The 57,671-nt window shown below is 44.4% G+C and carries 53 protein-coding genes and 1 riboswitch (1 of these 54 running past the window's edge); of the genes, 30 read left to right on the top strand and 23 right to left on the bottom strand.

Annotation, left to right across the window (positions count from 1 at the left end):
* The 4 genes from metF to KI659_RS14860 form a co-directional block, all read left to right on the top strand.
* On the top strand, positions 1–749 hold the 3' portion of the coding sequence (gene metF / locus KI659_RS14875) for a methylenetetrahydrofolate reductase [NAD(P)H] (RefSeq protein ID WP_213946159.1). It extends 205 nt beyond the left edge of the window; 749 of the gene's 954 nt are visible here — the last part of the coding sequence; its start codon lies off the left edge, out of view; the stop codon is at positions 747–749.
* Positions 750–790: 41 nt separating this feature from the next.
* Positions 791–1,636, top strand: coding sequence for a hydroxymethylglutaryl-CoA lyase (locus KI659_RS14870; protein ID WP_213946158.1), 846 nt, complete (start codon positions 791–793; stop codon positions 1,634–1,636).
* Between the two features lie 378 nt (positions 1,637–2,014).
* Entirely contained in the window at positions 2,015–3,634 is a 1,620-nt protein-coding gene (locus KI659_RS14865) for an LVIVD repeat-containing protein (protein WP_213946157.1), read from the top strand.
* Between the two features lie 105 nt (positions 3,635–3,739).
* The gene (locus KI659_RS14860) at positions 3,740–4,558 is read left to right on the top strand and encodes a ZIP family metal transporter (protein WP_213946156.1); all 819 of its coding nucleotides are present in this window, start codon (positions 3,740–3,742) and stop codon (positions 4,556–4,558) included.
* Here KI659_RS14860 and KI659_RS14855 read toward each other — a convergent pair whose 3' ends face one another.
* On the bottom strand, positions 4,559–4,951 hold the full coding sequence (locus KI659_RS14855) for a group III truncated hemoglobin (protein WP_213946155.1): 393 nt from the start codon (positions 4,949–4,951) through the stop codon (positions 4,559–4,561).
* 235 nt (positions 4,952–5,186) lie between these two features.
* Between KI659_RS14855 and KI659_RS14850 the strand changes: the two genes are divergently transcribed.
* Both KI659_RS14850 and KI659_RS14845 read left to right on the top strand, forming a co-directional pair.
* Entirely contained in the window at positions 5,187–5,615 is a 429-nt protein-coding gene (locus KI659_RS14850) for a hypothetical protein (RefSeq protein ID WP_213946154.1), read from the top strand.
* 855 nt (positions 5,616–6,470) lie between these two features.
* Complete coding sequence (locus KI659_RS14845) at positions 6,471–7,751, top strand: DUF445 domain-containing protein (protein ID WP_213946153.1); 1,281 nt, start codon at positions 6,471–6,473, stop codon at positions 7,749–7,751.
* Positions 7,752–7,755: 4 nt separating this feature from the next.
* Here KI659_RS14845 and thiH read toward each other — a convergent pair whose 3' ends face one another.
* The 9 genes from thiH to KI659_RS14800 form a co-directional block, all read right to left on the bottom strand.
* On the bottom strand, positions 7,756–8,889 hold the full coding sequence (gene thiH / locus KI659_RS14840) for a 2-iminoacetate synthase ThiH (protein WP_213946152.1): 1,134 nt from the start codon (positions 8,887–8,889) through the stop codon (positions 7,756–7,758).
* Positions 8,882–9,652: a thiazole synthase gene (locus tag KI659_RS14835; protein ID WP_213946151.1), complete on the bottom strand. Its 771-nt coding sequence runs from the start codon at positions 9,650–9,652 to the stop codon at positions 8,882–8,884. The genes thiH and KI659_RS14835 overlap by 8 nt, the downstream gene beginning before the upstream one ends.
* Positions 9,627–10,256: a thiamine phosphate synthase gene (gene thiE / locus KI659_RS14830; RefSeq protein ID WP_213946150.1), complete on the bottom strand. Its 630-nt coding sequence runs from the start codon at positions 10,254–10,256 to the stop codon at positions 9,627–9,629. Before thiE ends, KI659_RS14835 begins: the two co-directional genes overlap by 26 nt.
* On the bottom strand, positions 10,256–10,864 hold the full coding sequence (locus KI659_RS14825; RefSeq protein WP_213946149.1) for a thiamine phosphate synthase: 609 nt from the start codon (positions 10,862–10,864) through the stop codon (positions 10,256–10,258). The genes thiE and KI659_RS14825 overlap by 1 nt, the downstream gene beginning before the upstream one ends.
* Before the next feature lies 1 nt (position 10,865).
* On the bottom strand, positions 10,866–11,075 hold the full coding sequence (thiS, locus tag KI659_RS14820; protein ID WP_213946148.1) for a sulfur carrier protein ThiS: 210 nt from the start codon (positions 11,073–11,075) through the stop codon (positions 10,866–10,868).
* 49 nt (positions 11,076–11,124) lie between these two features.
* A riboswitch (TPP riboswitch) is annotated at positions 11,125–11,216 on the bottom strand.
* 36 nt (positions 11,217–11,252) lie between these two features.
* Positions 11,253–12,011, bottom strand: a complete 759-nt coding sequence (locus tag KI659_RS14815) for a TIGR03915 family putative DNA repair protein (protein WP_213946147.1) — start codon at positions 12,009–12,011, stop codon at positions 11,253–11,255.
* Complete coding sequence (locus KI659_RS14810) at positions 12,008–13,267, bottom strand: putative DNA modification/repair radical SAM protein (RefSeq protein ID WP_213946146.1); 1,260 nt, start codon at positions 13,265–13,267, stop codon at positions 12,008–12,010. The genes KI659_RS14815 and KI659_RS14810 overlap by 4 nt, the downstream gene beginning before the upstream one ends.
* A gap of 340 nt (positions 13,268–13,607) precedes the next feature.
* Positions 13,608–14,795, bottom strand: coding sequence for a DEAD/DEAH box helicase (locus tag KI659_RS14805; RefSeq protein WP_213946145.1), 1,188 nt, complete (start codon positions 14,793–14,795; stop codon positions 13,608–13,610).
* A 331-nt stretch (positions 14,796–15,126) separates the two neighbouring features.
* On the bottom strand, positions 15,127–16,233 hold the full coding sequence (locus KI659_RS14800; protein ID WP_213946144.1) for an FAD-binding domain-containing protein: 1,107 nt from the start codon (positions 16,231–16,233) through the stop codon (positions 15,127–15,129).
* Positions 16,234–16,272: 39 nt separating this feature from the next.
* Between KI659_RS14800 and KI659_RS14795 the strand changes: the two genes are divergently transcribed.
* The gene (locus tag KI659_RS14795; protein ID WP_213946143.1) at positions 16,273–17,097 is read left to right on the top strand and encodes a hypothetical protein; all 825 of its coding nucleotides are present in this window, start codon (positions 16,273–16,275) and stop codon (positions 17,095–17,097) included.
* A gap of 20 nt (positions 17,098–17,117) precedes the next feature.
* Entirely contained in the window at positions 17,118–17,882 is a 765-nt protein-coding gene (locus tag KI659_RS14790) for a hypothetical protein (RefSeq protein ID WP_213946142.1), read from the top strand.
* A 260-nt stretch (positions 17,883–18,142) separates the two neighbouring features.
* Here the strand turns inward: KI659_RS14790 and KI659_RS14785 are convergent, their stop codons facing one another.
* Positions 18,143–19,012, bottom strand: a complete 870-nt coding sequence (locus KI659_RS14785; RefSeq protein WP_246535431.1) for an SDR family oxidoreductase — start codon at positions 19,010–19,012, stop codon at positions 18,143–18,145.
* A gap of 181 nt (positions 19,013–19,193) precedes the next feature.
* Between KI659_RS14785 and KI659_RS14780 the strand changes: the two genes are divergently transcribed.
* From KI659_RS14780 to KI659_RS14770, 3 genes are all read left to right on the top strand, one after another.
* A complete protein-coding gene (locus tag KI659_RS14780; protein ID WP_213946140.1) occupies positions 19,194–19,697 on the top strand; it encodes an AAA family ATPase in 504 nt (167 codons plus the stop codon).
* Positions 19,678–20,697 carry a hypothetical protein gene (locus KI659_RS14775; protein ID WP_213946139.1) on the top strand — a complete coding sequence of 340 codons (1,020 nt, stop codon included), beginning with the start codon at positions 19,678–19,680 and terminating at the stop codon, positions 20,695–20,697. Before KI659_RS14780 ends, KI659_RS14775 begins: the two co-directional genes overlap by 20 nt.
* 71 nt (positions 20,698–20,768) lie before the next feature.
* The gene (locus KI659_RS14770; RefSeq protein WP_213946138.1) at positions 20,769–21,023 is read left to right on the top strand and encodes a hypothetical protein; all 255 of its coding nucleotides are present in this window, start codon (positions 20,769–20,771) and stop codon (positions 21,021–21,023) included.
* Between the two features lie 2 nt (positions 21,024–21,025).
* Here KI659_RS14770 and KI659_RS14765 read toward each other — a convergent pair whose 3' ends face one another.
* The 4 genes from KI659_RS14765 to KI659_RS14750 form a co-directional block, all read right to left on the bottom strand.
* Positions 21,026–21,679 carry a phosphoribosyltransferase gene (locus KI659_RS14765; RefSeq protein ID WP_213946137.1) on the bottom strand — a complete coding sequence of 218 codons (654 nt, stop codon included), beginning with the start codon at positions 21,677–21,679 and terminating at the stop codon, positions 21,026–21,028.
* A 21-nt stretch (positions 21,680–21,700) separates the two neighbouring features.
* Positions 21,701–22,378: an alpha/beta fold hydrolase gene (locus tag KI659_RS14760; RefSeq protein ID WP_213946136.1), complete on the bottom strand. Its 678-nt coding sequence runs from the start codon at positions 22,376–22,378 to the stop codon at positions 21,701–21,703.
* Positions 22,379–22,711: 333 nt separating this feature from the next.
* Positions 22,712–23,284 carry a hypothetical protein gene (locus KI659_RS14755; protein ID WP_213946135.1) on the bottom strand — a complete coding sequence of 191 codons (573 nt, stop codon included), beginning with the start codon at positions 23,282–23,284 and terminating at the stop codon, positions 22,712–22,714.
* Between the two features lie 288 nt (positions 23,285–23,572).
* Positions 23,573–24,331 carry a class I SAM-dependent methyltransferase gene (locus KI659_RS14750; protein ID WP_213946134.1) on the bottom strand — a complete coding sequence of 253 codons (759 nt, stop codon included), beginning with the start codon at positions 24,329–24,331 and terminating at the stop codon, positions 23,573–23,575.
* 215 nt (positions 24,332–24,546) lie between these two features.
* On the opposite strand from KI659_RS14750, the gene KI659_RS14745 reads away from it, so the two are divergent.
* The 9 genes from KI659_RS14745 to KI659_RS14705 are packed head-to-tail and all read left to right on the top strand — an operon-like array spanning position 24,547 to position 36,494.
* Positions 24,547–25,896 (top strand): fibrobacter succinogenes major paralogous domain-containing protein, encoded by a 1,350-nt coding sequence (locus KI659_RS14745; protein WP_213946133.1) that lies wholly within the window; start codon positions 24,547–24,549, stop codon positions 25,894–25,896.
* A 7-nt stretch (positions 25,897–25,903) separates the two neighbouring features.
* Positions 25,904–27,433 (top strand): fibrobacter succinogenes major paralogous domain-containing protein, encoded by a 1,530-nt coding sequence (locus tag KI659_RS14740; RefSeq protein ID WP_213946132.1) that lies wholly within the window; start codon positions 25,904–25,906, stop codon positions 27,431–27,433.
* An 11-nt stretch (positions 27,434–27,444) separates the two neighbouring features.
* Positions 27,445–28,806, top strand: coding sequence for a fibrobacter succinogenes major paralogous domain-containing protein (locus tag KI659_RS14735; protein ID WP_213946131.1), 1,362 nt, complete (start codon positions 27,445–27,447; stop codon positions 28,804–28,806).
* A gap of 3 nt (positions 28,807–28,809) precedes the next feature.
* Positions 28,810–30,222: a fibrobacter succinogenes major paralogous domain-containing protein gene (locus KI659_RS14730; RefSeq protein ID WP_213946130.1), complete on the top strand. Its 1,413-nt coding sequence runs from the start codon at positions 28,810–28,812 to the stop codon at positions 30,220–30,222.
* Positions 30,223–30,233: 11 nt separating this feature from the next.
* A complete protein-coding gene (locus tag KI659_RS14725; protein WP_213946129.1) occupies positions 30,234–30,911 on the top strand; it encodes a hypothetical protein in 678 nt (225 codons plus the stop codon).
* A 22-nt stretch (positions 30,912–30,933) separates the two neighbouring features.
* Positions 30,934–32,340 carry a fibrobacter succinogenes major paralogous domain-containing protein gene (locus tag KI659_RS14720; RefSeq protein WP_213946128.1) on the top strand — a complete coding sequence of 469 codons (1,407 nt, stop codon included), beginning with the start codon at positions 30,934–30,936 and terminating at the stop codon, positions 32,338–32,340.
* Between the two features lie 3 nt (positions 32,341–32,343).
* The gene (locus tag KI659_RS14715) at positions 32,344–33,702 is read left to right on the top strand and encodes a fibrobacter succinogenes major paralogous domain-containing protein (RefSeq protein WP_213946127.1); all 1,359 of its coding nucleotides are present in this window, start codon (positions 32,344–32,346) and stop codon (positions 33,700–33,702) included.
* 15 nt (positions 33,703–33,717) lie between these two features.
* Positions 33,718–35,124: a fibrobacter succinogenes major paralogous domain-containing protein gene (locus KI659_RS14710; protein WP_213946126.1), complete on the top strand. Its 1,407-nt coding sequence runs from the start codon at positions 33,718–33,720 to the stop codon at positions 35,122–35,124.
* Positions 35,121–36,494, top strand: a complete 1,374-nt coding sequence (locus tag KI659_RS14705) for a fibrobacter succinogenes major paralogous domain-containing protein (RefSeq protein ID WP_213946125.1) — start codon at positions 35,121–35,123, stop codon at positions 36,492–36,494. Before KI659_RS14710 ends, KI659_RS14705 begins: the two co-directional genes overlap by 4 nt.
* Here the strand turns inward: KI659_RS14705 and KI659_RS14700 are convergent.
* Positions 36,491–37,411: a VOC family protein gene (locus KI659_RS14700; RefSeq protein WP_213946124.1), complete on the bottom strand. Its 921-nt coding sequence runs from the start codon at positions 37,409–37,411 to the stop codon at positions 36,491–36,493. The genes KI659_RS14705 and KI659_RS14700 overlap by 4 nt on opposite strands.
* Before the next feature lie 40 nt (positions 37,412–37,451).
* Between KI659_RS14700 and KI659_RS14695 the strand changes: the two genes are divergently transcribed.
* The 3 genes from KI659_RS14695 (at position 37,452) to KI659_RS14685 (ending at position 41,650) form a co-directional block, all read left to right on the top strand.
* The gene (locus KI659_RS14695) at positions 37,452–38,102 is read left to right on the top strand and encodes a class I SAM-dependent methyltransferase (RefSeq protein WP_213946123.1); all 651 of its coding nucleotides are present in this window, start codon (positions 37,452–37,454) and stop codon (positions 38,100–38,102) included.
* Between the two features lie 197 nt (positions 38,103–38,299).
* Entirely contained in the window at positions 38,300–39,451 is a 1,152-nt protein-coding gene (locus KI659_RS14690; RefSeq protein ID WP_317195979.1) for a methionine aminotransferase, read from the top strand.
* A 99-nt stretch (positions 39,452–39,550) separates the two neighbouring features.
* Positions 39,551–41,650, top strand: coding sequence for a glycoside hydrolase family 97 protein (locus KI659_RS14685; RefSeq protein WP_213946122.1), 2,100 nt, complete (start codon positions 39,551–39,553; stop codon positions 41,648–41,650).
* Between the two features lie 140 nt (positions 41,651–41,790).
* On the opposite strand, the gene KI659_RS14680 is transcribed toward KI659_RS14685, so the two are convergent.
* The 3 genes from KI659_RS14680 to KI659_RS14670 all read right to left on the bottom strand — a co-directional run bounded on the left by KI659_RS14680 (position 41,791) and on the right by KI659_RS14670 (position 43,575).
* On the bottom strand, positions 41,791–42,201 hold the full coding sequence (locus KI659_RS14680; RefSeq protein ID WP_213946121.1) for a (deoxy)nucleoside triphosphate pyrophosphohydrolase: 411 nt from the start codon (positions 42,199–42,201) through the stop codon (positions 41,791–41,793).
* 23 nt (positions 42,202–42,224) lie between these two features.
* On the bottom strand, positions 42,225–42,695 hold the full coding sequence (locus tag KI659_RS14675; protein ID WP_213946120.1) for a hypothetical protein: 471 nt from the start codon (positions 42,693–42,695) through the stop codon (positions 42,225–42,227).
* A 364-nt stretch (positions 42,696–43,059) separates the two neighbouring features.
* Complete coding sequence (locus KI659_RS14670) at positions 43,060–43,575, bottom strand: GNAT family N-acetyltransferase (RefSeq protein ID WP_213946119.1); 516 nt, start codon at positions 43,573–43,575, stop codon at positions 43,060–43,062.
* Positions 43,576–43,807: 232 nt separating this feature from the next.
* Between KI659_RS14670 and KI659_RS14665 the strand changes: the two genes are divergently transcribed.
* From KI659_RS14665 to KI659_RS14655, 3 genes are all read left to right on the top strand, one after another.
* Positions 43,808–46,045: an FUSC family protein gene (locus tag KI659_RS14665; RefSeq protein ID WP_213946118.1), complete on the top strand. Its 2,238-nt coding sequence runs from the start codon at positions 43,808–43,810 to the stop codon at positions 46,043–46,045.
* Between the two features lie 90 nt (positions 46,046–46,135).
* Positions 46,136–47,806: a L,D-transpeptidase family protein gene (locus tag KI659_RS14660; protein WP_213946117.1), complete on the top strand. Its 1,671-nt coding sequence runs from the start codon at positions 46,136–46,138 to the stop codon at positions 47,804–47,806.
* A 282-nt stretch (positions 47,807–48,088) separates the two neighbouring features.
* Positions 48,089–50,266 carry a M3 family metallopeptidase gene (locus KI659_RS14655; RefSeq protein ID WP_246535430.1) on the top strand — a complete coding sequence of 726 codons (2,178 nt, stop codon included), beginning with the start codon at positions 48,089–48,091 and terminating at the stop codon, positions 50,264–50,266.
* Between the two features lie 175 nt (positions 50,267–50,441).
* On the opposite strand, the gene KI659_RS14650 is transcribed toward KI659_RS14655, so the two are convergent.
* Both KI659_RS14650 and KI659_RS14645 read right to left on the bottom strand, forming a co-directional pair.
* Entirely contained in the window at positions 50,442–51,533 is a 1,092-nt protein-coding gene (locus KI659_RS14650; RefSeq protein WP_213946116.1) for an AI-2E family transporter, read from the bottom strand.
* 186 nt (positions 51,534–51,719) lie between these two features.
* Positions 51,720–52,055, bottom strand: a complete 336-nt coding sequence (locus tag KI659_RS14645; protein ID WP_213946115.1) for a zinc ribbon domain-containing protein YjdM — start codon at positions 52,053–52,055, stop codon at positions 51,720–51,722.
* 161 nt (positions 52,056–52,216) lie between these two features.
* Between KI659_RS14645 and KI659_RS14640 the strand changes: the two genes are divergently transcribed.
* Both KI659_RS14640 and KI659_RS14635 read left to right on the top strand, forming a co-directional pair.
* Positions 52,217–52,852, top strand: coding sequence for a fasciclin domain-containing protein (locus KI659_RS14640; RefSeq protein ID WP_213946114.1), 636 nt, complete (start codon positions 52,217–52,219; stop codon positions 52,850–52,852).
* 187 nt (positions 52,853–53,039) lie between these two features.
* Positions 53,040–53,585, top strand: coding sequence for an SAM-dependent methyltransferase (locus KI659_RS14635; protein ID WP_213946113.1), 546 nt, complete (start codon positions 53,040–53,042; stop codon positions 53,583–53,585).
* 113 nt (positions 53,586–53,698) lie between these two features.
* Here KI659_RS14635 and KI659_RS14630 read toward each other — a convergent pair whose 3' ends face one another.
* Positions 53,699–54,427, bottom strand: a complete 729-nt coding sequence (locus tag KI659_RS14630; RefSeq protein ID WP_213946112.1) for a hypothetical protein — start codon at positions 54,425–54,427, stop codon at positions 53,699–53,701.
* Between the two features lie 218 nt (positions 54,428–54,645).
* Positions 54,646–55,287 (bottom strand): DUF6266 family protein, encoded by a 642-nt coding sequence (locus KI659_RS14625; protein WP_213946111.1) that lies wholly within the window; start codon positions 55,285–55,287, stop codon positions 54,646–54,648.
* 302 nt (positions 55,288–55,589) lie between these two features.
* Here KI659_RS14625 and KI659_RS18690 point away from each other — a divergent pair, with 302 nt between their 5' ends.
* Both KI659_RS18690 and KI659_RS14620 read left to right on the top strand, forming a co-directional pair.
* On the top strand, positions 55,590–55,712 hold the full coding sequence (locus KI659_RS18690) for a hypothetical protein (RefSeq protein ID WP_262898499.1): 123 nt from the start codon (positions 55,590–55,592) through the stop codon (positions 55,710–55,712).
* 617 nt (positions 55,713–56,329) lie between these two features.
* On the top strand, positions 56,330–57,658 hold the full coding sequence (locus KI659_RS14620) for an SIR2 family protein (protein WP_213946110.1): 1,329 nt from the start codon (positions 56,330–56,332) through the stop codon (positions 57,656–57,658).
* Positions 57,659–57,671: the final 13 nt, after the last annotated feature.

Genomic DNA, 57,671 nt, shown 5'->3' with positions numbered 1-57,671 from the left:
GCACCAAGAAAAGACCTGGCACAGTAGGGATATGCGCCGCCATCATGCATAGGTTTCATGTGGAGGCCGTTCCCCATCTGCTTTGTGGAGGATTCACGAGAGAGGAAACTGAAAATGCGCTTATTGACCTGAATTTTATAGGTGTCCAAAATGTGTTGGCCCTAAGGGGGGATGCCCCAAAAACCGAGTCCAAATTCACGCCTGAGGATAACGGCCATCATTATTCCAAGGATCTGGTCAAGCAGATTGTGGACATGAACCATGGAAAGTATCTGCATGAGGAGACGGAAGTAGGCTTCCATACTAACTTTTGTGTGGGTGTGGCCGGATATCCCGAAAAACATTTCGAGGCCCCAAACATGAAGTTTGACCTCAAGCATCTCAAAGCCAAAGTGGATGCTGGTGCGGAATATATTGTGACGCAGATGTTTTTTGACAATAAGAAATTCTTTGATTTTGTGGACAAGGTTAGGGAGTTGGGTATCACCGTTCCCATCATTCCGGGTCTGAAACCCATTACCACGCTTAGTCAGTTGACCAACCTGCCCCGTACTTTCTTTTTGGATCTGCCGGATGACTTGCTCGACGAACTTGAAAAATGCAAGTCCAACCAGGATGTAAAAGAGGTGGGAATAGAATGGTCAATCCACCAAAGCAAGGAACTTATCGAGAGGGGTACCCCTTGTCTCCATTACTACACCATGAGTAAGGCGGATGCAACTTACCGAATAGCAAAGGCCCTATTCTGAGGAAATTTGCCTAATTTTAGGCTGAACCTGAATATGACCCCATGAAAATAATCGAATGTCCGCGGGATGCCATGCAAGGCATGAGCGGATTTATTGATACGGCCATGAAGGCCGCTTACATCAACCAGCTGCTGGAAGTTGGCTTTGATACCATTGACTTTGGTAGCTTTGTAAGCCCTAAGGCCATCCCACAGATGCGGGATACGGCGGAAGTGCTTGAGCTTTTGGATTTGTTTAAAAGCAAGTCCAAGCTTTTGGCCATCATAGCCAATGTACGGGGTGCAGAGGATGCACTTCATTTTGAGGAAATTGACTATTTGGGATTTCCGCTTTCGATTTCCGAAAGCTTCCAGCAGCGCAATACCAATAAATCCATCCAGGATGCCTTGGAAACTGTGGAGAATATCCAGAATCTCTGTGAAACCAAGGGTAGAACATTGGTCACTTATATAAGTATGGGTTTTGGGAATCCATATGGGGAGGATTTTTCCCCGGAGCTTGTGGCGGAGTTTGTGGAAAAGCTAGATGAAATAGGCGTCCAGATCATTTCATTTGCTGACACAATCGGTGTTGCCCAGCCGGAATTGATCAAGAGTATATTTGAGACCAATATCCAGGCATTTCCCCATATCGAGTTTGGGGCACACTTCCATAGCACCCCGGATACTATCCAGGAAAAAGTGGAGGCAGGTCTCCAAGGAGGCTGCCGCAGATTTGATGGAGCCTTGAGAGGGTATGGTGGCTGCCCTATGGCCAAGGATGATTTGGTAGGTAACGTGGCTACCGAGAAGTTGATTGAGGTATTAGAGGCCAACGGCCATGAGCTTGGCCTAAACAAAATGGAGCTTGGAGAGGCGATGAAGCTTGCCCAGGTGATATTTCCCTAGGTTAGAACTTATTATATAGTACTTAGTACGTAGTACCTAGTACAGAAAAAGGTACCAAGTACAACGTACCAGGTACCAGGTATTCGCGGCGGCGGATTAAGGTTGCCCACTGCGTGGGTATTTGCGGGTTTGAAGGCGCAGCCTTCATTTTCCTTATCCCGAGGCGCAGGCTCGGGAAAACTTTCGGCTTTATACTTGGTACGTGGTACCTGGTACTTGGTACCATAATTCCCTCTACAGTTGCATTTGAAACCACCTAAAACCATTTTTCAATGATAATTTTTGCATTTCAAATAATATTTCTTGCTTTCTAAATATTTAGGATTTAATTTGCGCCTAATATTTTAATCCTATTATTGGTTATTTTAAAGAAGTATTATGAGAATTTTACAGGTTTCTGCTTTGGCAGTTTTCTTTTTAGGCTTAATGGCCTGTAACAATGAGGATTCAGTTCCAAATGCTAGACAGGACTCAACTATTAGTATCAACAACGATTCCGAGAGTTTGTCCAAAAGAATTAAGACCTCTTCTGCAGGTGTGGTGGGAATGAGGGGTTTTTCAGATGCGGCCTCCAGAGGCTTGGATTCTGAAAAAATGCCGGCAGGTACTATGGCTCTTGAGCTAGTGGGACAGGTGGCTCCGCCGGTGGTCAACGGTGTGACGCTTCAGGCAAACCACGTCGGTATCGATGGGGATTATGCATATGTGGCTTACACTACACAAGGTCCGATTTTCCACGGGGCTATTGAGGTTTTGGATATCAGCAATTTGCCTACTCCAAAAATGGTGAGCCAGGCTATATTTAAGCATTCCAACATCAATTCCATCACTTACGATGCAGGTAAGCTTTACATGGCCATTTCTTCTGATATTTATAAGGAGGAAGGGGTTGAAGCTCCATCAAACCTGCTAAGTGTATCTGTGGCAAACGGACAACTTGCAAATGATTTTAAGTTTCACGCTGTGTCAGGTTCTGCCGGTACGGATGTGATCCATACTGAAAACAAGGTGATTGTAACCAGCGGTACTTCCGGTGCGGCCAGTATTTTTGATATCAATACGATGGAAATGGTGAAGGAGGTAGAAATGGAAGACCTTCGCTCCGTAGTATATGGCAACGGCAAATTGGCCGTGCTTGATGGAACTAAAGGTGTCAATTTCTTGGATTTGGCAAATTTCTCTGTGACGGGCAATATTCCGGTCAACTTGACCATTCCCCATTCCAAAAGAACCATGGATATTCATGGCGACCAGCTTTTGGTTGCCGAAGGACCTAATGGTGTTGGCGTATATGACATGATCAGCGGTGCGTTGGTAGACAGATTGGCTATCCCAGAAGGAGAAAATGAGGTTGCCATTGAGGACTTTGTAACCAATGCCGTTTCTACCAACCAAGGTCATATCTTCATGGCCAATGGGGGAGCTGGGCTGAGCGTATCTGAGTTTGGTGCAAATAAAGTTGAGGAACTAGGCGTACTTGAGATCGGAGGATCGTCAAACTATGTAAGAGTAAATGATGATTACATTTTTGTAGCAAGTGGAAAAGAAGGCCTTCAGGTTATCAAAACCAACAGAATCGATGAGGTAACCGACCCTATATGTGATGGCCTTCCTAGATACACGGGAAATGCTACCATGAATGTGAATAACGGGGCACAGGGTTACTCCGGAACGGCCCTGGTGCACGTGGTAAACGTAAATGATGAGTTGACATATTGCGGTTCTTTGGCCGTAACCAACCGTGTAAATGTAAATCAACAAGGGCAGTTTAACATGAGAGGAAATCTTGTGGTTGGTAAGCAGGGAGAAAATTCAGGTTTGATTATCAATGGAAAAATGACTGTAAATGGACATTTGGTTGTCTACGGAGATCTTACCTTAAATAATAGAGCTGTGTTGGAGTTTGTTGGTGAAAACTCAACTTTAACGGTGTTTGGAAGAACAAGCATTCACAATCAGGCCTCCATGACAGGCAATTTTAAGAACTTAACCAAATAGAACTTCGAATATATTTTAACATAAAAGTTAGGTTACTAGCCTGGATCTTTGATTCAGGCTAGTTTTTTTTCCAAACATTTTTTGTCTTTTAAGGCTAGTATATTGATGGAAGACAATCTGATTTTTGCCTTTGTACTGACTTTGCTGGCCGGAATGTCAACCGCTTTAGGTGGTGCAGTGGCCTTTACCAAGTACGGAAAGAAAGAATCCCTATTATCATTTGGACTCGGTTTGGCGGCAGGTGCGATGATTTTTATTTCCTTTTTTGAGCTCATTGTGGAGGCCATGAAATTTTTTGCCGATGAGGAGGGGAGCTCGGCAGCCTTTATCAGAGTTTCCTTGGCCTTTGTGGGAGGAATGGCTGTTTTGGCTGTGATTGGGCATGTGAGCAAAGGCGTAACGGATAAACTTAAGGTCAGTAAATTTGAAATTGAAAAGCTTTCCCAAGATGAGGAAAGTGATGAGAAACAGACCAAACTTTATCGGGCGGGCATGGTCACAGCTGTGGCATTGGCAGTGCACAATATCCCTGAAGGCCTGGTTACTTTCTTGACTGCCATTCAAGATCCCAAATTGGGAATTGGGATTGCCATAGCTATAGGTTTGCACAATATTCCGGAAGGGATGGCGGTGGCAATGCCACTCTATCATAGTCTTAAGGTTAAAAAAAGGATCATCTGGTTAACTCTGATACCCGCCGCTGCGGAACCTTTGGGCGCGCTGGTTGCCTATCTGTTGTTCTTTAGAAGCTTCGACATGCATGCCATACAGATGGTCAATGTTTTCTTGGCCAGCATCATGGTGTATATATCCCTTTTCGAGCTGCTTCCCACGGCCTTTCAGTTGAAACATGAAAGTTATTCGAAATGGGGCTTACTGGTAGGCATGATCTTGATCGGGATTACTTTGGCAGTGACCGGGTAATTACCCTCTGCCTTCCATAATCCTAAAAAACAGGATATGCGCCATCCTGCGGGCGTGTTCTTTGGCGAAGTTGGTGTTGGGGCCTTGGAAATGCTGATCCAAGGTGGTGAACCAGAGCTCAAGCCAATTGCCAAAATGGGCCTGCTGGATTTGTTGGTCGGTTTCCTGATCCACATCCCTATGCACTTTTACGGGGTTGAATTTTCCAGCACCGGGACCGGTGTTTAGTATCACCATTTCCCAAAAGTCTGTCAGCCTTTCGAGATGGGTGGGCCAATCGTGCACAATGCCGTTGAAAATAGGCCCTAGGGTATCATGAGCCCTTACTTTTTCATAAAAACTATTCACCAGTAAAGAAACCTCTTTTCTACTCTCTATGTCTGTTTTGATCATTTTTATTGACCTTTTGGCGGCCAATTTAGCAAGTTTTGGATTAAGCCCCTGCAGAATTTTGGGAAACCTTGGTAAATTCTTGTCGCAGAACTACCTTTAGGGAAAAGTTTAAAAGTTATGCTCCATGATGCCTTTTGCCAGTTTTTTGGGATTGAGGGGACGGAAGACCGAAGACGGGAGACGGAAGAGGGGAGATGTGGGCAGCAATTTTATCGTTTTACTGATGCAATTATAAATGAGAAACTTCCTGGTTTTAGCCATTTTTATCCTTGCCTCCTGTCAGGCCAGCACTTCTGATGACAAAAAGCGCGATAGCAAACGCTACCCAAATGATGATGCACCATTGGCTTGGCTGATGAGAGAGATGTTTGAGGACATGGAGGACATTAAAGCTTCTGTGGAGAGGGGGGAGCAGATCAAGTCTTATGTGGAGAAGCATCAGGAGCTGTTGACCTTACGGGGTACCGAGCCTCATAAATCCCAGCAAGCCAGTTTTCAGGTGATGGGAAATGGGTATCTGGAAAGCCTAAATGTACTTGAGTCCTCCGATGAACCTGAGGAATTGCTCTCCAATTATCAAACCCTGGTCAATTCCTGCCTCGCCTGCCACACCAACTATTGCCCCGGCCCGATGCAGCGTATAAGAAAGCTGGAAATGAATTAAAAATGGGTGATAAAGGACGAAAAAATGGGTCACGAAGGGCACAAAGTTTAAAAGAAGTAGCACAAAGTTGTTTTAATTACGAGGTGTAAAGTGGTCTAAGGTCAGTCACGTTTGTTAAAATGATGAATGTTGAATGATGAATTATGAATGATGAATAAATGAAGGTTATTCACGTTGCACTGATGCCCCATCCGAAGGGCGCAGCTCGAAGGGAGGGCCCCGGGTAATAAAGACGTTAAATAATAGAAAAGCCTTCAAGTTACTCCTCAAGGCGGCTTGCCTTGCGGTGTACTTTGTACTTGGTACCTAGTACTTTGTACCCATTCGTAAGTACGAAATTGAAAGTACGGGGAACGAAGAATACTCATCCACGGTTTAGCTCCCTCCGCCCCCTAAAGGGGGAACTAGATTACGTCCATTATTTCATTCAAGCTCCCCTTTAGGGGCGGGGGGTGAAACGGAAGTTAAACAATGGTTAAGTGAACTCTCATTAAACTGATACCCCATCCGAAGAGCGCAGCTCGAAGGGAGGGCCCCGGGTAATAAAGACGTTAAATAATAGAAAAGCCTTCAAGTTACTCCTCAAGGCGGCTTGCCTTGCGGTATACTTTGTACTTGGTACCTAGTACTTTGTACCCATTCGTAAGTACGAAATTAGGAATACTAGGAGCGAAGTGGTCTAAGGACAGTCAAGCTTGCTAAAATGTCGAATAATGCTTGCCCGCTACGCCACGGCGCACAGGCGGGGCGGGAATAACGAAGTTTAATCCCGATGTACCTAATACTCCATTCTTCCCCGAGAGCAACAATTCCCCAGCAGATTGATTATACTATCTACACCAAATCATTTTTAATTTGAAAAGCAAAATTGGGCTCTATTCTTTGATTGCGGCGATTAGCGGGTTTGTCGTATTCGAGGTGCTGATCCATGTAGGCTTGTTGGAAGGTGTTGGTTGGAGGGTTTTGGCTACTGGTTTTGAGGCCGCCACAGTGGGAGCGTTGGCCGATTGGTTTGCCGTGAGCGCACTGTTTTATGAGATTCCCATTCCCTACGTGAGAAGGCATACCAATATCATTGTCAAAAACAGGGATAAGCTTACTGAAGGTATTGTCGAAATGGTTACCACCAAGTGGCTTTCCCCACAGATCATCCAGGAAAAGCTCCAGGGAGTGGAAATCACCAAGTATATTTTGAAGCTACTTGATGATCCGGAAAACCTTGACAAAACCCTCATGGCTTTCCGAAAGGTTATCCTTAAGTTTTCCGAAGGCCTGGATGATCCTAAAATGGCCAGGTTTATCCAAAACATGCTCCATGACCAACTGAAGGACTTTGAGGTGGCTGAACCGTTGGGCAAATGGCTGGAAGAAACCGTATCAACCCGAAAGCACCAACAGGTAGTCAGTATGGTAATCGGGGAGGTGGAAAAATACCTACGCACTCCAGAAACACGCCAAGTTGTCTTTGAAAAACTAAAGCTGGTGCTGGAGGAATATCGCAAACTCGATTGGATAAAAATGTCTGCCATCTGGGTGGGGAAACGGACCGGAGGGATTGACTTGGATATCCTCACCGAGCAATTGATTGAAGTGGCACTGGTCATGGCAAGGGAAATTGAGGGGGATTCCACCCACCCGGTGAGACGAAAGATGGATACGTACTTTTTGGAATTTGCCAATAACCTGAGAATAGGGGACAAAAAATCCGTGCGGTATATTCAGGACCTCAAGGACCAAATGGTATTGAATGTGGGCGCCAGCCACATCATTCAGAGCATACTCACCAAGCTGCAGTCCACCCTTGCTTCCCAGCTCGAGCATGATGAGACTGAGTTAATGATAATGATCAAAGATGGGGTGAAGAAATATATAAATCAGATCCGTAATGATGTTGATTTACAGTTGAATATAGATAATTGGTTAAAGAATAAAATTACCTATATGATCAATGAATTTCACCCCCATGTTGGGACCTTGGTCAGGGACAGTTTGGGAAGGTTGGATGATAAGGAGATCATGACCCAGATCAAAGATAAGGTAGGGGATGACCTCCAATACATCCGACTCAATGGAGCAGTGGTGGGTTTTTTGGTCGGGGTTACCATTGCTTTAGTCCGACTCTTTTCGGGTATCTGAAAATTTACTGACCTACAAACCAGTCTTTCCATACTGGCTCGTATCCCTTCTTCCTGATCATGTTGGCAATCGCAGATGCAGGGCGCTCATCACAGATTTCAAATTGCTCCAGGGTTTCAGGCTCCACGGCATAGCCTCCTGGGTTGGTTTTGGACTCGGCGCTCATGCTCGTTGCGCCCAAGGGTACCACGGATTCTCTGAATTTCTCCGATTCCCTCGTGGAAATGGAAAGTTCCACGTCAGGGTTAAACATCCGGTATGCACAGATCAACTGCACGAGGTTTTTGTCCGAAACGATCACATTTGGTTCAATTATACCCTCAGCAGGTCTCATGCGCGGAAAAGATATGGAATATTTGCTTTGCCAGTAGGTCTTTTGCAGATAATCCAGATGCAGGGCACAGAAGAAACTGTCGGTTCTCCAGGCCTCCAAACCCAGAAGCACACCTAGTCCAATTTTGTGGACTTTCGCCTTACCGACGCGGTCAGGTGTTTCTAACCGATAATTGAAGTTGCTCTTTTTTCCCTTTGGATGATAAACTTTGTAGGTATCTCGGTGGTAGGTTTCCTGATAAACCAGCACGGCATATACACCCAATTCCTGCAATCTTTCGTATTCTTCCTGCTCCAAAGGTTGTACTTCGATCGATATGTTGGCAAATTTATCCCGGATCAGCTTGACCGCATTGGAGAAGTAATTGATGTTGACGGTATAATTCGCCTCGCCGGACACCAATAGCACGTGTTGGAAGCCCAGGGCCTTGATGGCTTCGACTTCTTCCAGCAATTCGGAGTCAGAGAGCGTCTTTCGCGGGACACGGTTGTTGAAGCTGAAGCCGCAGTAGGTACAGATGTTTTGGCACTCGTTGCTCACATACATGGGCGCGTACATCTGTATGGTTTTGCCAAATCTCTCCTTGGTCAGTTGGTGGCTCACCTGGGCCATTTCTTCCAGAAACGGTTCGGCCGCAGGACTGATCAGGGCCATAAAATCCTCTAAATTTCGCTTTGGACTACGGATGGCACGGATTACGTCTGCTTCCTGCTTGCTGTTGATTCTTTCGCTGATTTCCTCCCAGCTGTGATTTTCAAATACTTCTACGAAACTCTTCTGCACAATTCGGTCTTGGTTATTCATTCAAAAATTGGGTGAGGGGAGAGGATGCCTCAGCGTGGCTGCTGATTTTACCCAATCTGGCTTCAAATGCCATTCTACCAGCCTCAACAGCTAATTTAAAGGCCTTGGCCATTTCCCTTGGATTTCCAGCCACGGCAATGGCTGTATTGACCAAGACCGCATCGGCACCCATTTCCATAGCTTTGGAGGCGTCCGATGGAGCTCCAATGCCGGCATCTATGATCACTGGCACACGGCTTTGCTCAATAATGATCTCCAGGAAGGTTTCGGCTTTGAGTCCTTTGTTTGTCCCAATGGGGGCACCCAGTGGCATCACAGCAGATGTCCCGGCATCCTCCAGCCTCTTGCATAGCACAGGGTCGGCGTGGATGTAGGGCAGTACAATAAAGCCCATTTTGGCAAGTTCCTCAGTGGCCTTAAGCGTTTCGATGGGGTCCGGCATCAGGTATTTTGGATCCGGGTGGATTTCCAGCTTCAGCCAATTGGTCTCCATGGCCTCCCTGGTAAGCTGGGCAGCAAAAATGGCTTCCTTGGCATTTCTGACTCCGGAAGTATTAGGCAAAAGGTTAATATGCGGATGTTGCAGATGGGTGATGATCTGGTCGGTATCGGTTTCCATATCCACCCTCTTAAGTGCCACGGTTACCATTTCACTTCCCGAAGCCAGCACAGCCTCCTCCATATCCTTATTGCTCCCGAATTTTCCTGTTCCCAGAAAAAGGCGGGAGGTAAATTCCTTATCTACTATTTTTAGCGGCTTCATAAAGTTTTCTGTTAAAATTTTTAATACTTGAATTGGGATCGTCCAGAAGGGCAGATGATACCGCCACTCCATAAACTCCGCATTCCAGTAATTGCGGTATATCCTCGGCATTTACGCCTCCTATGGCATAAATGGGTACCTGACCCGAGGTCAGTTTGCTGCAGATGTCCGTGTATCCCTCAAAACCGAGGATTGGGCTTAGTTTCTCTTTGGTGACTGTAAATCTCAATGGGCCCAAGCCTACATAATCCACTCCCTCATCAAGTCTTTGCTGTACATGCTTCAAGGTATTGGCTGTTCCACCGATGATTTTCTTTACGCCCAAAATCTTACGTGCTTCGGGAATGCTTCCATCATCAAGGCCCAAATGTAACCCATCTGCATCAAGCTCCTGAGCGGCTTTGATATGATCGTTGATCAGAAGTTTGGCTCCATAGGCCTCAGTAAGGCTTTTGACTTCCGTTCCGATTTTTAGAATCTTGTTTAAGGAGGCGCTTTTCCATCTAAACTGCACCCATTTGCAGCCGGCATCCAAAACCAATTTAATTCCCTCAAGTTGCTCTTCGGCCGTATGGCCATGACTGATAAACTGCAATCTTTCCATCACACACTTTCTTTAAATTGTAATGCCAAATTTAGTTCTTCCAAGGCTTTGGGTTGGGTGGATTTCCATATGCCTCCTAACAGTGCGGCACCTGAAAAACCCATCTCCATCACCAGGGGAAGCTTTTCGTTGGTAATGCCCCCTATGGCAATGAGATTGTGGTCAATATCCCTTACCTTTTCCCATTTTTTTGGATCAAAGGGTTCCCCATATCCTTTTTTGCTAATGCTTGGAAAGACAGGTCCCATGAAGATGTAATCAAAGTAGGGTGGTAGTGTTTCCAGGGTGTCAAATGAATGGACAGAGGTGCTTAGGTGAAATCCCTGATTTTTCTGGTTTTCAATTTCCTCGACCGGCGTACTTTCCCGAAGGACCTCAGAAAAGTGGAGTCTTTTGATCCCTAAGGGTCGGGCAATATGGTGATGGGAATGCAGGGCAAGTTTCTCCCTGTGCTCATGTCCTATGAGCTCAACCAAGCGGACAAGGGCATTTTCGGGAAGAAGGGGTTTTTTGAGGTGAAAACGTTCTACTCCACAGGCTAGATAGCTCCGGATGAGCTCAGCTTCTTTGCGTACCGGCACGAGTGAAGAGAACAGTATAATTTTCATCTCAGCCCCCTTGAGTTGCTTTGAATACTACCACTTTTGCGGAATCCCTGATGATGGTTTCCGTCCATTTATTGCGAGGAATCACCTGATTTTCTATAGCTAGGGCAATTCCTTTTCCATTATTGGGAAAAGTCACCGATACCAATTCTGCAGCGCTGATTTGCTCATACTGGGGTAGGGACTTGGGGGTGTTGTTCAGAATTATTTCCATTTATGGTGAAATTTTGACTCAGAAATACAACACTTTAGGTTTGGTCTCTATGTGGACCTAGACTTTTCCCTTCGACAGTCCGAACTGCATCAGGTTCAAAGGGTATGATCTCAGCCCGCCGGGGCACCCCTAAAGTATTTAATACAAAGATAATAGTTTTGGGCAGAAGACCTACCCTCATTTCTCCACTAAGTATTTCCAGTACCTCTTCGGTACGTGTTGCAGATGCAGCTTTGGATTTTTGCGGCTGGCTATATTGGTGGATTTAAAGTAGTTTTTCCATAAGGATTGAAATTCCATTTCCGTATCGTCCCATTCTATGCTGATAAGGGCAGGGGTTTCTGAATTTTCAGTTTGGTGAAATTCTACGGGTACTACTTTAGTCAAATCATAAAAGACCCCGTAATTTCTCTTGAGGTCAAATATCATCCACTTTTGGTCTGCATACCGGTTTTTGAAATGCTCCGAAATCAGCGGCAGCACATCAAAGTCTGGCTCAATGGTGGCATAGTAAATCTGGTCTGAGGCCAACTTGAACCTGACAAAAGCGGTCATCCGGTGCCTTTCCCTGCTGAGCTTTTTCATGATTTCCTGCAAGGCCAACACAGATGGGTGTCCGTAATCCTTGAGCACATCTTTTTCTGACTTCAGGGCATAGCGCACCACTCCAGATACGATATTCCCCACGTTTGTCTGCTCCGAAAGGGTGGCTTTCCATAAACTCTGAAGACCACTTTTTCCCAAGAGTGATTGGATTTTCGTTTTTACTCTTTCTGCTTTTTCCTGATCGGCAGACACTTTATGTATTTTTTCAAAAAGCTGTGGCCCCAGATCACCTTCAATATATATTTGAGGCTCGGCTATTTTTAGGGCGTAGCTTTCAAAAATTGCCGTCAGCAAGCCGTCAAATGATCCGTCATAGGTAAAATAGCTCATTGGAAAAGGGAAAGTTGAGGGGAGAAGTTTGCGGAAAATTTGCTGCTGCCATTTTGGAGGATAAGTTGACGCAGGGTCAAACTGTCCATGTCCCTGGCACCCACGTGATTTCCACAGGTGATAAAATGCTGGGCGCGGTTCATGGCAATTCCAAATTTGCGAAGCTTGTCCATATTCAATGCCCCAAATTTTCTGGCCGCTATTATCTTTTTGGCAGATTTCACTCCCACGCCCGGTATTCTGAGTATCAAGTGGTAATCAGCCTTATTGACGTCAACAGGAAAATATTCCCGGTTTCTCAAGGCCCAACTTAACTTAGGGTCAATCTCTAAATCTAGGTTCGGATGTGTTTCATTGACAATCTCCTGAGGGTTGAACTGATAAAATCGCATCAGCCAATCGGTTTGGTAAAGACGGTTTTCCCGCACCAAAGGCACAGGAGTGCCTAGAATAGGTAAGTTTTGGTGTTCTAAAACAGGTACATAGCCTGAGAAGTACACCCTTTTGAGATTGAACTTCTGGTAGAGGGTTGAGCTGGTTTTGATGATGTCCAGGTCACTTTCTTTGGTCGCCCCGATAATCATCTGGCTGGATTGGCCAGCAGGAGCAAAAATGGGGGTGGATTTGATCAGTTTCTTTTCCTCCTTAAATTTCAAAATATCCTGCTGAATAGAGGCCATGGGCTTGATCATGTCCTTGTGGTTCTTGTCAGGAGCCAACAATTTTAGGCCTGAAGAGGTGGGGAGTTCAAGATTAACGCTTAGTCGGTCGGCATACAGCCCGGCTTCCCGCATGAGTTCATCGCTGGCACCTGGGATGGTCTTTAGGTGGATGTAACCATTGAACTTGTGTTCCTGCCGGAGTTTTTTGGCGACCTTGACCAATCTTTCCATGGTAAAGTCTGCGTCTTTGAAAATGCCAGAGGATAGGAAAAGGCCCTCAATGTAATTTCGGCGATAAAAGTTGATGGTGAGTTCCACTACCTCATCCACGGTAAAAGCCGCCCTTTTGATGTCGTTGCTTTTTCGGGACACACAGTAAAGGCAATCGTAAATGCAGTGATTGGTCAGCAGGATCTTCAGCAGGGAGACACAGCGCCCGTCTTCAGTATAGGTATGGCAAATTCCCATGCCGCTGCTGTCGCCAAGGCCTTTGTCCTTATTGGCTCGTTTGCTCCCGCTGGAGGAGCAGGATACGTCATATTTGGCCGCATCTGCGAGGATATTAAGCTTTTCCTTTAATCTGTCCCAGTTCATTCTTACCTCTTTCTTCGAATCTATTTCAACATAAAACGTCGAAATTAATTCCCTAGTAGAACGCAAAACTGGGGGCTATTTTCGGATTTGTGAGATCTGTGACGGAAGTTGTCGCGTTTAATGAAACTTTGATCTAACCGCAATGGGGCAAAGAGGCGCGAAGTTATTGAGTAAAAAAATAACCACAGAGGATCAGAGGGGTAAAAAGTAAAAAGTCAAAGGTAAAAAAGATCTCTCACTTCTCACCTTTAACCTCTCACTCAAAACTTTGCGAACCTCTGCGATCCTTTGCGGTGAAAAAACATTTCCTCCGGTCCTCTGTGGTTTATTAAATCATACGTTATCGTCTCCTAAACCCGGACTTCTTCTTCGCTTTCTCCGCTTTGGGAGTCATTACGCCATTGAAGGGGTAGGGGTGGTTTTCGATTACGGGGATTTTTTTGCCGATAAGTTTCTCGATGTCCTTGAGCTCCTTGTGCGTGTCGCCGTCTACAAAGGACATGGCGATGCCGTGGTGTCCCGCCCTTCCCGTCCGTCCTATCCTATGGACGTAGGTTTCTGGGATGTTTGGCAGGTCATAGTTAAACACATTGGCAAGTTCATCAATATCGATGCCTCTCGCAGCAATGTCGGTGGCTACCAAAATCTGCAGTTTTCCGCTTTTGAAGTCTTTCAGAGCATTTTGACGGGCATTTTGGCTTTTGTTGCCATGGATAGCAGCTGCTTTGATGTCCTCTTTCTTGAGAAGTTTTACCACTTTGTCAGCCCCGTGCTTGGTTCTGGTGAATACCAGCGCCGATCCAATGCCTTTTTCCTCCATTAAATGGATGAGCAATTTGGCCTTGTCACCTTTGTTGGTGTAGTAAAGCTGCTGGTCAATTTTATCCACGGTTGAACTTGGAGGGGTCACCTCTACAGTCGCCGGTCTTGTCAAAAGGCTATCAGCCAGTTTCTGGATCTCCGCAGGCATGGTGGCCGAGAAGAACAGGGTTTGCCTCTTTTTGGGCAACAGGGCGATAATCTTTTTCACGTCATGGATAAAACCCATGTCGAGCATCCTGTCGGCCTCATCCAAAACGAATGTTTCCAATTGACGCAGGTCGATAAACTTCTGGTTGATCAAGTCCAGAAGCCTTCCCGGGGTGGCCACCAATACATCCACGCCTCTTTGAAGGGCTTTGGTCTGATGGAGCTGGGATACCCCGCCAAATATTACCGTATGACGGATATCAGTAAACCTGCCATAGGCGGCAAAACTTTCATCAATCTGTATGGCCAATTCCCTTGTGGGAGTCAGTATGAGGGTTTTGATGCCTCTTTTTCGCTGTTTTTGCTGCGCAAGCAACTGAATTATAGGGATTGCGAATGCAGCCGTTTTTCCGGTACCAGTTTGGGCACAGCCCAATAGATCCCGTCCTTCAAGGACTAGTGGGATGGATTTTTGCTGGATTGGAGTTGGGTTGGTGTAACCTTCCTCGGCAAGTGCCTTGAGGATTGGGTCAATTAATGATAGGTCTTTAAATGCCATATTGGCTAATAGAAAATTGTGGGCTGGAAGGATGTTGTAAATTCCTGTGCAGCCGGGGATATTCATTTGTACGGCTTACAACCGGCCGGTGTAAAAAGCAAAGGTACGAAATTGTTTGTACTATGTACTAGGTACTATGTACTAAGTGGTTCTAGGACGATGGCTTTTTTAAAGATTGGGGATTTTGAAGCTATTAAACGCTATTATAGCAGGGTTTTGCCGATTCGCTATGCTCAACGGGTGAGGTAAGTGGAAAGTCGTCGGCGTCGCTTCGCGTTTTCTAAACCTCTACCCCCCCCGATCCGCAAAGCGGTAATCGGGAAATAAACTTCTAAACACCGTAACACCTTTTTATTTCCTTTTCAGCCTGTTTCCAGAATTTGAAAAAGGAGGGAAAATAGCCCGTAATTTCCGGAGCCAGCCAGTCCCTTTGGTCTTCTGTCCCTTCAAAATGTCCATTTAGCGGGTGTTCTTTATACACAAATTCCATTTGGGGATTTTGCTCTTCCAGGGTTATAAAATCCACATAGGCCAACTGTATGCCAGTGATGTTTTTGGATAGGCCCAAAGCAAAGTCCAAGCACTTCTGACTCACTGGATATTTTTTCAAAATGGAGGGTTCTATTAAAAACACCCTATTTAAAGCCTCATCCTTTCTCCATTGAGGATCCAAATTATAGGAGGTATAAAGAACTGTGGGTAAGTTGGAATCAAGTTTTAACTCTTGGTCAGGAACTGAAGGTAAGTCATATTTCCAATCGGTTATTTCCTGCAGTTCATCAGGAATTTCCATCTCGCGGATTTCCTCATATTCTTTGTCCAAAAAGGTTCCTGATTGTGAGCTGCGGGTATATTTGTTAAGATTCTCTTGGTTGAAGATGTATTTCTTGGAGCTAAAGCTTCCAGCAACCCATTGCCAGCTCAGCGCATTGCTTGCCCAATCTCCATCCAACAGGTGGTAATAAAGCCATTGGGCGGGCAATTTCCAGTGGGATTTACCCATGTTGCTGGCCAAGGACGCCGTGTACATGCGGCAATGATTGTGCATATAGCCGGTTTGATACAGGGACTTTATAACCTGGTCCAGCGCTTCAATGCCGATGCTGTGATTAAGCATGTTTTTGGGGATTGCATGATTGCTTACATCCTCCTGTGTTGACTTCAGGTCATAATCGATTTCATGACCTTTATTTTGCCAAACCCGCTGAAAATACTCCCTCCAGGCTAGTTCCTGCGCCAATCTTACCACATCCTTCCATTCGTACCCCTTGGCCATAATCCTCTCGAAAACAAGCTTGGTGCTGATAACCCCTCTAGAGATATAGGGTGAAAGATAGGTCACATTTCCATCCACAAAATTTCTGGTTTTAGCATAAGCAACGGGATCAACATCATCAATTCTTTTGAGTATGGATTGGTAATCGGTCGGAAAGTTCATGGCTATTTTGAGAAATAAACGGGATTTAACTGGGATGCATTGAATTTTACTATATATTTAGGACATCAAAAAGAAGAAATGCGTCTTGTTTTAAAGTATTATATTATGAAAAAAGTTTTACCTTTTATAGCATTGTTTTTCATTTCGGGTCTTGCAATGGCTCAGAGTGATGGATACAAATGGGCATTATTTTCGGAAATCGCCCCCTATGCCAATGCCACTCCGGCTATGCATGAGGACAATTTTTACTCCCACAATATCAGCTGGAGAAATCGGGTTGGGTTTCATGCTGGGAAAAATACGATCCTAGGATTTATGGGAAGTTACAGAGCTTATGAAAACTTGGAAAATCGAACTTTTGAAAATATGATTGAAACCGGGAAGTTTGGCATAGGTTATAATTATAGGTTTCAGACACGAAATAGTTTATTAGGCGGAGGAGTTTTTGCGACCCAACTATTTCCAATAGGAAAAAAGATTGCCTTTCAATTAAATTATTACGCCCTAATCGAACAGGGAACGGGTGAGGTCAATAGAATTCATGAAAGCATTTCTTTTATAGGAGGGATACCCCGCTTAGTGCCCCCTATATTGATGCCAGATAGTTATGATTACAGAGAAAGAAACATCAATACGGGTCTGGATATAGGGTTGAGTTATTATTTGCAAAGTAACTTAGCAATTCAGGGAAATGTGCGACTTATCCAATTAGAGAACTTCAATTTCAAGCCCTCAGAAACAAATCGCTTCGGTGAAGAGTCCTCTCATAATTTAAACATAAACCAAAAAGGAACCAGGTTTAATCACTTATTCAATATGCCGGTTGCTCATATTGGCATTTCATACCATTTTGGAAGAAGGTGAGGTTTATGGCGATTTTAAGCATGAAAAAGTTTATACCACTATTATTTTTGTTTCTTTCCTCAGGTTTAGCATTTGGGCAGAGTGATGAGTTCAAATGGGCTGTTTTTTCTGAAATAGCGCCGTATGCCAATGCCACTCCGGCAATGCATGAGAACAATTTTTACTCCCACAATATCAGCTGGCGAAATAGGGTAGGGATTTTGGCGGGGGAAAATACCATTATCGGGCTATTGGGAAGTTACCGCTCCTATGAATATCTGGAAAATAAAACCTTTGTAAATGAGATAGACCCTACGAATCCAAGGGGAATAGGTGTCGGTTATGATTATAGGTTTCAAACTCAGAATAACTTGTTGGGTGCAGGGGTATTTGCAACCCAGCTTATTCCTTTGGGGAAAAAGCTTGAGCTTCAACTTAATTACTATGCTATGGTTGAGCAGGGAAAAGGAGAAGTTAATCGGATTAATGAAAGTATATATGGAATAGGAATTTCTATTTTTATAATTGATCTATTGCCTCCCGTGAACTATGAATACCGGGAAAGAAACCTGAATACAGGCTTTGATATTGGTTTAAGTTATTACCTGCGGAACAATTTAGCCCTTCAAGGTAATTTAAGACTTGTTCAACTTGAAAATTTCAATTTTCGCTCTAATGGCGCCCAAATGTTTCCAGAAACTGAGGATCATAATCTAAACTTAAACCAGAATGGATCCAGATTTAATTACCTGATCAATATGCCCGTAGCTCATTTTGGCATTTCCTATCATTTGGGAAGCAGATAAATTAAAAAGGGCTTCCTACGGATAGGAAACCCTTTTTCGGTTGGAGGTTAGGTTATTGACAGATATTCTTAATAAATAAAGGTCAATTGATTTAAGCCAATTCCCGTTCCATAAACAAACTTAGGCTCTATTTACGTTTTTGCCTAATACAATTATGGGCTTTCCTGCACTTAACGCCTGAAATAGGCAAAATGGCTACGCCACAGTAGTGGTATTTGTACCCCATTGTTGCTTTTAAGCGTCAATTCTCTCTTCCAAAATTAAATGGTTGGAGTTCCCCCGGTGATTTGTATGGTAGCGCCTGTCATATAGCTCGATCCCTCGGAGGCCAGCAACACGTAGGTGGCCGAAAGTTCAACTGGTTGCCCGGCCCTTTTCATCGGAGTGGTTTTGCCAAATTCCTCCACATTTTCCTGAGGCATAGTGGCCGGGATCAGTGGGGTCCAGATTGGGCCTGGTGCCACACAGTTTACCCGGATGCCATCGTCGGCCAGCAGTTGGGCTAGGGAGGAGGTGAAATTTTGGATGGCCCCCTTTGTAGCCGCATAGGCAAGCAAAATAGGCTTGGGATTATAGGCATTTACCGAAGTGGTGTTGATAATGGTGCTTCCCGGTTTCATATGGGGCTTTGCTGCCTTGCAGAGGTAAAACATGGCGTGGATATTAGTTCTGAAGGTATAATCCCACTCATCACTGGGGATGTCCTCAATGCTTTCCCTTGCCATTTGGTAGGCCGCATTGTTGACCAGGATATCAATTTGTCCAAATTCTGCCACAGCTTTCTCAATAATCTTCTTGCAGTGGTCCTCACTGCTGATGTCTCCCGGAACAAGCACAGCCTTCTTTCCTGCCTCTTCTACAAAGCGCGCAGTTTCCTTGGCATCCTCATCCTCTGATAGATAGGAAATCAACACATCGGCCCCCTCACGGGCAAATGCAATGGCCACTGCCCGGCCGATACCGGAATCTCCGCCCGTAATAATCGCTTTCTTGCCTTCAAGTTTCCCGGAGCCTCTATAACTTTTCTCCCCATGGTCTGCTTTGGGCTGAAGTTTTGACTCTGTACCAGGGGCCTCTTGCTGAGGAGTGGGATGTGGTGGCTGGGGATGTTTTGTTTTTGGATCTTGCATGATAATTAAATTTATGGTTGAAGCCATATAGTTCCAACTAACATACCAAGGCGAAAACCGCTCTTAAGACCATAATAGGCCTATGGCTATGGTGTTGCTGAGGCGCTTAAACCACAGTTTGGGAAAATCCATTTTGGCTCAAACAAATGATCAACTATAAAGTATATAGGTTATGTTAATCATGGTTTCAGGATTGCCTGGCACGGGCAAGAGCTATTTTGCAAGCAGGCTTTCCCAGCGCCTGGGTGCTGTTTACATCAACAGTGATGCGGTGAGGCGTGAGCTGGGGGCAATGGGAAAATATACCGACGAGGTTAAATATACCGTTTATGAGGAAATGTTTCATCGATGTAAAATCGCATTGAAGGCAGGGAAATGTGTGGTGGCCGATGCTACTTTTCATAAGAAAAAAAATAGAGAAGCTTTTATTCTATGGACGCGAAATAATAATATTCCGATAATCATTTTAGAAGTTTTTGCCTCCGAGGAAATCATTAGAAAGAGACTTTCCAAACCCCGGACCTACAGTGAGGCGGATTGGGATGTTTATCTCAAGCTAAAAGATGAAAGAGAACCTTTTGAGGTAAAACACCAGAAACTGGAGTCAAGCTCCAACAATATCAACTTCATGCTGGAAAAGGCCCACCATATTATAGAGGCAAGCCATGAATACAAAGCAAATTGAACAACTCTGCAAAGACGGGGTCTATATGGGCGAGGCCTTAGAGGAAAATTATATGGAAACCCATATCTCTTGGGTGGTGTTTTCCAAAAGCTTTGCCTTCAAAATCAAAAAGCCCCTCAAGCTTCATTATCTAGATTATAGCACGCTTGCCAAGCGAAAGGCATTTTGTGAAAAGGAACTGCAGGTGAATGGCAGGTATTCGGATATTTATAAAAGCGTAATAGAAATCCGGAGCTTAGAGGGGAGGGTTGATCTCGGAGGAATGGGAGGGGAAATTGTGGATTATGCCGTACAGATGGACAAACTTTTCCCTTCCAAAAAAATGGATGTTCTTTTAGACCGGAAGAAAGTAAGTCTTTCCCAAATGCGGACTTTGGCCAAAACAGTGGCCAATTTTCACCGAAAAGCGGAGGTGGTGGAGACTCCCTTTGATCTTCAAAAGAGCAGGTTACTTTTTAACGATGTAAAAAGTTCGATGAAAAGTGTAGAAAAGTATTTTGGTAAGGAGACTTGCGAAATTCTCGCTGAAAGCATCCAATTCAGTAATCTGTTTTTGAGAAGTAATGGTAGAAGACTCAAAGAAAGGGTTGAGGCAGGCTTTCAACGTGACGTACACGGGGACCTACACAGTGGAAATATCTTCCTTTATGAGAGTCCCGTACTTTTTGACGGTATTGAGTTCAATGATGCCATTCGGCAAATAGATTTGGCTTACGAAGTGGCTTTTCTTTGCATGGATCTGGAAAACCGGGGTTTGGAAGATTTATCCCATGCTTTTCTGCAAGCCTACCGGGCGCATATTGAATTGTTTGAGCACAAGAGGGATGAGGAGATTTTTATATACTTCAAATTGCTGAGAGCCAACGTGCGGGCCAAAATCCATATGTATGGGGCTGATCAGGCAGAGGATTTGATAACCCACAATTTAAATCTTGAAAAGGCCAAGCGTTACATTTTGCTAATGAGAGAATATCTGGACCAGCTGGAGGATTTTAGCTGATAAAGCCAGGTTTTTGAGAAACAGGAATAATTAAAAATTTGTTATCCCTGTCCAACCAAAATTCTTGCGTCATGGCTATCGAAAACAAACTCCCAGTGAAGGCGGTAGAATACCTAAAAGAAAATTTCAGGAAGGAATTCATTTTTGACCTCAAGGGCACCCGCAAAATTGAAGGGGAGACCTTCTATCAGGTAGAGGTCTCAAAGGACGGTCTGATCCACCAGCTCACCTTTAATCAATCCGGTCAGAAAATAAGTGAAATAGCCGATGATGCATTCCCTTCAGAGGAGGGAAATGCGGAGAGCAACCCAGAAATTCTGGACTAGCTTCATTCAGAAGGTGACTCACCTTCTTTTTCTTCTTGGTATTGGTTGATGATCTTAAGCACGTCTGCATCATTGAGAGGCTCAAAATCTTTATAGGCTTGCTCGATGGAGCGGAAAAAGAAGGGCGTTTTCAATACCACAATTTCGTCAACTTTCTTTTTAAGCCTTTTGCACAGGCTTTCTCCCGCTATAGGGGTTGCCAGGATGATTTTGCCCGCATCCCTGTTTCTACACAATTCGATGGTTGCCATGACGGTATTGCCTGTCGCAACGCCATCGTCGACTATGATAACTGTTCTGTTTTTCAGTGATGGAAGTTCCTCATCCTTGCGGTAAAGGGAAATTCTTTTTCGGATTTCCTTTTTGGCTTCTGCGATATACCGGTTGATTTCGGGTTTGGGGATGGTCGTTTTGGCCACGTCTGTTAATACAAGACTGTCATCTTCGGCCAAGGCTCCAATGGTGCTTTCTTTTTTGCCTTTCAGACTCAGTCGCTTGGTGATGGCTAAGTACATGGGGGCACCCAGGTGTTTGGACACCAAGTAGGCGACTTCGGTCCCTCCACGGGGGATCCCAAGGACAATTGGCTCCAAGGGTTTGAACCTGTCAAGCATAGGAGCCAGTTTTTCAGCTGCTTCTTTTCTATCTTTAATCATCAATGAAAGGCTAAAAAAATGTTAGTATTTCAGATCCTCGATGGCTGTTCCTGTCTTTTGCGGCAAGAATTCTGAAAACCATAGTCCAGTCAACCGCGCGACCTCCTCGATTTTTCCCTCTTCCTCAAAAAGATGTGATGCTCCTAGGATTACTTCTAATTTCTTTATTTTTCGCAATTTTTCAAAAGCTTTTTTGTTAAGTTCCAAAATTTGTTGGTCTAATTCCCCGACTATCGAAAGCACAGGAGGGTTGATGCTCTCCAAAAACTCCGAGGCAAGGTCCGCCCTGCCCCCACGGCACACAATGGCTGCGATTTCAAGGTGTAGTTTGGCTGCTGCGATCAGGGCAGCCGCCGCCCCGGTATCCACTCCAAAAAAGCCTGTTTTTAGCATTTTGAATTGGGGAATGTTGTGGAGCCAGACCGTAATATGGCGGAGTCTGCGGGAAAGTAGGTTCATGTCAAACTTCTTGACAATATCAAACTCCTCTTCCTTGGAAAGCATGTTGAATAGGAAGGTGGCAAAACCGATGCTGTTAAGGTATTTGGCTATGAAGTTGTTCCGGATGCTATGCCGATCACTGCCGCTTCCGTGGCTAAATATTATCAGGCCCGTGGGTGAGGGCGGAGTTTGCAGGTTGCCTTCCAAGACTACCTGACCCAATCTGATATTGATATCCCCTTCCATGATAGTGAGCATTGCCCGCTTTGAAAGGGAAACTCCAAATGTTTGTCCAAAGTTTGAGGAATTCTGAAATTTAGTTTAACGTTGATGCTTTTTGCCTGAAAAGCTATCAGGAGCTAAAAGGATAGCCTTTCATACTTTGCAGAGCCAAATCCAAAAATGGAAACTTATCCCACCTCATAACCCATAAAAAAGTGGCCCAAAGGATTTTCCCTCAAGCCACTTTTTATATCTATTTGAAGAAGCTCTGTGCAACTCAGTGCCATACTTTGCCTACACAGGGAGGTTCATGACCCCTTTTCTTCTGCGAAGAAGTTCGGTCTCCGCTCTTCCGTCTCCGGTCTTCTTTTACCTCGCAGAAATCAACTTGGAAAAGCCTGAAGCGGAAGTGACCTGAAATTCAATCTGGCTGTTGCTTCTCACGTTTACAAGATCATACACCTTTGAAAATCCTTTAGAATCCTCAGCTCTTTCCTGGAAGATCAGGTTGCCGTTTTCATAAATCGCCACATTCAGATCCGATTGGTGTAGGGCATTTACAATAAGCTTGTACTTGTTGCCGCTGATTTTTTCCATCTTGGTGTACACATCTTTTTGCTTGGTGGCGCCTATCTCAAATTCCATGTTTTCAACCTCACCTTTGGCATTCTGTACCAAGATGCTGTATTTACCCGGGGCGGCCTGGCTGAAATCATAATTTTTGGCAAAGGAGGCCGTCTTATGGATTCTCTCATTTACCAGCATTTCATTTTTGTGGTTGTAAACTTTCACAGTCAACAAACCCTCTGGGCTGCCTTGGTGGGACAGTTGTACTTTGGTAGGCTGTACCAATTTCAGTGCGACTTTGTTTGAGTCAGGCTCGGAAGCAAATACACTTGCTGCTATGACCAGGGCGGCCACGGTTGTCATCAATAGTTTCATAATATTCTGGTTTAATAGGTTCAATAGTTGAAAGGGGATTTCTCTTTGTTATTGATGCAAAGTTAGATAGGAATATGTTTTATTGCAAATAATTTAAAAATAAAGATATTTAATTAATGATTTGGTAATAAAAGGCTTTAATACTTGATAACTTGCAAACGTTTGCAGTGTCCCTGTGGATGGAATATTATTAAAGAGTAGGCGAGAAATTATGTATTTGGCAAAATTTTATAAAAATAAAAAAATCCCAATATTTTGGGATTTTATCAAAAATGGGTGACCATAAAATCAATAATCGTAACCCTTTAACCTGAATTTTGCCAGCAGGGTGTTGATTCCCCTGTGCAGGTTTTCCTTTACCCGATATAGTTTGGAAGGATCCTTTTCCAGTTCAAAACTTGGAATACCTGTCTGTTCATGATAAGGGGCTTTTCTCTTTTTCTTTTCTAATACCAAGATGCTATCATAATAATGTATGGAGTCAATGTTGCCTGTCAGGTGATTTACTTTGAGACTTCTTTGCTGAGAGTGGTGGGCATTCAGGGCATCGATGAAGTTTTTGCTGTATTCAATGAAGGTGCCCTTGCGCTTATGGCCTCCCCCGTACTTTAACCAATAACTGGTATGCAGGTCTTCACAGAGAAAGACTCCGTTGTCTTTTACATGATCAAACATTTCCTCAAAAGTGACGATCTGCTGTTTCATGGTGTGTCCCCCGTCATCAATGAGGATATCCACTTTTGGAATTGAACGCTTCACCTCCTGGAGAAACTTCTTGTCTGATTGAGACCCTATGAAAATCCGGATATTTTCTTCCTCCAGTTCTTTGCACTGGGGATTGACGTCGATGCCGTAAATTTTGGCTTTGGGGCCGAAGTAATCTTTCCACATCTGAAGGCTTCCTCCTTGCGACACGCCAATTTCCAAGATGATGATTTCCTTGTCCCTGAATCGTGAGAAGTGCCTGTCATAAGCATCAAAGTAATGGATCCATTTGTGAATTAATCTCCCTTTATTCTCTCTGAAATATTTTTCTAAATCGTTCATTTTGGTTTAGTGATTTGCTGAATATACGGGCTTTGAGCCTCAATGCCATAGAAAATGGTGGAAAGTCCAGCGAATGTATCCCCTTGAGGTGATTTTCTTTTAAACTCTAAATATGTTAAAATCTCAATATTTAATGATAAATTATAACATAAACATTATATTTGAGTTCATATATAACTTTTTGCATTTAGTTAATTGTTTAATTATTGGGAAGTATGCGACGAATTTTACTTTATATCCTGATTTTTTCAGGGATTTCAGCTTGTCAGAAGTTCGATAATGAAGAACAACACCGAGGACTGGTGAATTTTTCCAGTATGAATCTGGGACAGTTTAACAGTCTTAATTCCCATGCCCGTGTATTGGCAACCTCAAGCTGGGAGCACGTTTATTATCCAGAGGCCGAGATTGTGATTTCCCGCCAGGGCAACGGCGACACCTATGTCTTGAACATCAACCCCAATGACCTCTCCTCAGCAGAGCAGATAGAACTTCCTTTTGGGGACTATCGGTATTCGGTGCAGGTGAGCGGCGGGGCCATGGAGGATTTTTTGCCTTTTGAGGCTGAGGGGGATTTTGAGGTGGCCGCCGATATGACCAACATCACCCTGGATGCTACTACGGATTACGGTCTGGTGACTGTGCGCAATGACCTGGTCGAGTCATCTTCCATAAACGGTTCCGAATTGGCCCTGACCGCGAATGATGCTTATTATTATAAATATATTAAAGGAGGGGGAAACGTCAACCTGACTATAACCTCGACTTCCGAGGAGCAATTTGAAGAAGCAGTCCTGATTGAGCCTTATCAGCATTTCCATTTTTTCCTTCGAATCCAGGATGAATCCAATGTAAGCATCATTGATTTGGCCATAGGGGAGTTTGAGTATGTAGAAATCCCAATCGGCGGCGGTGAATTTATCAACCGGGTCATAGATGCCTCGGACAATGTATATAGAACTGTGCAGATTGGAAGCCAGACCTGGATGGCGGAAAACCTGCGGACAACGAAATTCTGCAACGGTGATGACATCGAAAACCTGGAAGGCGGTGAGGCCTGGGCAGAAAATGAAGAACCTGCCTTTACCTATTATGACAATGATCAAACCTATAACAATCTTTTTGGAAAGCTCTTTAACAGCTATGCGGTAAGTGACCCCCGAAATGTATGCCCCTGTGGCTGGAGGGTGCCCAGCAACGCAGACTGGCAAGAACTTCAAGAATATCTGGATGGTGCTGCGGAAGCAGGTGGCAAATTGAAGGTTGCCGGGTTCAATTACTGGAGGACCCCGAATGTGGGGGCCACCGATGAAACAAGGTTTTCGGCTTACCCTGGAGGCGCCTTTGTATATGCCAGCGAAAGTGGCAGCCTGGTGAGTGGGCAATCCGTATCGCAAGGTTCCAACTTTTCCTTCCTCTACTCCCTTGGTTTGTGGTGGAGCAGTTCCACCGATGGGGGGCAGGGATATGCCATGAAGCTGAACCACGCCAACAGTGCGGCCAATTTGCAAAACCTGCAGATCCAGCAGGCAGGCCTTTCCATTAGATGTGTCAAAAACGATTAACTTCCGCATGAAAAATCTGATTTTTTATATCGCAGCCATACTTTTTCTGACCACCGCCTGTCGTTTGGGCGATGAGGAAAGGGAAGATTCAGTAGGAGATGTCAATTTCCAGCCCATTCAGGTAGACCAGTTTATGCTGGTAGGTGAGGACAGTACGCTCAATCCCTCTGAATGGAGGCATGTATTCCCTGAAAGAGCGAGGATCAACATTAACCATGTCCATTCCGGTCAGACCCATCAGTTGGATTTCAACCCTAATGACGAAGGGGTGAATTCCATTGAGCTGCCATTTGGGGCCTATACTTACACTTTGATGATAGAAGGGGGCACTGCGGAGGATTTTCTGCCCGTAGAAGCCTCGGGTAGTTTCGTCCTGACGGGCAGAAGTATCAACGTGCCCTTGGATGCGACCACTGAGCATGGCTTGGTGACTTTGAAAAACCAATATGTGGAGGCCGCCCAGCTATTGGTAGAGGAAACTAATTATGAGCTGGGGCTGCTGGATAGCGAAGAGCATTTTTATAAATATGTGAGAAGGGGACTGCCTACCCAGTTGCAGATTCAGGATAATGTGAATCTTTCCAATTTTGCTCGGAATTTCACCATGCGGTCAAGAAGGCATTTTCACTTTTACCTCAACACCCCGCCAGTGCAACAGGACCCTACAGATCCAACTCAGCCTGGTGAACCTTCCGACCCTATATACCCGATCAACCCGATTGATCCTGGAGAGCCGGATGACCCGGATGAAGATCCAGATGATCCGGATGACGAGGACCCGAGTGGGCCCGACGATCCGACAGATCCCGATCCCAACCCGGATGATCCGAGTACAGGGGGCATAAGGTTCGTTGAACTTGCCATGGGGGATTTCAGCTATGAGGAGCGCCCTGTAGATGTGCCCGGTCAGCAGGCAGAGAACTTTGTCCGGGATGCCGATGGCAATTCCTATAGAATCATCCGGATAGGCAACCAATACTGGATGGGAGAAAACCTCCGTACGACTACCTACTGCAACGGAGATGATATCCCTGAGGTGGGTGCTTCCAATGACTGGCTTTCGCTGAACAGTGGCGTTTACACAAGATTCAACAACAGTCAGGAATATGGTAGGCCTTATGGGAATTACTATACCCAAGAAGCGGTACAGGATAGCAGGGGGCTTTGTCCATGCGGTTGGAAGATACCAAGTAATGCAGACTGGCAACAGTTGATTTCCACTTTGGGTGGCAATGCGGCTGCTGGCGGCAGGATGAAAAACCCGACTACTGACAGGTGGAAATATCCAAACACAGGAGCCAACAATGACAGCGGTTTCAATGCCATAGGCGCAGGTTGGGTGACTGTGACAGAAAACCCAGACCAGTATCCGGGCATATCCGGCCCTTACAACTGGTTGTACGAGAGGGGCGCATGGTGGTCTTCTACGGGGAATTACTTTGCCCAGCTGTATTACAATAGAGCTGAAGTTAGACTTGAAGAGTTTTATGCGACAGGTACAGCTAATGCCTTTAATGTGAGATGTATAAGAGAATAAAATTTTTTGATATGAGCGTAAGAGTTTTGATGCTATTTGGATTGCTGTTTTCCTTTTCCTGCGTGCAGCAGGAAGAGGAGCAGATGGGAATGGTGAGTTTTTCGGCCTTGGAACTGGACCGGTTTAACGGGTACAGCCCCAATGCCAGGACCAGTTCTATTTCCGAATGGCAGCACATCTTTAATACGGATACGGAAATACAGATCAATGGCAATGGGAGCAGTCAAACACTAAACATCAATCCTGGGGATTTCTTTCTTCCCTACCAGACGCAGTTGGCCTATGGAAATTATGAGTATAGGGTAGAGCAGGAGGGTGATCAATATATGGATTACCTGCCGTTTGTGGCACAGGGCAATTTTGATATGGGCAGCCTTAATTACAACATCATTCTCCAGGGGGAAACCGACTATGGGTTGATCACCGTGAAAAATGACATGATACAAGAGGTGTTGTTGGATGGAGAGGTTCCTTTTTCTCTTACTGAGGATGAAGAATTTTACTTCAAGTATGTAAGAGGTGGTGGGGTTTATAGAGTTGAAATTCAGTCCAGTGAGGATGGGGAAAGCTTTGAAAGAGAAATAGAAGTGAATGCCTATAGCCACCAGCATTTTTATTTATTTCAGGGTGGTCCAAGTTTTATGGAGTTGTTGATCGGAGATTTTGAATATTCCGAAAACAGCGTGGAACTGGGCAATGTGAGCAACATTGTGTATGACTATGATGGCAATCCCTACCGCACGGTGCGGATAGGCAACCAGACCTGGATGGCCCAAAACCTCAAAACCGAAACCTTCTGCAACGGCGATCCCATAGAAAATGTCCCGGGCGGGGAAGACTGGATTGAGCTGGACAGTCCCGCTTATACATATTATGATAATGATCAAGCGTATAATAAGGATTATGGGAAGCTTTATAATGAATATGCAATAACTGATGAGCGCAATGTTTGTCCTTGTGGATGGAAGGTGCCGAGTCTAGATGACTACAATGAACTATTTGATTTCATAGGAGGTGAAGAATTATTTGGACAGAAGTTAAGAAAAACTGGATATGATTATTGGTTGACACCCAATCCGGGAGCTACTGATGAATATGGATTTTCCGCCATGCCATCTGGAATGTTTGTGTATTCTAGTAATTCTATTGAGCTATTCGATAGGAGAGAAAGCGTTACTCCAAGATTTGGTTTTGGTCTTTTAAGAGAATGGGGTGCCTATTGGTCTACAACTCAATTTGATATGACCTGGCATGATGGAAGGGAGGGGACTTACTTTTACGTAATGTTACTTAATTATGGAAATAATTCTGTGTATACGCGATTAGAATTGGATGTATTAGCATTGGCTGTTAGATGCATTAAAGAGGATTGATTTATGCAAAGATTTTTATTCATAGTGTTGATTACATTTTTATTCTCCTGCACCCAGGAAGTTGATACTGAATCCCCAATTGGGGTGGTGAAGCTGTCAGGGTTATTTGTCGAGGATTTTCAAAATCATTTGCCAGCCAGTAGGGTTATTGAAATGTCTGAATGGATCCATATTTACCCTGAGGAGGTGGATCTGGTTCTTACCCACACTGGTACCAATGAAAGCTTTACCATATCCTATGACCCGAATAATTTTGGGCAAGGATACCAGTTTTCTCTTCCAGTCGGGGATTATACCTATATATCAGAGGTAGAAGGTGAGATGACTTCTCCTTATTTGCCCTATTCTGCCAGCGGTAATTTGGCGGTAACAGATCAAGGCGCCGAGTTGATATTGGAAGCTACTACGGACTATGGTCTTTTAACGCTCAACTCGCAGGAATTTGAGCAAGCCGAAGTAAATGCCGGCAGTGGCTATGAGTATTTTTTTAGCCTTCCTGAAAGAAATGTGCATTACATCTACATCCGAAATGGAAGGGAAGGGACTGTACGGGCAACACAAGGGGAGGAAAGCATCGAAGCTGAATTTGCAGTGGGTAGGTATCAGCATTTTCACTTTGTGCCACGGTATGATTATGGGAATCTCAATGTTATAGGGCTTGAACTTGGAGAATTTTCTTTGGAAGAGCACGGAATCCCAGTTGGTGGTGAACAGTTGAGGTTTATTAAAGATAATGACGGAAATCTTTACAAAGTTGTGAGGATAGGAGATCAGTATTGGATGGCTGAAAACCTTCGGAGCACAACATTTTGTAACGGAGACGAATTAACATATGAACCTGCTGGAGATGGATGGGCATATGATGAAGGAGGTTTTTCATGGGTTTATAATACTAATCCAATCTATACATATATGTTGAATGACTCCAGTTTAGTCAAGTCCTTTGGCTTGTATTACAGCTCTATAGTCCCGATGGATGAACGGAACATTTGTCCATGTGGATGGAAAGTGCCCTCAAGGAGTGATTTTGAGAGGTTGGTGGAATATATTGGCGGTGAATTGGAAGCCAGTCGAGCTTTAAGACAGCGGGGTACCGAATATTGGCCTTATCCGAATGATGAATCAACTGATATATACGGATTTAATGCAATTCCTGCCGGTGTAGTAATTACTGGATCATTCGAGTCAATGGTAAGAGGCTTCTATTTTTATAGATTATTTGAAGCATCCTTATTTTGGACAACCACAGAAACATGGTCAGATCCAGGCTTTACTCCTAGTGATCCAGAATTTACTAAGTATGACATCTATAGTTTTTTAATTAGCGATCAGACAGCTTTATTTAATCCAACTGGTTTTGCAGTTGAGGACTTAGATTCCTTTTCAGGTATAAATATCCGCTGCATCAAAGAATAAACAACACGATTATGAAAAAATACACATTAGGCTTATTGGTTTTGCTGGGCTGCTCCGAGGTGGAGACACCCGCTCCCGTGGCTAGGGAGGTAAACTTCAGTGGAATTGAGGTTCAGGATTTCCAACTGGGGGGGGCAAACTCCCGGGTGATGGCGGAAGATTGGAAACATATCTTCGAGCGCTATGCCGAGCTGGAGATCACCAACGTGGCATCGGGACAGACATACACCTTGCCCTTTGACCCGAATGATTTTCAGCATCCCTACAACATCAACCTTCCGGAAGGGGAATATACCGCTACAACCGCCCAGGCAGGGGAAGGCATCATCCCCAATCTGCCATTTACTGCCGAGGAAAGCTTTATTGTAGGGGAGGAGCGGTTAAACCTGACATTGAATGCTGAAACCAGTTACGGGTTGGTCACTGTGAAAAATGAGTTTCTGGAAAGTGCAGCGCTTGTTGTGGGGGGCGAGAGGTACGAACTCGTTCGTACCTTGGACAGGGAGAATTATTTCCTTTATGCACCAGGAGGAACTACAGCAGAATTGCAGATCATCGACCACTTTGACCAAGATACGGTGAGGAGAGACCTTACTATTGGTGCTAGGGAGCATTATCACTTTTTCTTATTCATACCTGAGAATGGAAGGGTTGGGGGAGTGGAATTAGGAATGATGAATGAGAAATGAATGGTGAATTAAACTGATCAGGATGAAAAGAATTTATTACTCTCTGGCTATTATATTTCTCCTATTTTCCTGTCAGGGATTGGAGGAGGAAAAGCATTTGCCACAGGCTGAGGTGAGCTTTTCCACCCTTTCCCTTCAGCAGTTTAATACGCAATCCGAGCAGGCAAGAACGCAGGCTTCTGCTTGGAAGCATGTCTTTGCCGAGGAGGTGGAGATGCTGATCACCAACAATGAAAGCGGGGAGGCGTTTACCTTGGTTTTTGACCCTAATGACTTTTTTCTGCCTAAAGTTATTATGTTACCATTAGGTCAGTACACTTACAATATTGAAGCGGTAGATAACGAATTTTCTCATTACTTACCTGTAACTGCTTCTGGAAGTTTTGAAGTGAATGCCTTAAATGTGCATATTAATTTAAATGCGGAAACCACATATGGGCTGGTGTCAATTAGAAACAGAGACATAGATTCTGTAAGTCTTTCAGGTCAAAATCTACAATTGACAGAGAATGAGGAGTTTTATTATATTTATGTAAATACATCTGATGAACTTAATCTTAAGGTAAGATCAGAAAATGGAATTCGATTTAGAAGAAATTTCATAGTTAATAATTACACACACCGACATTTTTATCTGTTACCAATAGAGGGTAATACGAATTTTGTGCTGGAAATCGGGGACTTTGAATACCTTCCTGAAGGTATAGCTCTTGAGGAAATTGAAAATATAGTATATGATAGGGAAGGAAATAGATATCGGACAGTTCAGATTGGAAACCAAGTTTGGATGGCAGAGAATCTTCGTTCCACTACATATTGTAATGGTGATAGAATATATTATGAACCTAGATTTCAATTATGGGATAGAGAAAATGAAGGTATTTATAAGGATTATAAAGATTATGTGAGCAATGTAGATGACTATGGCTATATCTATAATGGGTATGCAGCAGCGGATACAAGAAATCCCTGCCCATGCGGTTGGCGTGTACCAACTAAAGAGGATTTTGAAGACTTAGCATCTTATATGACTAGGTTTAACCCCGATTCAGACCCATTAAAAGAAGCGGGATTCGATATTTGGGAGTCTCCAAATGTAGGAGCGACAAACGCTACTGGTTTATCACTTCGGCCAGGGGGCATACTTTTATGGTGGGGAGGTCCAGGAGATAGATTTGGTCGACGTAGAGAAAGGATTATAGGAAGATTTAATTTTGGAGCGCTTACTGGAATTCACTGGATTGGCACTACTGGAGCCTATTGGACACAAACTAGAGGTGTTTATGAAATATCACCTTCCCATCCACTTAATTTTGAAACACTTTACGCATTGGAGTTGGGATTTATGTTTGCGTCAGATGGGAGACCTCGTGTGCATGATGGCTCAATGATGGAAGGGATGTCTATTCGGTGTTTAAAAGATAATTAGACTATGAAGAGAGGTTTGACTATAATCACATTTTTATTTTTAATTGGTTGTAACTCTTTTGAGGAGTTTCATCCGACTGGAATGGTTTTGTTCACGGGTTTCTCAAAGCCTAAATTGCAAAACCCGACAAAAAATGCAAAGCTTGAGTCTACAGCATGGACCCATATTTTTCAAGATGAAGTTCAATTAACTATTATAAATCAACAGGATGGATCGGAGCTGCAACTACAATTCGATCCGAACGATTTTCGACAACCCTATGAAATTGATTTGCCTTATGGTGAATATAACTATAACACAGAACTTGTAGGAGGCGATTTTGAAGATTATTTACCATTTGAAGTTAACGGGCAGTTTGATGTGAATAATGCTAATAATGAAATAGTATTAGAAGGGGTCAGTAATTATAGTGTAATTACTTTTGAAGCTCAATTATTAGATTCAGTTTCGATAACAATAGGTAACTTGACAAAGGCTCTACCTAAAACAAAAGATGGTAAATTTTATTATCAATATATTCGAGAAGGACAAAATATCTTAATTCATGTGCAAGAAAAGTTTGATGGGAAAATATTTTCTAAGTCTTTAGATATTGACGCTTTAAAACACTACCATTTCGTCTTGGAGGTTTCCACGGAAGGAAATTTAAATATTATTAATATTGTATTATCTGAATTCGACTTTGAAGAGGAAGTGTTAGATACTAGTATTATAAATAATATTGTTGTTGATATTGAAGGGAATGTTTACAAAGTTATAAAAATTGGCAACCAAATTTGGATGGGCGAAAATCTACGTTCCTCAACATTTTGCAATGGTGACAAATTAGAGGAAATTGGTATGCCCACCGAGGAATGGTTTACCGGTATCACAATTCCTGCATCATGGTCTATAGATAATGATGATACGTATGATTATCCTTATGGTAAACTCTATAATAATGCTGCGGCTGAAGATGAACGTAACATATGTCCTTGTGATTGGGAAATTCCAAATGATGATGATTGGAATGAATTAATTTCTTATTTAGGGGGTAATGAAGTAGCAGGACATAAATTGCGGTCTACAAAAGAAAATTATTGGAGAGAGCAAAATTATTTTCTTGCAACAAATGAAAGTGGTTTTGATGCGTTACCAACTGGTTATATAATTTATTCAGGTCATGAATCTTATCTAGCGAATCATCCATGGTACTATTTCGGTTCTGAGACGATGTTTTATTCATCCTCTCAATCTGAGAGTGAATATCTCATATATAATCCATTAGGTAGGTTTACTTTAAATAGTGAGATATGGGGGTATGGAAGAGATAATCAATATTTTATATCAGCTTCCTCCATCCGCTGCATCAAAAAGAACTAACATTTATCACCCGATATGAAAAAAATTTTTTACTCACTGGCTATCATGTTTTTCCTCTACTCCTGTCAGGAGTTGGAGGAGGAAAAGCATTTGCCGCAGGCTGAGGTGAACTTTTCCACCCTTTCCCTTCAGCAGTTCAACACGCAATCCGAGCAGGCAAGAACGCAGGCTTCTGCTTGGGAGCATGTTTTTGCCGAGGAGGTGGAGATGCTGATCACCAACAATGAAAGCGGGGAGATATTTACATTGGTTTTTGACCCGAATGACTTTTTTCTGCCCAAAACCATCATGCTGCCTTACGGAGAATATACCTACATGGTGGAGTCGGCCGGGGAAGAGGAGGAATTTTCCAGCTATCTGCCTTTTACTGCCTCGGGATCCTTTTTAGTCAGTTCTCCAAACCTCAATATCAGTCTTAATGCGGAAACGACATTTGGGTTGGTTAGCGTGAAGAATGAGTTTGTGGAGTTCGCCACTCTTTCTAATCGGGATATGATGTTGACTCAGAATGGTGAATTTTATTTTCTTTACCTTCTCAATAGGCATGAGAGCCTTTTGCGCATCAGGGATGTAAACGATGATACTGCAGAATATGAGATTACCCTGGATCCTTATATGCACTTGCATTACTATTTATATTCAAGCGGGGGCAATACGGATTTTTTGGAACTCAGGGTGGGGGACTTTGAGTATATTCCAGAAGGCATAGCCTTGGACGATATTACTAATGTGGTTTATGACAATGATGGCAACCGCTATAGAACTGTAAACATTGGCAATCAGAACTGGATGGCAGAAAATCTCAGGTCAAGTACTTTTTGCAATGGAGATCCAATTCCCCATGTACCGGGAACAAGGGAAGATTGGAATGAGGTAGAGGAACCGATGTGGACCTATGTACATAACGATGAAAGCCTGAATTATCCCTTTGGTAAACTTTATAATGGATACGTGGCTATAGATGAAAGAAATCCCTGTCCCTGTGGGTATAGGGTGCCGACTATGGAGGACTTTCAGCAGCTCGTGGATTTTGTAGGGGGAGAAAATCATATTTTACTGGGCAGCCTTAAAGAGGCAGGATACAAAAACTGGATGGCTCCAAACATGAACGCAACCAATGCATCCGGGTTAGGATTAATAGGATCGGGCCTGTTTTTACCTGTGCCAGGCGGGGTGTACAGGGATGATAACAGGTATATAGAACAATATCCAACTGTTTTATTTGGATTTAATTTTTTCAGGATGACTGGGGCCCACTGGAGTCAAACTACTGCTGACTATGTGTCCTATAATGAGGAAGTGCTGTTCGAAAGCCTTTATTCACTTGAGCTAGGTTATGATGGAATTGGAAATTTATGGGTTCATGATGGTCCTAAACATGAAGGTTTATCCATTAGGTGTATAAAAGAAGAGGAGCTATGAAAAGGGTATTTATCATTTTAATCATAGTGATTGTGAGCTGCAATCCTTTTGAAGAGGAAAAGCCAATTGGTATGGTAGTTCTTAGGGGTTTAAACCTAAATAGCTTCGATCATCCTTCTCCAAATTCCCGAACCACATCATCGGAATGGGCCCATTTGTTTAGAGCCCAGGAAACGCTTGAATTTCAGAATTTGGCATCTGGCGAAATAAGCTATTTGGATTTTGACCCAAATAATTTCTCCCAAGCCTACCAGCTGCAATTGCCCCAAGGAGAATATTCTTTTCAATTAAATGCCGATGGAGAGATTTGGGAGGATTATCTCCCTTTTACAATTAATGGTCAATTTGTGCTAGGTAATGAGGACAATGACATAATACTGGAAGGCGATACTGATTACGCCCTACTTACCATTAGCGCGGAGCTGGCAGAGTCCGTATTGATTCGAAATGGCGATTCAAATAAGGAACTGCCCTTATCAGCAGATAGCAAATACTTTTACCAGTATGTGCGTAGTGATCAAACTATCGAACTGGAAGTTACTGAAAGGTATGAAAGTTCGATTTTAAGTGAGCAGTTAGAGGTGCAGGGTAATATTCATTATCATTTTACATTAAGCTATCCTGAGGCAGGTAATGTCAATTTTCTCGAGCTGATCATGCGCGATTTTGATTATGAGGATTTCGGGCGGGAAGTAGAAAGACCATTCAATTCAATCGTAAGGGATGTTGAAGGAAATGTATATAAGGTGGTCAAAATAGGCAACCAAATCTGGATGGCTGAAAATCTTCGCAGCTCGACCTTTTGTAATGGGGATGAGTTGAGGAAAAAAGACAGATTGCCAGACAGAAACCCTGGTGATCCATTCGTTCAGAGGGACCACTCTGGGCCAGCCTATTTTCATGTTGATTACAATCCTGATAATGATGAGCCATTTGGCCTCCTTTATAATGACTGGGTAGTTATAGATGAAAGGGGAGTTTGTCCATGCGATTGGGATATACCCACGCAAGAAGATTGGGAAGAGTTGATTAGTTTTTTAGGAGGAGAAGTTGAGGCTGGAGGGAAAATGAAAAATTCAAGTGGTGATTACTGGTTGCCTCCCTTCAGCGATGGTGCAACTAACTCTAGCAGATTTAATGCAATTGGAACCGGATATTTTATGGAATATCCTGTAGACCCTTTTTACCAGCGCTCTTTCTATAATGTTTTTGAAACTGCATCGTGGTGGTCCAGTACCTTGGGAGAACCTACTAGTGCAAACGAGGTGCAACCCGTATTTGTATCCATGCGTGAGCAAGTTACTTTTTCTTCTTCCAATTTAGATGAGTTTTTTGATTACCGCTCCATCCGCTGCATCAAGAAAAACTAACCGTTTTCAAACGCCTCCTCCAGCTCTGCCATCACGAGCCTTTTCATCTTGAACATGCAGGCGGAAAGGCGCTCTTTGGCTTCCTGCTCGTTGCTTTTGAACAGTTCCATCATTCGGCGGGGGATTACCTGCCAGGAGACGCCAAATTTGTCCTTTAGCCAACCGCAGGGTTGCTCCTCACCGTCTTGGGACAAGCTATTCCAATAATGGTCCACCTCCGCTTGATCCTCGCACAGAATCACAAAGGAAATCCCCTCCGTAAAAGAATAGTCTTGGGGAACCCCACTGTCCATAGCCATGATTTGCTTTCCTAAAAGGCTAAACTGGGCATGCATCACATTCCCGGCGTTGCCGTCCTGGTCCTCGGCTGGGTACTGCAGTATGCCCAAGACATCTGATTCGGGAAAAATGGCAGTATAAAACTCAATGGCCGGAGCTGCTTGGCCGGGTTGGGTATGAGGGAATAAAAATGTGGGCACAACCTTTTGATGTTGCACATCTTCCATGTTGCCCAATGAAAGTTGCCAGGAAACTCCAAATCGGTCCTGTACCCAGCCGTATTTTGGACTCCAATCGTATTTTTGCAAGGGCATGAGTATGCTTCCCTGGTTTGCCAAGGCCGCCCAGACCCTATCCAATTCTTCCTCGTGCTCATAAGTGATATAAAAGGAAATGGAGGGATTAGGGGAAAAGATATCTCCACCATTCAATGCGATAAAATGGTGGTCGTAGATTTGAAAATCCACAGAAAGCACAGTGCCTTCCTCCTGGCCATGCTGTTCCTTGCCGGCTTTTCCGTATCGCAGGAGATGGTTAACTTTACCCTCTTGGAAGGTTTCGATATAAAAGTTTGCAGCTTCTTCAGCATGACCTGCACACCAGATGCAATTGCTTATTTTTGATAGGTTGGCTTCCATAAGGCATTGAGGTTAAGGTTAATAAATTTACGAAATTAGGATGGAAAGACAGGGAAAAAAATCAGCAAATTATGACCCGGTGGCCCTTATCTATGATGGGCTTGCTGCCCTGGTATTTCTGGGCGCCATCAGAAGATCCCAAAGAAGCGTGCTTAACCATATACCTGATCATACCCATATCCTGATAGTGGGAGGGGGTACAGGCTGGATCCTTCAGGATATTGCCTGGCTACAAAGAAAGGATCTTAAAGTAACCTTTGTGGATCATTCCGAATTGATGATTAGGAAAGCTAAAAAGCAGGTTTATCAAGGGTTAGAAGTCGAATTCGTACAGCAATCTGTTCAGGACTTGATTTTAAGTAAAACCTACGATGTGGTCCTGACCCCATTTTTCTTTGACAACCTTACCGCTAAAGAAGCAAATGAGGCTTTCTCTAATATTAATCAATCCTTAAAACCCCAAGGCATATGGCTTCATGTGGATTTTGAGAATAGCCGCTTTTGGCACCGTGCTTTTCTGGGGCTTATGTATAAATATTTCAGCCTCCTGTGTAACGTCCAAACATCCAGTTTGCCGCCAATGGCACGATATTTTGATGAGAGCGGTTTTGAGGCAATTTCAAATAAGGGCTTTTTTAAAGGATTCATTTCAGCCAGAGTTTACAAAAAATTAAGTACCAGTTTTTCCTAATCCTTTTTAGATTCAGCTTGATGTTAGTATTTTAGATTACGATTATCCGCAATGTTGCCAGTTGGCTCTTTTCCTTTGAGTATTGGGACGGAAGACCGAAGTGGTCTTTAATTTAACTTTCAGCCATATTTCCATTAGTTACCGGTGCTTATTGGCAAAAAAGCGGATACACACATTTAAGTTTTTTACACCAAAATATCCCTGAAGTGAAATCCAAACTACCCAACATAGGGCAGACCATTTTTACGGTCATGAGTCAATTGGCCCAAAATGAGAAGGCTATAAACTTATCCCAAGGCTTTCCTGGTTTTGATTGTGACTCCGAGCTCCAAAAGCTGGTTTCCCATTTTATGCAAAAAGGACATAACCAATATGCCCCTATGTCAGGGATGCCAAAGCTACGGGAGGCAATAGCCGAGAAAACCAGAAAAACGCTTTCTATCAATGTCGACCCAGATTCAGAAATTACCGTTACCTCTGGTGCCACGGAGGCATTGTTTGCCGCCATTACGGCTACGGTTCATGCTGGTGATGAGGTAATTGTTTTCGAGCCGGCATATGATAGCTATCAGCCGGCTATTGAACTCAGTGGAGGAATTCCAGTTTTTATCCCCCTCACCATGCCGGATTTCTCTATAGACTGGGACCTTGTGAAAAGCAAGGTAAGTGACAAGGCACGGCTAATCATCATCAATACGCCGCATAACCCCAGCGGATATGTCTGGACTTCTGATGATTTGGCCCAACTGGCTGCGATTGTGGAGGATAAATGCATTTACATCCTCAGCGATGAAGTGTATGAGCATATTGTGTTTGATGGGAGAAAACACCTGAGTCTGCTGTCTCATCCCCAGTTGAGAAAAAAGTCATTTGTCTGCAGTTCCTTTGGGAAAACCTTCCATATCACGGGGTGGAAAATAGGGTACTGCATTGCTCCCAAAGCGTTAACGGTTGAATTACGAAAAGTCCATCAATACCTTACCTTTAGCACCTCCACACCCATGCAATTGGCCATTGCGGAATATTTGGAAGAAGAAAGCCGATATCTTAAACTATCAGCATTTTACCAACAGAAAAGGGACCTATTTTGTGAAGGGTTAAAATCCACGCCATTCAAGTTCTTTCCCGCACAGGGAAGCTTTTTCCAATTGGTAGAATATGGGCATCTGACCGATTGTTCTGATCTTGACCTGGCTGTAAGACTAACCAAGGAAAACAAGGTGGCCAGTATTCCCATTTCGGTATTTTATTCTGGAAATCAAGACCCTAAGATGTTGAGGTTCTGTTTTGCCAAACGGGATGAAGAGCTATTACAGGCTTTGGATAGATTGCAAAAGGCAAATATTTAACCGATGGTTAAGTTTATTGGGTTCGGGTTAAAACTGCCAAAATAGTAGTCTATTAGCCAAATCGGCTTATCTTTGCTTAAGTCAAACCTATAACTCAATATGAACAAACAATTTTATCTAACCCTGTTTTTGTGCCTATTTGGATGTCTGGTCCAGGCACAAACCCTCAAATCTCCCAATGGGGATTTCACCCTTGAGGTGGAACTCAGAGAGGGGAGACCTTATTACAAACTTGATTACAAAGGCAAGGCAGTAATTAAGCCCAGCGGCATGGGCTTCGAATTGAAAGATCAAGCCGACATGATGGATGGTTTCGAGATTCTAAACGAAGAGACCAGCTCCAATGATGACAGCTGGGAGCCTCTTTGGGGAGAGTACAAGGAAATCCAGAACAAGTATAACGAACTACTACTGACTCTGGGTCAGCAGGGGGAAGAGGACAGAAAGCTTCACATCCGCTTCCGTCTATTTGATGATGGCCTTGGTTTCCGCTATGAATTTCCAAAGCAGGAAAATCTCAATTATTTCATCATCACGGAAGAGCATACCGAATTTCATTTAGCCGGCGACCATAAGGCCTTCTGGATTCCGGGTGATTACGACACCAACGAATACTTCTATACCACATCCAAATTGTCAGAAGTGGATGGGAAAATGGAAAAAGCCACCCATACAGTCCATGCCCAGCATCCCATTGAAACCCTGGCCGTTCAGACACCTCTGATGCTGAAAAGCGACAATGGACTGTATATCAATATTCACGAAGCTGCCCTGATCAATTATCCGGCTATGCAGCTCAACCTCGATCCTTCAGATTTTAAGTTGAGTTCCCATCTCGTTCCCGATGCGGTGGGCAACAAGGGTTACCTTCAAACAGAGGCTTTAACCCCTTGGAGAACAGTCATTGTAAGTGATAAAGCTACCGACATTCTTGCCAGTACTTTAATCCTGAATCTAAATGAGCCTACCGCTTATGAAGATGTATCCTGGATCAAGCCGGTCAAATATATCGGCATGTGGTGGGAATTGTTTGTTCCTCAAGGCAAGACTTGGGCATACAGTGATGCCACTAACTTGAAGCTGGAGGATGATTTCTCCCAATTGGAACCAAGCGGCAGACATGGGGCTACCAATGAAAATGTGAAAATGTATCTGGACTTTGCCGCCGAACATGGATTTGACGCCGTTCTGGTTGAAGGCTGGAATATTGGCTGGGAGGACTGGTTTGGTGAGTGGAAGGAAGATGTATTTGACTTTGTCACCCCTTACCCTGATTTTGATGTGGAGGAAATGCAGCAATACGCGGAGTCCAAAGGTGTGCGCCTCATGATGCATCACGAAACTTCTGGATCTGTTTCCAATTACGAAAGAAGGTTGGATAGGGCGTTTCAGTTTATGCAGGATCATGGCTACAATTCCGTTAAGACCGGATATGTGGGCAAAATCATCCCGCGAGGTGAGCACCATGACGGGCAGTGGATGGTCAATCATTACATCCACGTGGCCAGACGTGCGGCCGATTATGGTATCATGATCAATAGCCATGAGGCGGTAAGGCCTACGGGTCTTCACAGGACTTTCCCAAACTGGCTTGCTCAGGAATCAGCCAGAGGGACGGAGTTTGAGGCTATGGGCGGATTGACGCCGGAGCATACCACCATTTTACCTTTTACCCGCATGATGGGTGGCCCTATGGATTACACGCCAGGCATCTTCCAAACGGACTTGTCCTATTACGATGAGAATAGCGACGGTAGGGTTAATACTACCTTGGTGAAGCAATTGGCTTATTATGTGACGATCTACTCACCGCTTCAGATGGCTGCGGATCTTCCTAGCAATTATGAGAGATTTTTGGATGCTTTCCAGTTTATCAAGGATGTGGCCTTGGATTGGGACGAAACGCACTTTCTGGAAGCTGAGCCGGGTGATTATGTTACTATTGCCAGAAAGGCAAAAGGTAAGGACGAGTGGTTCATCGGCAGTGTAACCGACGAAAACGAAAGAGAAGCCACGGTAGATTTTAGTTTCTTACCGCAAGGCAGAACTTTCACCGCTACAATCTATGCCGATGGGGATGATGCCAGCTACGATGAAAACCCACAAAGCTATACCATCACCGAAATGGAGGTGACTTCTGAAACGACCTTGACGCAGAAAGTTGCGCGTGGAGGGGGATTGGCGATAAGTGTGAAGTAGGATTTAAGGAAATAAAAAAATATTAGAAATAGGAAATTAGAAAAAAGGCTCCGATTTAGAATCGGAGCCTTTTTTTTAAGGTACAAAGTACGCCATGGTGTTCTTCCGTTAACTGCCATTCATCCTTTAAACGTGACTGGCTACACCCTTCTCTCAATCAAATTTTCAGAAGTAAGATTTAACACCTCCTGCACTACCGGGAGATCGGCATCAGCCCAATCCATTGATTCCAGTTCTTCAGGAAGGAGCCATTTGAAATCAATATGTTCTTGGAGTTGAATGGCGCCCGATAGATGGGTGACCAGATAGGGGATGAGCTCAATGGGATTGCGCTCATAGTTGCATTGAACAGGAGTCAGCCTTTGGTCAAGTTTTACCTTGATCTCAAGCTCTTCTTGGATTTCCCGAAGAAGACAGTCTGTTTCGGATTCTCCGTTCTCGATTTTTCCGCCAGGAAATTCCCACTTTAAAGGATTGCTCTGGGTAGCATTCCTTTGCACTGCCAGTATCAGTCCGTTTTTGATGATAACGGCACAGGTGACTTTAATCATAGAAAAGTAGTTGCTGTAGATTTTTAATTCCGTGTGTAAGCCTTATAGTTTTCCTTGGATTCAAAATACAAGACGCCGTCATTGGGATGGGTGGGGTCGAGTACGATAAATGCCTTTGCTTTGTCTACCTCCGCACCGGTATGGGGATCTTCGGCCACCAATACACTGGGATCTTTTTTGATGGTATTGACGCACATTTCGCAGCAGCCGTAATAAGTCTTTTCGCCCACTTCCACTGGGAACTGCAATTCCTTCATGTAGGCGTTGTTTACCATGCAAACTTTGTCTCGCTGGAGGCTCACAATACCTTCCTTTTTTTCCGGAGCGGTTTCCACCTGATTACCGATGGAGGTTGGGAGACCCGAATAATTGGTGAAGATGACTTCAGGTTCTGGGGAACCTGCCATTACGATGACATCGCGCTTTCTTTCAGTCGAACAGGCAGCCAATATCAATAAGGATAAGCTGGCCGCCAAGAGGGAACCTGTTTTCATGCTGTTTCAATTACAATGGGCCGTAGCATTTGCTGGGAAACTACGATTAATAAGGGATACCAATTTATAACGAAGTCGAGGGCCTGTCATTGCCAACGCTCGTCATTAGGATTTCCCGGTTTTTTAGCAAACTGCAGTTTAATGCTGTTTAAGTTCTTTTTTGGGATTTGAAAGATGTTAAATTTTATTGAAAATTTTTCAATAGGGATGAATAACTACTTTTTTTTCTCTCAAATCAGCCCCAAAAGTAAAAATTGTTTGTCATTTGGGCAAATTTTTAATTTGGACCCGTTGCAGTAAATGCTTTCAAAAGGAAATCGAAAGGTGGTGATGAAGGGAAAAATGTGATTAATTAATCAATGGACTACCATGGAAGGCCGTTGAGGTTGATTTCTTGGTAGTGGGAGATTCTGCTTTTGGGCATGAGCATGACATTGCTTGACCATTGGATGGGACCTATCTCAGGCTGCTCCACGATGAGGTTTCCGGGAAATTTATGCCATCCCAGCTTTTTGTAAAAATCAACCAGTTCATCTCCACAAAGCAGAAGTCCAAACTCGGCCTTTAAGGTGTTAAATATGAAATCCCGGGTATGTTTCAATGTTCTGGAGGCAAATCCCTTTCCTTGATAATCCGGGTGGGTGATTACATTGTTGATTCCGGCCACAAATATCTGCGTATTGTCAAAATTGACCTTCCTTTCCACCACATTATAATACATCGCAATATCAGAATCCTGACGATTCATGATCACCCAATGGGGTGTGGACCAAGTGGTGTTTTTGACAATCTGTACTCCAGCAAAAGCCACCTTGGCCATTTGCTCCAACTCCATCTTGACTTCATCATTTATATCTGAATATTTTTTGATTTCTATCATGAGACGAAGGTAGGTAAATATGGTTTACTATTGCAGTTTTTTAAAAATATTTAATATTAATTTAAATAAAAAAAGAAAATATTGAAAAATATGGGTTTGTTAGCACTTGGTCACGATTCCCATAATGATGCCAATTCTTTTGATTAGACGGTTATCTGGCTGATTATTTCTATTAAATGAAGCATATGGGGCACATTGTAAAAAATCACATTATTTTCTTAATTTAAGGGCCATGTTTAGCACCACTCGTAGATTTTTAAGCCAGTTTTACAAGGATTCAGATTTTTTAAAAGCTTTGATTACCAGTTTTGGGATGGTGGTCCCGATTGTAATCGGAATTAACTTTGATGTATTGCCCTATACGCTGAGTATGGCCATCGGGGTGCTGCTTTCGGCGGGTAGCGATGTGCCGGGAAGCAAGAGGCACAAGAATTTTGGGATACTTTCCGCCACGGCCACCGTCACCTTGGTAAGTGTGCTTATCGGGTTGGCCATGTCCAACCAATGGCTGCTCATACCACTTTTGGCGGTAGTGATCTTTGCCGTCTCCATCATATCGGTTTATGGTTTTCGGGCCTCCTTGGTGTCCTTTGCGGGACTGATGACCATTGTTTTCAGCTTTGCCCATCCGCATTTTGGGGTGGATGTCTTTATTCATGGGGGGATGTTTGCCACCGGAGGCCTCTGGTATCTGTTCCTTTCCAACCTATTTCACCCCCTAAGTGAAAAAAGGCAGACGGTCAACTTGCTTGCCGACTGCATGAACCTGACCGGGCAACTGCTCGGACTCAAAGGGGAACTTCTGCTATCACCCAAGGAGAATGAAACCCAGGAAAAACAGATTTTAGGCCTGCAGGTCAAAATAAACGAAGAGCATGAAGCGCTGAGATCGGTTCTTTTGAGCGAAAGAGAAAAATCCGGTACGTCCAATTACAGGAGAAAGCAGCTGCTCATCCTCATTGAACTGATCGACATGCTGGAGCTATCGGTGGCCAATCCGGTGAATCAGCAGAAAATACAGGAACTCTTCTCTGGAAACCCTAACCAACTGGCCACTTTCCAAAAGGTGCTGACCGCATTATCAGCCCGGATGTCGCGTGCCTGCTCCTTTATGCAGCGGGAAAAGTCTTTTGGGCAGGCTCCAGATTGGGAGGCCATGCTTGAGGCCTGTAATCAGGAAATCAAAACCTATGTCAATTCGGTGGGTCTTCCCAAAGCCAGGGAAGGGGCATTATTGATGCATAATTTGATTGATTATCTGGAAAAACTCATTGACAAGGTGCAGGCCATGGAAAGGGTGTTGCTTGATCTGGAAACGGACAAACAGTCTCTGGATCCTACCACCCAGCATAAATTCATCACCCAGCAGGATTACGATGTCCGTATCTTGAAGGAAAACCTGAACTTTAAATCTCCGATTTTCCGCCATGCCGCAAGGTTAACGGTGGCCATGCTGCTGGGTTATGTGCTGGGGATGATCTTTCCGGTCCAGAATGCCTATTGGATCATTTTGACGGTGGTGGTAATCATGCGCCCGGGTTACACCCTTACCAAGGAGCGCTCCAAGCAGCGGCTTTACGGAACCCTGATAGGGGCAGGGGTGGCTGGGATAATGGTTTTTCTAATACATAATACAGTATTTTTTGCCATACTGGCTTTGCTAAGTCTTGTGCTGGCCCTGAGCTTTATGCAAAAGAATTACAAGACCTCATCCATTTTCATTACAACCGGTGTGGTTTTCCTTTATGTGCTGATCGAGCCCAATGCTTTTGAGGTGATTGGTTTCAGGATCATTGATACCCTTACCGGTGCGGCCATAGCCATGTTTTCCATTCTCTTTATTTGGCCATCCTGGGAGTCTACCCATGTGAAGTTTGGTATTCTAACGGCGCTTAAATCCAACCTGAGTTACCTACAGCAGATTCGGGACCTTTATGAGGACAAGGCCAACATGACCAACTACAAACTGGCCCGGAAACAGGCTTTTCTGGCCATGGGGAATCTGAATGCGGCTTTCCAGCGCATGAGTCAGGAACCCAAAGCCAGGCAGCTGGATGGCATACAGATGTACAAAGTGGTGGGGTTAAACCACACCTTGTTGGCCGCCTCAGCCGCTTTGGGAACCTTTATCAAGGACAACAAGAATAATCTTCCGGACTTTTCTTTTGACAAAGCTTTACTTAACATTGAGGAAAATTTACAGGACGCCATACATATGATCGAAAAAGGGGATATCAAGGCAGACCAAACAAAGGAGGATGTCATGCCTCAGGTGCTCGGAGAACTGGAAGATCAGTATGCTGGGCTCAGCAGGATCAGAGACAAGGAACTGGAGCAGGAGTCGGATAGGCCCATTGCGCCGACCATGCTCAAGGGACTGCAGACCACCAGGCTCATTTCTGATCAGCTCAAATGGATGACCACCATCTCCCAAAACTTGAGAAATACCATTAAATATACCTTGACATAGTGTTTTCACGTTTACGCATCGGTGGTAATTGGTCCCCTCGGCTTTCGGTCTCCCGTCTTCTGTCTTTAAAAATTTAACACCTACAAATAAATGAACCCCAAATCTTTCCCTCTTAGGCTTCTCTATTCGGTACTAGCAGTGGCAATCCTTATTGTAATTGTCAAAAGCTGCGGGTATGATGCCCTTCGAAAAGACTTTTCTGATCGCTTTAAAAAGGATATGGCTACCCTACAGCAGGAAAGCTCTCCCTATGAAGATATCAACCTATTGAATCCGGCCATGATTTCGGCCATTTATGAGGATGACGAGGAGTTCGTGTTGCCTAAGTGGGGCAATAGAAATAAGGTTGATGCCATGATACAGGCCATCCGTGAGTCCGAGAACGACGGATTGCGACCAGAGGATTATCATTTAGCAGCAATAGATTCACTGACAGCCAAGGTTTTTGACCAAAAGGAAGTTGAACTGGAGGATGAAATCAAGCTTGAATTGCTGCTAACGGATGCCTACTTGTTACTTTCCACGCACTTGTCCCAGGGGAAGACCGACAGGGAGACCATAGACCCTACATGGAGGGCAGCAGGCAGGGAAGCCAGGCCGGAGTTGGCTGCTTTTGTGGATAGTACCATTGTGAACGATAACGTTTTGGAAAGCCTAAAAAGCCTCACCCCCAAACACCGAGAATATATAAACCTGAAAAGGGGGTTGAAAAAATACCGTGAATTTGCCCGGCAAGGGGGCTGGCAGAAGGTGAACTTTACGGCCACCAAGTTGGAAAAAGGGATGAGGCATCCTGATGTATCCCTATTAAAAGAAAGGTTAAATATAGAGAGTGAAAGTGCTGATAACGAGGGTGATGATCTGTTTGACCTAAAGTTAGAACAGAAGGTTAAAAGCTTCCAGGAACTGAACGGCTTGACGCCGGATGGGGTAATCGGCAGGGGGACTATGGAAGCCCTCAATATTCCGGTGGAAGACCGCATTGCCAACATCGAGGCCAACTTGGAAAGATGGAGATGGTTGAGTGATGATTTGGGCAAGCGCTATGTGAAAGTGAACATCGCCAACTTTGAAATGCAGGTGGTGGAAAGCGACAGCATCGTCTTCACCAGTCGGGCCATAGTGGGAAAGCATTACAGACAGACACCTGTATTCAGTGCCAGGATGAACCATTTGGTATTTGCTCCGACTTGGACGGTTCCACCTACGATATTGTGGAATGATGTGATACCAGCGGTGAAAAAAGATCCCGGATATTTAAGTTCCAAAAACATGCAGGTTTTGACCCGTGAGGGCAAGGTGGTGGACGCAAAGTCAATAGACTGGAAAAACGTCACGCGCAGCAATTTCCCCTACATGATCCGCCAATCCCCGGGAAAGGACAATGCATTGGGCAATGTGAAATTCATGTTTCCCAACCAAAACAATGTCTACATCCACGACACACCCACCAGGAACCTTTTTGTGCATACCGACCGCAGTTTCAGTTCGGGATGCATCCGGATAAGTAAGCCGATGGAGTTTGCGCAATACCTGCTTCAGGACAAGCCCGAATGGACTTTGGATCAGATGAACCGCGTGATTGCCCAAGGTAAGGAGCGGACGGTCTTCATCACCGACCCGATCCAGGTTCACCTGCTCTACATGACTGCCTGGGCCGAATCGGATGGCACCGTCCATTTCCGCAAAGACATCTACTCCCGCGATCAGCCATTGCTCAATGCCTTAAAGCAAGCGCCTCCGAGGAAAGGGGTGCTTTAATTGCGTGGTTCTCCGTCCTAATGCGCTCCGCTGTTCGGACTGTTGTCCCGGCCTGCTTCGCAGACCTGGGTTGTCAGGGTTATCATTGTTCTATTCTCGCGCCCAGCAGGACATTATTGCCGTACATACCGCACCTCAGCCGTTCCAAGACGCAGCCGGAGACGAATAACGTGAGCCCACCCCCCCCCTAAACTTCTAACCCTTCCCGCTGTGCGCAGCACCCAGCGGGAAATAAACTTCTAAACTCCTATATTTACACCTGTAATCAAACAAACCCAAACGATGAGTAAGAGAACAATTTTTACCCCCAAGGTGATGCGGATGCTGGCCTTGGTGGCGGTGATGGGCGCTTCGGAGCCGCTGATGGCGCAAACCCAGAATCAAACTCAGAAAGAGATGCAAAAAACTGCAACAGACCAGAATGTCCTTCTGGCCGAATTTCAGGGACCCTATGGCGGGGTGCCGGCCTTTGACCAGATGGAGCTTGACAAGTTGAAACCAGCCCTGGAAAAAGGCATGGAGCTTCATCTGCAAGAGATCGAAAAGATTGCCAACAATCCGGAAGAACCGACTTTTGAAAACACTATTGAAGAAATGGAAAGGGCTGGAAAGCCACTTCAGCGGGCTTTCGTGTATTACGGGATCTGGAGCAGCAACGTTTCCACACCGGAATTCAGAGCCATCCAAGCGGAAATGTCTCCAAAAATATCGGCTTATTCCTCTAAAATCTCCCAAAACGAGAAGCTTTTTGACAGGATCAAGACGGTTTTTGAAAACTCCAGGGATAACCCACTTCCTGCTGACCAACAAAGAGTAGTGGATCTGATTTACACCAACTTTGCCATGGAAGGCGCCGAACTGGATGCTGATGCCAAGAAGCGATATGCCGAGATCAACATGGAGCTTTCAAAGCTTTACACCAAATTCTCCAGCAACGTGCTGGCCGATGAGGAAAACTACGTAGTGTTTTTGGAAGAAGACCAGATTGGAGGACTTCCCAATTCCCTTGTCAGAGCCGCCGCAAAAGCTGCTGAGGACAGGGGCCAAAAAGGTAAATATGCCATTACCAACACCCGGTCTTCCATGGATCCTTTTTTGACGTATTCGGATGAAAGGGAGCTTAGGGAGAAAGTTTGGAGAAACTATTATTCCAGAGGGGACAACCAAGATGAGTACGACAACAACGACATCATCGCCGAAATCCTAAAACTGCGACAAGAGAGGGTAGCCCTCATGGGTTATGATAATTATGCCGAATGGAGACTGCAGGATAGGATGGCCAAAACTCCGGAAGCGGCCATGGACCTGATGATGGCCGTATGGCCAGCGGCTTTGGCCAGAGTAGAGGAGGAGGTAGCCGATATGCAGGCCATAGCTGACAGGGAAGGTGCTGGAATCACCATCGAACCCTGGGATTACCGCTACTATGCAGAAAAGGTAAGAAAAGAAAAATACGATTTGGACAGTGATGAGGTAAAGCAATACCTGCAACTGGACAACCTGACAGATGCCTTGTTTTACACAGCAAGAGAAGTTTTTGGATTTGAATTTGAGCCTGTACCGGAAGGTTCAGTACCTGTATTTCATGAGGATGTGAAAGTATGGGAAGTGAGTAACAAAGACGGGGAGCACATTGGGCTTTGGTATTTGGATCCATTTGCGCGTCAGGGCAAGCGATCAGGTGCATGGGCTACTACCTACAGAAGCCACACCACCTTTGACGGCAAGAAAACGGTGCTTTCCTCCAACAACTCCAACTTCGTGAAGGCCGCTCCAGGTGAGCCGGTATTGATCTCTTGGGATGATGCCAAAACCTTCTTCCACGAGTTTGGCCATGCCTTACACTTCTTGGCTGCCGACGTGAAATACCCAACCCTGAATTCAGGAGTTAGGGATTACACGGAGTTCCAGTCCCAATTGTTGGAGAGATGGCTTTCCACAGATGAGGTGATCGAAAGGTTCTTGGTGCATCAGGAAACAGGCGAGTCCATGCCTCAAGAACTGGTGGAGAAAATCAAAAACGCCGCTACTTTCAATCAGGGTTTTGCGACTACCGAGTTTTTGGGTTCCGCCCTTATGGATATGAAATACCATACCACAGATCCCGAGGGAATCGATCCCAGGGAGTTTGAGAAGGAAACCCTAAAGGAACTGGGTATGCCGGATCAGATCGTGATGCGTCACCGTTCCCCTCACTTCGGACACGTGTTCTCCAGTGAAGGATATGCGACAGCCTATTATGGTTATCTATGGGCTGATGTACTGACGTCAGATGCTGCCGAAGCCTTTTCGGAATCTCCAGGAGGTTTCTATGACAAAGATGTGGCGGCCAAATTGGTACAATTCCTATTTGCACCACGTAACGCCATGGACCCTGCAGAGGCCTACCGCAAATTCAGGGGCCGCGATGCCACCATCGACGCCCTTATGAGAGACAGGGGATTCCCGGTTCCACAGTAAGTTAGAAGTACGAGGTACGAAGTGAAGCAAATGGGTCACAAAGGACACAAAGTTTAAAAGAAGTTTCCCAAAGGCTGCTTCGCGGAGATGAATTGAAAGGCTTGCAAAAAGTGTCAAGTTAATTTAGGACGTAACAGCGATGTCCATTTCGTACTTCGTATTTCGTACCTCGTACTTATTTTTTAAACCATCCTTTCATTTTCTCCACTGAAAGCGCATACTTCTCCGTTCCTTTGTCGCTGAGGAAGTAGCCTATGGGTTTGAGGAAAGATACGTGGTCGCAGAAGATTTTGAACATGGCCACAAAGGGGACAATCAGGATCATTCCGGCCACACCCCAGAGCATGCTTCCCAGTATCAGGCTGAGAATGGTGACAAAGGGATTCAAGCTAAGGTATCCGCCCGTGATGTTGGGGGTAAGGATGTTGTTTTCCACAAACTGGATGACTATGAAGTATATCAGCACCCAGAAAGAATAACTGAGGCTATCCATGGCCAAAAAAGCATACGAAAGGGGCAAAACCGCTCCGATTAGGGTCCCGAAGTAGGGGATGAAATTAAACAGGGCTGCCATCACCCCAAAGAAGACGGGGTAGTCGATCCCTATAATCAAGAAGGCGCCCGTATGTAGAATAGAAAGGATAAAGACCACAATTACCAAACCCGTCATATACTTCTTAGCCACCAAGTTGACCTCTTTTAGAATGGTCTCCGTTTTTTCCCGTCGGTCACGGGATAGCTGAAGGATGACCTCATGGAATTTATCCCTGTAATAAAGGAGGAAAAAGATATACACAGGCATCAGGCCAGTTTGGACAATAATGTTGGTGGTGGTAGAAAAGGTCGACCTGAGCATGGCATCAGAGGTTTCGTACACACTTCTCACGTCTTTTTCCCAATCATCTATCCTGTCTTTAGAAATGCCAGTGGATTCGCTGAGATTGCGCTTGATGCTCTCCCAGTTTGTTTCCGCCTGGTTTTGGATGTCGGGGAGATCCTCGGCAAAAACGGAAACCTGGTGTGAGATAAAATTAAATGCCAACACCAACACTCCAATGCTGAACAGGATGGCTACCAGGTTGGCTAAGATCCTGGGAAGCCATTTTCTTTCCAGAAAACTCGCTAAGGGGAAAAGCATATAGGCCAGCAGAACGGCCAGCATGATGGGGATCAAAAAGCTTCGGGCCTCTTTCAAGGCAAATATGAGAACGATAAAAAATACTATAAATAGCGTTATTTTCTTTAAAAAAATATAGCGTCTGCCCATGGGTAATTCACTTTTAGGTTAAAAGAAAGGTATCTCTCTTCAGATACAACAAATTACCTGCCTTGGAGTTTGGAAACCGCTCTCAATGGGTGTAGGCGGTTGAGGAGTTTAGCATCCCGGTTGGCATAACTTCGTTATATGCCCTCCGGGATTGGTTAGGGGTTTAGGATGGATTGAAGGTAGACCCTAAGCTTTCTTTACAAATTCAGATTTCAGGGCCATGCTCCCGAATCCATCGATTTTGCAGTCGATGTTGTGGTCGGAGTTTACGAGGTGAATGTTTTTGACTTTGGTGCCGGCTTTGATGGGCCCAGAGGCACCCTTGACAGGAAGGTTTTTGATGACTACCACCGAGTCCCCATCCGCCAAAATATTGCCATTGGAATCTTTTACAACAAATTCATTTCCAGAAGTTTCTTTCTCAGGTTTCCATTCAAATGCGCACTCTGGGCAAACGAGTTTGTCCTCCATTTCATACGCATAAGGGCTGCTGCAGGCGGGGCAAGGGGGGATTTGTTCCATAGCGGGCAAAGATAAGCAGTCTTGGTGTTGAATAAAAACAGCTAAAAAATTAGGGCTGTAAAACCCATCGGTTCAAATGATTAAACAAAACGGTATAAAAATTGATTATTTAAGAGAAAACTATTTAACCACAAAATTAAAAAACAATAACCATGAAGATTATGAATAAAAATTTCAAATTGCTCGGAACGGCATTTGCCATGATGATTTTTGGAGGTACGGCTATAGCCCAGACCACCCCCGTGACCAACCAAGCGATGGTGCAGGAAGAAATTGAAGTAGATTACGAAGCCATCTTTGGGGATATAGAAAACACAGAAGAACATGATGTGTTGTCCCTTTTAAAGAAAGATGACAATTTCTCCATTTTTGTGGAATTGATCGAAAAATCACAAATTGACCTGAATGCGGCAGCCGAGGTGGCTGGCGGTGAACTTACCGTGTTTGCCCCAACCAATGAGGCATTCAAGCAGCTTACCAAGGAGCAATATACACAAATCACAGAACCTGAAGATTTGGCTGTACTTCAAAACATCACCAAGTCCCACGTGTTGACCAGAATAATCCATTCTGCCGATTTCCGTGAAAACCAGGTAATCGAAAATGCTGACGGTTTGGAAATCCCCGTAGCCACAGCTGGCGGTCAGGGAGTAGCCACACCTGCTGATGAGGTGATCGTAGGCGGTGCCAGAATTGTGAAGCCTGATGTGAAAGCCTCCAACGGCGTGATCCACGTTATGGACGGGGTAGTGACTCCTGAAGCTGGTGGAATGACTTCCGGATTTGGAGAGCAGTAAAGAAGACCGGAGACAGAAGACGGGAGACCAGAGAGGAAAGGCCTCTTCGCATTAAATAATTAGAAAAGTGTCAACGTCCACCCCGGATGATTCACACGCACCTTGGGCGGATTTAAGATTAAATAAATAAGAACCGCTTTCTTGGAGAGCGGTTTCTTTTTTACGATTACATCGTTATATAGGAAGTATGAGAGTTTATATTACAGCTATTGTGATTCTGATATTTACAGGTACATTAAAAGCCCAGGATGAAACCTCACCTGGTTTTTCGGATTATGTACCATATGTACCCACACCAAAGGAAGTGATGGAAGTGATTTTTGAATTGGCGGAGATTAAAGATGGGGATGTGCTCTATGATCTAGGATCGGGCGACGGACGGATTCCCATAGAGGCCAGCGTGAGGTATGGCATCCGGTCGGTGGGGGTGGAGATCGATGATGAACTTGTGAGAAGGGCCCGCGTAGGAGCCGAGCGCAAGGGTGTTGAAGAGTTGGTGACGATCATTCAGGGGGATTTGTTCCAGCAGGATTTTTCGGATGCCACGGTTTTGGTGCTTTACCTTTTCCCGGATATCAACGAAAAGCTCCTCCCCAAAATCCAACAGCTCCCCGCCGGCACCCGCATCATCTCCCACCGTTTCCCTATCGGCGATTGGACCCCCGATCAAACCAGGAAAGTGGAGATGGAGGATGGAAGGGTTCATGAGGTGTTTTTTTGGATAGTGAGGTAGGATATGTTGGGGTACTAGGTACTAGGTACCAAGTACAAGGTAACAGGCTGAAAAATGGTAATCAAGGAAACCTATTTTGATTAGATAGAAACCTTTTAGTTTTAACGGTAAGTTCACACAAACTCCCCAACATTCCACCTCCCTTTGGCCACCGGTTCGTATTCCTGGTACAGTTGTTGGTAAAACTCCACCACCACTACATAGACTTTTTGGGGATGGAGCAAGTCTGTGGTCGCCAGTTCCATTGAAAACCCTTCAAAAGGAATTTCAACAGGAAAGAAGTCGCTGGAGGCAGTTTTCTTGTCTTCGGAATCCGTTTCCACGTCAAATGAAATTGCGCGGAGGCTTATCCTGAAATGGGAGGTATTGGCAGGGACTTTCAACTGGCCTGGAGTATAAGATTGGAGGTGGAGATCTAGTTTGCCCCCTTCCTTCCGCACCTGATAATGGTGCTGAAATAAACCCTTCAAATTTGTCGCACCGTTAAGCCGCAGTCCTTCCAGCAAGGAGAGGTCTCCATGTGCCACTCTCCTGTTTCCCCTGCTGCTGACCGGGTCGGATTTTACGGTCTGGACCATAGATTTGCTTAACCGTTGCATAAACCTTGAATCGCAGACGGTATTTACGAAGGGATAAAGCGCCCCTCGGATAAGTTTGGCTGCTTTCAGGGCATTGGCAAATTCCGCATTGTTTTCCCTGGTGCGGGCAAACTTCCTGTCACCCATGATCCGCTCCTTACTAACGCCTTCTCTCTGCCGGACCTTATAACCTTCCTTGTCCTTGTAAAAATTGAGTTTACCGATATTCCCGGTCATTTCTATGATACTGCTTTGCTTAGCCATTTGATTTTAAGTTTAGTAGTGATTTTAAAAAAGGACACAGACCTGCCTGACTGCCAAAGTGAATAGCTGAGGCAGGCAGGATCACGCAGAGTTTAACACGGAATCTCTCAGAGTCCTTACCGCGGAAAAATTTTCTTAAAACATTTTTTTCCGCGAAGAAGCCTCGGTGTAACTCTGTGCTAAACTCTGTGCAACTCCGTGTCCCTTTAATTTTTCTCTTACACGACTCCCAAATACTCACTCCTCGCCACCTGATAGTGCTTGTTCGCCGGGTTTTGGCGGGTGAAGAAGGCGTAGGCATGGAGGGCGCCTTTGAACTTTGCGGCGTTTGCCACTACCAGTTCCTGCCGGCACATGGACCTTGGGTTGCCTTCCAGAAGGAAGAAAGGGGTATAGCTATCGGTATGGTAGAGCAGGAGGGAAACCTTGTCCCCGGCCCTGGCACTGCCCGAGCCCGTATTATTGTCCCATTCCAAGAGGACGGAGTAATCGTCCTTCCAGCTTAAGCGGCCGTTGTCCATCCCCGTGAGAGTACCGTCGCTGACTATGGTATTGGAAGGGGAGAGGATGGAGCTGTTTGTCGGAAAGGCATTTTTGCAGACCCTGCTCATTGCCTCGTTCCAGGGCGACCTTTTGCCGTTTCTGAAATTTACAAACCCATAATCCAGCACCGCTTTGATAGGAAGGGTAAAGGCATTTGCCTGCCTGAACTTTTCCCTGCGGTCCAGCTGGGATCTGGTGAGGTTGGACATGTCCGGAACCACGTACTTTCTAGCGTACAGTTTGCCGTGGATGCTGTAGTAAACCAGGTTGCCCATTTTTCCGTTGGGCATATGTTGATTTTTGTTTATGGATGCCATGTTTTTGCTTAGTTTTATAATTAGAAAATAATCAAAGAGAATCCTTCCGTATCCAAAATATAAGGCATAGCCAATTCTTCGGACACGTATTATTCCGTATTCAATGGTTAATAAAGCGTAATTGGAATTGTACTTGTAAGCCACCTTCTTCTCCTAAATTTACCAGCCCTACCGTATATCTAGAACACTGGCCTATAAAATAGGGAAAAAAGTTTATAAAACTAGTAAAAATCAATTTATCTCGCAAGCTTTTTGCGATATTTATTTTCAAATCGCTTGCTTTTGGTTTAAAAATGTCGTATATGTGTCCTTTTTTCGGTTTTACCCTTGCCTCCCTTTCCCTTTGGGATGAGGTAACCGTTGGGCATTTCAGAGACTGGGGGGAGGAATGGGGGAGGCAAAACCTGCCTGGAATCAGTGGGTAGTGACGGGGCTTTCAGTCTGCACCCAATAGGCCTTTACCCCTAGTGGGAGCGGAGAGGGTCCCCAGTGCAAGCGGAGTGGGTACACAGTGGGCAAGGCTAACCCATAGCTCGGGGATATGTCCGGGAAGGAAAGGGGATGCCTGGCCTGGAGGAGGAGTATTAGGCATGTATGGGGCATGGAGCGCTGAGCACTGAGCACGGAGAGGGGGAGCAGCCATGAAACCTTAATCTTTAAACTTTAAACCAGAATTGAGCATTGGGAGGTGAGCGCTGAGCACTGTGCATGGAGAGGGGGAGCCGCCCAAGTTAACCCCTTAATCTTTAAACTTTAAACTTCCCAAATAGCACGTTGAGCACTGCCAAAGGAATGGGTGGGCAGTGGGCAGGCATCAAGGCCATTAACCTTAACCCATAAAACCTTAAGCTTTTTCAATGTTTTGAGTAAAAATACCCTGATCACGGTATTGTGGGGGGAGGGGGAATGGGTTAGTTTTAGGGGGTAAATGAAAATTAGGGTACCATAGGTTAACCAAGCCAGCTGATTTGGAGAAATTAGTGTACTGGTGGGCTTATTTTAGTATTAGCGGTAACCCTATTCGACCAAACTTTAATTTCAAATGCTTACTAATGACAATCAGAGAGGTAGAATTGTAATTCTTTTCGGTGCTGGTGCGACTTTGTCTTGGAATTCCCCAAAAACATATGAGTTAACTACCCTGGTACGAAAGTCAGGGTTTAAAACAACAGATAATCAGACAACCATAACGGAATATCTATTCCAGGCACTACTCAAAAGCGGTTATTCTGAAAATGATATAAATTTTGAAACTATCATCAATTTGATTGAGGAGCTAACTGTTTATTATTCATGGTTTGATAGCGAAAAGAAACTTCCCTCACTAATTGGTTGCCTTTTGACCCCAAGGTTTGAAAAAGAAATATTCAACTTCTCTATAAAAGGAGGAGAGATAAAGCATGGTTATCAATTGCAAATACCAGCCGGTAAAGACTATGAGTTTTCAGATTTTGCTTACCATAATGAGACTCCACAACAGTTTTTCCTATTACATCTCCTAAGCGAAATACTTACAGATATAAGCGCAAGGATTTCAAAATATGCTTACCATACATCCGGGCATTCAGTTGTTGACGTCTCAAGTCCGATTAGTAATCAATTCTGTAAATGGATAGCATCCCTTTCTAAAAGAAGCGTACTCAGGATTTACACATTGAACTACGATAGAATTTTTAAGATATTATTGGAGAGAAATGGCGTTTCACTCTTTGAGGGTTTTGATTGTGGAGAAAATATTCCAGTCGGGGAGAGTTTAAGAGCAAATGTTCCTAAGATATTGAAAGACAATGATTGCAATTGCCACTACAATCTTCATGGTTCAGCTTACTGGGAAGTATTGAATTTGGATAAAAACCATTTGCCGAACCCAGAAATTGTTTTGACGTCGGGTCCAAATCTCCCTATCAATAACAATCCGGCTTCTTTCCAGGTTGAAAAAGGAAAGACGCTTTTAGTTACAAATATTATTACCGGTTACCAGAAAGTTCAGAAAACTAACATTACTCCTTACCGTCAAATGTATTCTGCGTTTGATGATGATTGCTGCTTCGCAGACGAGATCTTTATAATAGGTTATTCTTTTGGAGACGAGCATATAAATCAGAGTTTGAAAACCGCGATACGTTACAACCCTAAACTGAAAATAACGATTGTTGACCCGAGCTTTATCAAGAATAAAATGGACTTTCAGTTTGCAATTAAATTCTTCCCCTATAGGCAAGCAGGTAACTTAAATCCGAAGAAGGTTGCAGAAAATCTATATAGCTATTTTGATGGTGCATTTGTTGTTCACACCAAAACCTTTGAGGAATTTCTTGATACAGCATCCAACGGGCATATCGCTAATCGAGTAGACGGCCGTGAGCCATAAGCCCACGGTGCGC

It is taken from the genome of Litoribacter ruber, assembly GCF_018449405.1.
Classification (GTDB): Bacteria; Bacteroidota; Bacteroidia; order Cytophagales; family Cyclobacteriaceae; genus Litoribacter; species Litoribacter ruber.
The sequence above is the reverse complement of the archived record's forward strand: the minus strand, read 5'-3'. Positions and strand labels throughout refer to the sequence as shown.

Excerpts from the sequence above, each read along its gene's own strand:
- KI659_RS14860 (WP_213946156.1), top strand. The coding sequence starts at position 3,740 with ATGGAAGACAATCTGATTTTTGCCTTTGTACTGACTTTGCTGGCCGGA.
- KI659_RS14770 (WP_213946138.1), top strand. The coding sequence starts at position 20,769 with ATGGCTATCGAAAACAAACTCCCAGTGAAGGCGGTAGAATACCTAAAA.
- KI659_RS14745 (WP_213946133.1), top strand. The coding sequence starts at position 24,547 with ATGCGACGAATTTTACTTTATATCCTGATTTTTTCAGGGATTTCAGCT.
- KI659_RS14815 (WP_213946147.1), bottom strand. The coding sequence starts at position 12,011 with ATGAGCTATTTTACCTATGACGGATCATTTGACGGCTTGCTGACGGCA.
- KI659_RS14865 (WP_213946157.1), top strand. The coding sequence starts at position 2,015 with ATGAGAATTTTACAGGTTTCTGCTTTGGCAGTTTTCTTTTTAGGCTTA.
- KI659_RS14675 (WP_213946120.1), bottom strand. The coding sequence starts at position 42,695 with ATGAAAACAGGTTCCCTCTTGGCGGCCAGCTTATCCTTATTGATATTG.
- KI659_RS14635 (WP_213946113.1), top strand. The coding sequence starts at position 53,040 with ATGAGAGTTTATATTACAGCTATTGTGATTCTGATATTTACAGGTACA.
- KI659_RS14630 (WP_213946112.1), bottom strand. The coding sequence starts at position 54,427 with ATGGCTAAGCAAAGCAGTATCATAGAAATGACCGGGAATATCGGTAAA.
- KI659_RS14760 (WP_213946136.1), bottom strand. The coding sequence starts at position 22,378 with ATGCTCACTATCATGGAAGGGGATATCAATATCAGATTGGGTCAGGTA.
- KI659_RS14655 (WP_246535430.1), top strand. The coding sequence starts at position 48,089 with ATGAGTAAGAGAACAATTTTTACCCCCAAGGTGATGCGGATGCTGGCC.
- KI659_RS14855 (WP_213946155.1), bottom strand. The coding sequence starts at position 4,951 with ATGATCAAAACAGACATAGAGAGTAGAAAAGAGGTTTCTTTACTGGTG.
- KI659_RS14805 (WP_213946145.1), bottom strand. The coding sequence starts at position 14,795 with ATGGCATTTAAAGACCTATCATTAATTGACCCAATCCTCAAGGCACTT.
- KI659_RS14750 (WP_213946134.1), bottom strand. The coding sequence starts at position 24,331 with ATGAACGATTTAGAAAAATATTTCAGAGAGAATAAAGGGAGATTAATT.
- KI659_RS14765 (WP_213946137.1), bottom strand. The coding sequence starts at position 21,679 with ATGATTAAAGATAGAAAAGAAGCAGCTGAAAAACTGGCTCCTATGCTT.
- KI659_RS14740 (WP_213946132.1), top strand. The coding sequence starts at position 25,904 with ATGAAAAATCTGATTTTTTATATCGCAGCCATACTTTTTCTGACCACC.
- KI659_RS14710 (WP_213946126.1), top strand. The coding sequence starts at position 33,718 with ATGAAAAAAATTTTTTACTCACTGGCTATCATGTTTTTCCTCTACTCC.
- KI659_RS14685 (WP_213946122.1), top strand. The coding sequence starts at position 39,551 with ATGAACAAACAATTTTATCTAACCCTGTTTTTGTGCCTATTTGGATGT.
- KI659_RS14825 (WP_213946149.1), bottom strand. The coding sequence starts at position 10,864 with ATGAAAATTATACTGTTCTCTTCACTCGTGCCGGTACGCAAAGAAGCT.
- KI659_RS14640 (WP_213946114.1), top strand. The coding sequence starts at position 52,217 with ATGAATAAAAATTTCAAATTGCTCGGAACGGCATTTGCCATGATGATT.
- KI659_RS14670 (WP_213946119.1), bottom strand. The coding sequence starts at position 43,575 with ATGATAGAAATCAAAAAATATTCAGATATAAATGATGAAGTCAAGATG.
- KI659_RS14785 (WP_246535431.1), bottom strand. The coding sequence starts at position 19,012 with ATGCAAGATCCAAAAACAAAACATCCCCAGCCACCACATCCCACTCCT.
- KI659_RS14680 (WP_213946121.1), bottom strand. The coding sequence starts at position 42,201 with ATGATTAAAGTCACCTGTGCCGTTATCATCAAAAACGGACTGATACTG.
- thiH (WP_213946152.1), bottom strand. The coding sequence starts at position 8,889 with ATGAATAACCAAGACCGAATTGTGCAGAAGAGTTTCGTAGAAGTATTT.
- KI659_RS14850 (WP_213946154.1), top strand. The coding sequence starts at position 5,187 with ATGAGAAACTTCCTGGTTTTAGCCATTTTTATCCTTGCCTCCTGTCAG.
- KI659_RS14665 (WP_213946118.1), top strand. The coding sequence starts at position 43,808 with ATGTTTAGCACCACTCGTAGATTTTTAAGCCAGTTTTACAAGGATTCA.
- thiE (WP_213946150.1), bottom strand. The coding sequence starts at position 10,256 with ATGGAAAGATTGCAGTTTATCAGTCATGGCCATACGGCCGAAGAGCAA.
- KI659_RS14620 (WP_213946110.1), top strand. The coding sequence starts at position 56,330 with ATGCTTACTAATGACAATCAGAGAGGTAGAATTGTAATTCTTTTCGGT.
- KI659_RS14790 (WP_213946142.1), top strand. The coding sequence starts at position 17,118 with ATGAAAAAGTTTATACCACTATTATTTTTGTTTCTTTCCTCAGGTTTA.
- KI659_RS14705 (WP_213946125.1), top strand. The coding sequence starts at position 35,121 with ATGAAAAGGGTATTTATCATTTTAATCATAGTGATTGTGAGCTGCAAT.
- KI659_RS14755 (WP_213946135.1), bottom strand. The coding sequence starts at position 23,284 with ATGAAACTATTGATGACAACCGTGGCCGCCCTGGTCATAGCAGCAAGT.
- KI659_RS14715 (WP_213946127.1), top strand. The coding sequence starts at position 32,344 with ATGAAGAGAGGTTTGACTATAATCACATTTTTATTTTTAATTGGTTGT.
- KI659_RS14780 (WP_213946140.1), top strand. The coding sequence starts at position 19,194 with ATGGTTTCAGGATTGCCTGGCACGGGCAAGAGCTATTTTGCAAGCAGG.
- KI659_RS14800 (WP_213946144.1), bottom strand. The coding sequence starts at position 16,233 with ATGAACTTTCCGACCGATTACCAATCCATACTCAAAAGAATTGATGAT.
- KI659_RS14650 (WP_213946116.1), bottom strand. The coding sequence starts at position 51,533 with ATGGGCAGACGCTATATTTTTTTAAAGAAAATAACGCTATTTATAGTA.
- KI659_RS14700 (WP_213946124.1), bottom strand. The coding sequence starts at position 37,411 with ATGGAAGCCAACCTATCAAAAATAAGCAATTGCATCTGGTGTGCAGGT.
- KI659_RS14725 (WP_213946129.1), top strand. The coding sequence starts at position 30,234 with ATGAAAAAATACACATTAGGCTTATTGGTTTTGCTGGGCTGCTCCGAG.
- KI659_RS14775 (WP_213946139.1), top strand. The coding sequence starts at position 19,678 with ATGAATACAAAGCAAATTGAACAACTCTGCAAAGACGGGGTCTATATG.
- KI659_RS14695 (WP_213946123.1), top strand. The coding sequence starts at position 37,452 with ATGGAAAGACAGGGAAAAAAATCAGCAAATTATGACCCGGTGGCCCTT.
- KI659_RS14730 (WP_213946130.1), top strand. The coding sequence starts at position 28,810 with ATGCAAAGATTTTTATTCATAGTGTTGATTACATTTTTATTCTCCTGC.
- KI659_RS14735 (WP_213946131.1), top strand. The coding sequence starts at position 27,445 with ATGAGCGTAAGAGTTTTGATGCTATTTGGATTGCTGTTTTCCTTTTCC.
- KI659_RS18690 (WP_262898499.1), top strand. The coding sequence starts at position 55,590 with ATGTGTCCTTTTTTCGGTTTTACCCTTGCCTCCCTTTCCCTTTGGGAT.
- KI659_RS14625 (WP_213946111.1), bottom strand. The coding sequence starts at position 55,287 with ATGGCATCCATAAACAAAAATCAACATATGCCCAACGGAAAAATGGGC.
- KI659_RS14720 (WP_213946128.1), top strand. The coding sequence starts at position 30,934 with ATGAAAAGAATTTATTACTCTCTGGCTATTATATTTCTCCTATTTTCC.
- KI659_RS14645 (WP_213946115.1), bottom strand. The coding sequence starts at position 52,055 with ATGGAACAAATCCCCCCTTGCCCCGCCTGCAGCAGCCCTTATGCGTAT.
- KI659_RS14835 (WP_213946151.1), bottom strand. The coding sequence starts at position 9,652 with ATGAAGCCGCTAAAAATAGTAGATAAGGAATTTACCTCCCGCCTTTTT.
- KI659_RS14810 (WP_213946146.1), bottom strand. The coding sequence starts at position 13,267 with ATGAACTGGGACAGATTAAAGGAAAAGCTTAATATCCTCGCAGATGCG.
- KI659_RS14660 (WP_213946117.1), top strand. The coding sequence starts at position 46,136 with ATGAACCCCAAATCTTTCCCTCTTAGGCTTCTCTATTCGGTACTAGCA.
- KI659_RS14870 (WP_213946158.1), top strand. The coding sequence starts at position 791 with ATGAAAATAATCGAATGTCCGCGGGATGCCATGCAAGGCATGAGCGGA.
- thiS (WP_213946148.1), bottom strand. The coding sequence starts at position 11,075 with ATGGAAATAATTCTGAACAACACCCCCAAGTCCCTACCCCAGTATGAG.